The organism is Methylobacterium sp. Leaf104 (assembly GCF_001422885.1).
GTDB lineage: Bacteria > Pseudomonadota > Alphaproteobacteria > Rhizobiales > Beijerinckiaceae > Methylobacterium.
In genome coordinates this window covers 1-55,846 of the sequence record NZ_LMMZ01000038.1, presented here as the reverse complement: position 1 = coordinate 55,846, position 55,846 = coordinate 1, and the positions used below count along the sequence as shown (strand labels likewise).

At 70.8% G+C, this 55,846-nt stretch carries 53 protein-coding genes and 1 pseudogene (1 of these 54 cut by a window edge); 17 read left to right on the top strand and 37 right to left on the bottom strand.

What is annotated here, in order from left to right:
- The 3 genes from ftsE to ASF49_RS18780 form a co-directional block, all read left to right on the top strand.
- Positions 1-82, top strand: partial view of a cell division ATP-binding protein FtsE gene (gene ftsE / locus ASF49_RS18790; RefSeq protein WP_181259686.1) — the 3' portion only. Its footprint begins 617 nt before the window's first position; the window shows 82 of its 699 coding nt (coding positions 618-699); its start codon lies beyond the left edge, outside the window; the stop codon is at positions 80-82.
- A complete protein-coding gene (locus ASF49_RS18785) occupies positions 79-1,095 on the top strand; it encodes a cell division protein FtsX (RefSeq protein WP_243214801.1) in 1,017 nt (338 codons plus the stop codon). The genes ftsE and ASF49_RS18785 overlap by 4 nt, the downstream gene beginning before the upstream one ends.
- Before the next feature lie 236 nt (positions 1,096-1,331).
- Positions 1,332-2,045 (top strand): YdcF family protein, encoded by a 714-nt coding sequence (locus ASF49_RS18780; protein ID WP_056477076.1) that lies wholly within the window; start codon positions 1,332-1,334, stop codon positions 2,043-2,045.
- A 54-nt stretch (positions 2,046-2,099) separates the two neighbouring features.
- Here ASF49_RS18780 and ASF49_RS18775 read toward each other — a convergent pair whose 3' ends face one another.
- The 9 genes from ASF49_RS18775 to ASF49_RS18735 all read right to left on the bottom strand — a co-directional run bounded on the left by ASF49_RS18775 (position 2,100) and on the right by ASF49_RS18735 (position 9,729).
- Complete coding sequence (locus ASF49_RS18775; RefSeq protein ID WP_243214803.1) at positions 2,100-2,444, bottom strand: hypothetical protein; 345 nt, start codon at positions 2,442-2,444, stop codon at positions 2,100-2,102.
- Complete coding sequence (ptsN, locus tag ASF49_RS18770) at positions 2,441-2,908, bottom strand: PTS IIA-like nitrogen regulatory protein PtsN (RefSeq protein WP_056476546.1); 468 nt, start codon at positions 2,906-2,908, stop codon at positions 2,441-2,443. Before ptsN ends, ASF49_RS18775 begins: the two co-directional genes overlap by 4 nt.
- Before the next feature lie 118 nt (positions 2,909-3,026).
- Positions 3,027-3,638 (bottom strand): ribosome hibernation-promoting factor, HPF/YfiA family, encoded by a 612-nt coding sequence (hpf, locus tag ASF49_RS18765; protein WP_056476544.1) that lies wholly within the window; start codon positions 3,636-3,638, stop codon positions 3,027-3,029.
- Positions 3,639-3,977: 339 nt separating this feature from the next.
- Complete coding sequence (rpoN, locus tag ASF49_RS18760) at positions 3,978-5,540, bottom strand: RNA polymerase factor sigma-54 (RefSeq protein WP_082511408.1); 1,563 nt, start codon at positions 5,538-5,540, stop codon at positions 3,978-3,980.
- A gap of 367 nt (positions 5,541-5,907) precedes the next feature.
- Positions 5,908-6,696 carry an LPS export ABC transporter ATP-binding protein gene (gene lptB, locus ASF49_RS18755; protein WP_243214809.1) on the bottom strand — a complete coding sequence of 263 codons (789 nt, stop codon included), beginning with the start codon at positions 6,694-6,696 and terminating at the stop codon, positions 5,908-5,910.
- A gap of 83 nt (positions 6,697-6,779) precedes the next feature.
- Complete coding sequence (locus ASF49_RS18750) at positions 6,780-7,478, bottom strand: LptA/OstA family protein (protein ID WP_056477071.1); 699 nt, start codon at positions 7,476-7,478, stop codon at positions 6,780-6,782.
- Positions 7,479-7,549: 71 nt separating this feature from the next.
- A complete protein-coding gene (locus ASF49_RS18745) occupies positions 7,550-8,362 on the bottom strand; it encodes a hypothetical protein (RefSeq protein WP_056476538.1) in 813 nt (270 codons plus the stop codon).
- Between the two features lie 213 nt (positions 8,363-8,575).
- Complete coding sequence (locus tag ASF49_RS18740) at positions 8,576-9,202, bottom strand: ribonuclease D (RefSeq protein WP_056476535.1); 627 nt, start codon at positions 9,200-9,202, stop codon at positions 8,576-8,578.
- A gap of 164 nt (positions 9,203-9,366) precedes the next feature.
- A complete protein-coding gene (locus tag ASF49_RS18735) occupies positions 9,367-9,729 on the bottom strand; it encodes a helix-hairpin-helix domain-containing protein (protein WP_056476532.1) in 363 nt (120 codons plus the stop codon).
- Positions 9,730-10,116: 387 nt separating this feature from the next.
- Here ASF49_RS18735 and rpmF point away from each other — a divergent pair, with 387 nt between their 5' ends.
- Positions 10,117-10,305 carry a 50S ribosomal protein L32 gene (gene rpmF, locus ASF49_RS18730; RefSeq protein ID WP_055946842.1) on the top strand — a complete coding sequence of 63 codons (189 nt, stop codon included), beginning with the start codon at positions 10,117-10,119 and terminating at the stop codon, positions 10,303-10,305.
- Between the two features lie 137 nt (positions 10,306-10,442).
- On the opposite strand, the gene ASF49_RS18725 is transcribed toward rpmF, so the two are convergent.
- Both ASF49_RS18725 and phaR read right to left on the bottom strand, forming a co-directional pair.
- Positions 10,443-10,691, bottom strand: coding sequence for a hypothetical protein (locus ASF49_RS18725; protein ID WP_056476529.1), 249 nt, complete (start codon positions 10,689-10,691; stop codon positions 10,443-10,445).
- 141 nt (positions 10,692-10,832) lie between these two features.
- Positions 10,833-11,459, bottom strand: coding sequence for a polyhydroxyalkanoate synthesis repressor PhaR (phaR, locus tag ASF49_RS18720; protein WP_056476526.1), 627 nt, complete (start codon positions 11,457-11,459; stop codon positions 10,833-10,835).
- Between the two features lie 316 nt (positions 11,460-11,775).
- Between phaR and ASF49_RS18715 the strand changes: the two genes are divergently transcribed.
- Both ASF49_RS18715 and phbB read left to right on the top strand, forming a co-directional pair.
- Positions 11,776-12,957: an acetyl-CoA C-acetyltransferase gene (locus ASF49_RS18715; protein WP_056476523.1), complete on the top strand. Its 1,182-nt coding sequence runs from the start codon at positions 11,776-11,778 to the stop codon at positions 12,955-12,957.
- 133 nt (positions 12,958-13,090) lie between these two features.
- The gene (gene phbB, locus ASF49_RS18710) at positions 13,091-13,822 is read left to right on the top strand and encodes an acetoacetyl-CoA reductase (protein ID WP_056476520.1); all 732 of its coding nucleotides are present in this window, start codon (positions 13,091-13,093) and stop codon (positions 13,820-13,822) included.
- A gap of 36 nt (positions 13,823-13,858) precedes the next feature.
- Here phbB and ASF49_RS18705 read toward each other — a convergent pair whose 3' ends face one another.
- Positions 13,859-15,115 carry a glycerophosphodiester phosphodiesterase family protein gene (locus tag ASF49_RS18705; protein ID WP_056476517.1) on the bottom strand — a complete coding sequence of 419 codons (1,257 nt, stop codon included), beginning with the start codon at positions 15,113-15,115 and terminating at the stop codon, positions 13,859-13,861.
- 154 nt (positions 15,116-15,269) lie between these two features.
- Between ASF49_RS18705 and yddG the strand changes: the two genes are divergently transcribed.
- Positions 15,270-16,139 carry an aromatic amino acid exporter YddG gene (yddG, locus tag ASF49_RS18700; RefSeq protein ID WP_056477067.1) on the top strand — a complete coding sequence of 290 codons (870 nt, stop codon included), beginning with the start codon at positions 15,270-15,272 and terminating at the stop codon, positions 16,137-16,139.
- Between the two features lie 25 nt (positions 16,140-16,164).
- Here yddG and ASF49_RS18695 read toward each other — a convergent pair whose 3' ends face one another.
- From ASF49_RS18695 to ASF49_RS23870, 3 genes are read right to left on the bottom strand one after another with little or no spacing between them, the layout of a single operon-like run.
- On the bottom strand, positions 16,165-16,614 hold the full coding sequence (locus tag ASF49_RS18695; protein WP_056476514.1) for a cupin domain-containing protein: 450 nt from the start codon (positions 16,612-16,614) through the stop codon (positions 16,165-16,167).
- Between the two features lie 36 nt (positions 16,615-16,650).
- On the bottom strand, positions 16,651-17,466 hold the full coding sequence (locus ASF49_RS18690) for a hypothetical protein (RefSeq protein ID WP_243214805.1): 816 nt from the start codon (positions 17,464-17,466) through the stop codon (positions 16,651-16,653).
- The gene (locus ASF49_RS23870; RefSeq protein WP_056476511.1) at positions 17,466-17,777 is read right to left on the bottom strand and encodes a hypothetical protein; all 312 of its coding nucleotides are present in this window, start codon (positions 17,775-17,777) and stop codon (positions 17,466-17,468) included. The genes ASF49_RS18690 and ASF49_RS23870 overlap by 1 nt, the downstream gene beginning before the upstream one ends.
- Positions 17,778-18,087: 310 nt before the next feature.
- Here ASF49_RS23870 and ASF49_RS18680 point away from each other — a divergent pair, with 310 nt between their 5' ends.
- A complete protein-coding gene (locus ASF49_RS18680) occupies positions 18,088-21,003 on the top strand; it encodes a phosphoenolpyruvate carboxylase (protein WP_056477059.1) in 2,916 nt (971 codons plus the stop codon).
- Positions 21,004-21,083: 80 nt separating this feature from the next.
- On the opposite strand, the gene ASF49_RS18675 is transcribed toward ASF49_RS18680, so the two are convergent.
- From ASF49_RS18675 to ASF49_RS18655, 5 genes are all read right to left on the bottom strand, one after another.
- Entirely contained in the window at positions 21,084-22,523 is a 1,440-nt protein-coding gene (locus ASF49_RS18675) for a phosphomannomutase (RefSeq protein WP_056476507.1), read from the bottom strand.
- A 277-nt stretch (positions 22,524-22,800) separates the two neighbouring features.
- Positions 22,801-23,235 (bottom strand): NfeD family protein, encoded by a 435-nt coding sequence (locus ASF49_RS18670; RefSeq protein WP_056476504.1) that lies wholly within the window; start codon positions 23,233-23,235, stop codon positions 22,801-22,803.
- Positions 23,232-24,212: an SPFH domain-containing protein gene (locus tag ASF49_RS18665; RefSeq protein ID WP_056476502.1), complete on the bottom strand. Its 981-nt coding sequence runs from the start codon at positions 24,210-24,212 to the stop codon at positions 23,232-23,234. The genes ASF49_RS18670 and ASF49_RS18665 overlap by 4 nt, the downstream gene beginning before the upstream one ends.
- 99 nt (positions 24,213-24,311) lie before the next feature.
- The gene (locus tag ASF49_RS18660) at positions 24,312-25,538 is read right to left on the bottom strand and encodes a thermonuclease family protein (protein WP_156653084.1); all 1,227 of its coding nucleotides are present in this window, start codon (positions 25,536-25,538) and stop codon (positions 24,312-24,314) included.
- 47 nt (positions 25,539-25,585) lie between these two features.
- The gene (locus ASF49_RS18655) at positions 25,586-26,497 is read right to left on the bottom strand and encodes a hypothetical protein (RefSeq protein WP_056476496.1); all 912 of its coding nucleotides are present in this window, start codon (positions 26,495-26,497) and stop codon (positions 25,586-25,588) included.
- Between the two features lie 395 nt (positions 26,498-26,892).
- On the opposite strand from ASF49_RS18655, the gene ASF49_RS18650 reads away from it, so the two are divergent.
- Positions 26,893-27,816 (top strand): lipid kinase, encoded by a 924-nt coding sequence (locus ASF49_RS18650; protein ID WP_056476493.1) that lies wholly within the window; start codon positions 26,893-26,895, stop codon positions 27,814-27,816.
- Between the two features lie 103 nt (positions 27,817-27,919).
- Entirely contained in the window at positions 27,920-28,669 is a 750-nt protein-coding gene (locus ASF49_RS18645; RefSeq protein ID WP_056476490.1) for a TerC family protein, read from the top strand.
- Positions 28,670-29,107: 438 nt separating this feature from the next.
- Here ASF49_RS18645 and ASF49_RS18640 read toward each other — a convergent pair whose 3' ends face one another.
- From ASF49_RS18640 to ASF49_RS18625, 4 genes are all read right to left on the bottom strand, one after another.
- Entirely contained in the window at positions 29,108-29,968 is an 861-nt protein-coding gene (locus ASF49_RS18640) for an acid phosphatase (protein ID WP_082511405.1), read from the bottom strand.
- Between the two features lie 259 nt (positions 29,969-30,227).
- Entirely contained in the window at positions 30,228-31,007 is a 780-nt protein-coding gene (locus ASF49_RS18635) for an anti-sigma factor family protein (protein ID WP_056477053.1), read from the bottom strand.
- A gap of 123 nt (positions 31,008-31,130) precedes the next feature.
- Positions 31,131-31,745 (bottom strand): sigma-70 family RNA polymerase sigma factor, encoded by a 615-nt coding sequence (locus tag ASF49_RS18630; protein WP_056476487.1) that lies wholly within the window; start codon positions 31,743-31,745, stop codon positions 31,131-31,133.
- A 57-nt stretch (positions 31,746-31,802) separates the two neighbouring features.
- Positions 31,803-32,915 (bottom strand): patatin-like phospholipase family protein, encoded by a 1,113-nt coding sequence (locus ASF49_RS18625; RefSeq protein WP_056476484.1) that lies wholly within the window; start codon positions 32,913-32,915, stop codon positions 31,803-31,805.
- A 354-nt stretch (positions 32,916-33,269) separates the two neighbouring features.
- Here ASF49_RS18625 and ispG point away from each other — a divergent pair, with 354 nt between their 5' ends.
- Together ispG and ASF49_RS18615 are read left to right on the top strand one after the other, a co-directional pair.
- Entirely contained in the window at positions 33,270-34,577 is a 1,308-nt protein-coding gene (gene ispG / locus ASF49_RS18620) for a flavodoxin-dependent (E)-4-hydroxy-3-methylbut-2-enyl-diphosphate synthase (protein WP_056476481.1), read from the top strand.
- A gap of 204 nt (positions 34,578-34,781) precedes the next feature.
- Positions 34,782-36,734: a potassium transporter Kup gene (locus ASF49_RS18615; protein ID WP_056476478.1), complete on the top strand. Its 1,953-nt coding sequence runs from the start codon at positions 34,782-34,784 to the stop codon at positions 36,732-36,734.
- 79 nt (positions 36,735-36,813) lie between these two features.
- Here ASF49_RS18615 and ASF49_RS18610 read toward each other — a convergent pair whose 3' ends face one another.
- The 5 genes from ASF49_RS18610 to ASF49_RS18590 all read right to left on the bottom strand — a co-directional run bounded on the left by ASF49_RS18610 (position 36,814) and on the right by ASF49_RS18590 (position 42,100).
- Positions 36,814-37,122: a hypothetical protein gene (locus tag ASF49_RS18610; RefSeq protein ID WP_156653083.1), complete on the bottom strand. Its 309-nt coding sequence runs from the start codon at positions 37,120-37,122 to the stop codon at positions 36,814-36,816.
- Between the two features lie 146 nt (positions 37,123-37,268).
- A complete protein-coding gene (locus ASF49_RS18605; RefSeq protein ID WP_243214807.1) occupies positions 37,269-37,985 on the bottom strand; it encodes a cell wall hydrolase in 717 nt (238 codons plus the stop codon).
- A gap of 222 nt (positions 37,986-38,207) precedes the next feature.
- Positions 38,208-38,621 carry a GNAT family N-acetyltransferase gene (locus ASF49_RS18600; RefSeq protein ID WP_279292734.1) on the bottom strand — a complete coding sequence of 138 codons (414 nt, stop codon included), beginning with the start codon at positions 38,619-38,621 and terminating at the stop codon, positions 38,208-38,210.
- Positions 38,618-41,512 carry a preprotein translocase subunit SecA gene (secA, locus tag ASF49_RS18595; RefSeq protein ID WP_056476469.1) on the bottom strand — a complete coding sequence of 965 codons (2,895 nt, stop codon included), beginning with the start codon at positions 41,510-41,512 and terminating at the stop codon, positions 38,618-38,620. The genes ASF49_RS18600 and secA overlap by 4 nt, the downstream gene beginning before the upstream one ends.
- A 258-nt stretch (positions 41,513-41,770) precedes the next feature.
- Positions 41,771-42,100 carry a hypothetical protein gene (locus tag ASF49_RS18590; RefSeq protein WP_056476466.1) on the bottom strand — a complete coding sequence of 110 codons (330 nt, stop codon included), beginning with the start codon at positions 42,098-42,100 and terminating at the stop codon, positions 41,771-41,773.
- 271 nt (positions 42,101-42,371) lie between these two features.
- Between ASF49_RS18590 and ASF49_RS18585 the strand changes: the two genes are divergently transcribed.
- On the top strand, positions 42,372-43,313 hold the full coding sequence (locus ASF49_RS18585; RefSeq protein ID WP_056477047.1) for a peptidylprolyl isomerase: 942 nt from the start codon (positions 42,372-42,374) through the stop codon (positions 43,311-43,313).
- A gap of 6 nt (positions 43,314-43,319) precedes the next feature.
- Here ASF49_RS18585 and ASF49_RS18580 read toward each other — a convergent pair whose 3' ends face one another.
- The 5 genes from ASF49_RS18580 to ASF49_RS18560 all read right to left on the bottom strand — a co-directional run bounded on the left by ASF49_RS18580 (position 43,320) and on the right by ASF49_RS18560 (position 50,635).
- Positions 43,320-44,492, bottom strand: coding sequence for a GGDEF domain-containing protein (locus tag ASF49_RS18580; protein WP_056476463.1), 1,173 nt, complete (start codon positions 44,490-44,492; stop codon positions 43,320-43,322).
- A 152-nt stretch (positions 44,493-44,644) separates the two neighbouring features.
- The gene (locus ASF49_RS18575; protein WP_056476460.1) at positions 44,645-45,940 is read right to left on the bottom strand and encodes an HlyC/CorC family transporter; all 1,296 of its coding nucleotides are present in this window, start codon (positions 45,938-45,940) and stop codon (positions 44,645-44,647) included.
- A gap of 65 nt (positions 45,941-46,005) precedes the next feature.
- Positions 46,006-48,876 carry a PAS domain S-box protein gene (locus ASF49_RS18570; RefSeq protein ID WP_056476457.1) on the bottom strand — a complete coding sequence of 957 codons (2,871 nt, stop codon included), beginning with the start codon at positions 48,874-48,876 and terminating at the stop codon, positions 46,006-46,008.
- On the bottom strand, positions 48,873-49,991 hold the full coding sequence (aroB, locus tag ASF49_RS18565; protein ID WP_056476455.1) for a 3-dehydroquinate synthase: 1,119 nt from the start codon (positions 49,989-49,991) through the stop codon (positions 48,873-48,875). The genes ASF49_RS18570 and aroB overlap by 4 nt, the downstream gene beginning before the upstream one ends.
- Entirely contained in the window at positions 49,988-50,635 is a 648-nt protein-coding gene (locus ASF49_RS18560; protein ID WP_082511426.1) for a shikimate kinase, read from the bottom strand. Before ASF49_RS18560 ends, aroB begins: the two co-directional genes overlap by 4 nt.
- A 237-nt stretch (positions 50,636-50,872) precedes the next feature.
- On the opposite strand from ASF49_RS18560, the gene ASF49_RS23865 reads away from it, so the two are divergent.
- The gene (locus ASF49_RS23865) at positions 50,873-51,025 is read left to right on the top strand and encodes a hypothetical protein (RefSeq protein WP_055946764.1); all 153 of its coding nucleotides are present in this window, start codon (positions 50,873-50,875) and stop codon (positions 51,023-51,025) included.
- Between the two features lie 11 nt (positions 51,026-51,036).
- Positions 51,037-51,972 (top strand): site-specific tyrosine recombinase XerD, encoded by a 936-nt coding sequence (locus ASF49_RS18550; RefSeq protein ID WP_272481517.1) that lies wholly within the window; start codon positions 51,037-51,039, stop codon positions 51,970-51,972.
- Positions 51,973-52,063: 91 nt separating this feature from the next.
- Here the strand turns inward: ASF49_RS18550 and ASF49_RS18545 are convergent, their stop codons facing one another.
- The gene (locus ASF49_RS18545) at positions 52,064-53,311 is read right to left on the bottom strand and encodes an AI-2E family transporter (protein ID WP_056476452.1); all 1,248 of its coding nucleotides are present in this window, start codon (positions 53,309-53,311) and stop codon (positions 52,064-52,066) included.
- Positions 53,312-53,450: 139 nt separating this feature from the next.
- Positions 53,451-53,927: a molybdenum cofactor biosynthesis protein MoaE gene (locus ASF49_RS18540; protein ID WP_056476449.1), complete on the bottom strand. Its 477-nt coding sequence runs from the start codon at positions 53,925-53,927 to the stop codon at positions 53,451-53,453.
- A 150-nt stretch (positions 53,928-54,077) separates the two neighbouring features.
- On the opposite strand from ASF49_RS18540, the gene ASF49_RS18535 reads away from it, so the two are divergent.
- Positions 54,078-55,097 (top strand): gamma carbonic anhydrase family protein, encoded by a 1,020-nt coding sequence (locus ASF49_RS18535; protein ID WP_056476446.1) that lies wholly within the window; start codon positions 54,078-54,080, stop codon positions 55,095-55,097.
- Between the two features lie 196 nt (positions 55,098-55,293).
- A complete protein-coding gene (locus ASF49_RS18530; protein ID WP_082511424.1) occupies positions 55,294-55,572 on the top strand; it encodes a hypothetical protein in 279 nt (92 codons plus the stop codon).
- 97 nt (positions 55,573-55,669) lie between these two features.
- Here ASF49_RS18530 and ASF49_RS24590 read toward each other — a convergent pair.
- A pseudogene (locus tag ASF49_RS24590) lies at positions 55,670-55,846 on the bottom strand (methyl-accepting chemotaxis protein); the annotation flags it as partial.

The window sequence follows — 55,846 nt, the reverse complement described above, 5'->3', positions numbered from 1 at the left end:
GACCCACGACTTCGCCCTGATGGACCTCGTCGATGCCCGGCGCTTCGTCCTCGGCGACGGCCGCCTGACGGTCGAGGCATGATGGACGAGACCGGCACGCCCTCCGCCGCGCCGACGCACCGGGCGCCGACCCGCACCGACGACCGGCCGCCGGTGAAGCCTCCGGCCCCGCCGGACTCGCGCGGCGCCCCCCTGCCCCCGACCCTGCGCCGCAACGCGCCCCTGGTGCCGACCGATTCGGCGGCGAGCCGGGCGCTGGCCGCCGTCATCGCCATCCTGACCTTCCTGGCCGCCCTCTGCGCCGGGGCGGCCGAGATCGTGGCTTCCAGCGCCGCCCAGTGGCAGGACACGGTGGCCCAGGAGGTGACGATTCAGGTGCGTCCGAGCCCCGGCCGCGACATCGACGCCGACGTCGCCCGCGCCGAGGGGCTGGCCAAGGCCACGCCCGGCATCGCCGCCGTGCGGGTGTTCTCGAAGGCGGAGGCCGAGCGCCTGCTCGAGCCCTGGCTCGGCAGCGGCCTCGACCTCTCGGACCTGCCGGTGCCGCGCCTCGTGACCCTGAAGCTCGCCGAGACGGCGCCCGACCTGAAGCCCCTGCGGGGTTCCCTCGCCGAAGCCCTGCCCGGGGTGGCGAGCCTGGACGATCACGCCCTCTGGCTGCGCCGGCTCTCCACGGCGGCCAACACCTTCGTGGGCGTCGGCATCGGCATCGTCCTGCTGGTGCTGGTGGCGACGGGTCTCGCCGTGGTCTTCGCGACCCGCGGCGCCATGGCGGGCAACCGCGAGGTGGTGGAGGTGCTGCACTTCGTCGGCGCCAACGACGATTTCATCGCCCGCGCCTTCCAGCGCCGCTTCTTCGGCCTCGGCCTGCGCGGCGGCATCCTCGGCTCGGGCGCGGCGATCGCGGCCTTCGCTCTGGCCGGGCTGGTGGCGCGCAACTGGCGCTCGGGCCCGGCCGGCGAGGAGATCGAGGCCCTGTTCGGCACCTTCCACATCGGCTGGCGCGGCTACGCCGCCGTGCTCCTCATCGGCGTCATCGCCTCCGTGGTCACCGGCATCGTCTCGCGCCTCACCGTGCGGCGCTTCCTGGCCTGACGGAACGGCGCGCGACAGGGTCGCCTACCCTGTCACGCCATCCGCCGATCCCGTTAACCCTTCGTGAACCTTTCCGGGCGGAGATGCTTGCCTCGTGAACGCCCCAATCGGGGCTACTCTCTGGAGGAATGACGAGGCGGATGTCAGCCAGCGGCACCATGAGGCCCTCCGAGGCTTTCGGATGGGCCTGGACCGACGCCGCATCGTGCGTACCCGCGGCGGTGCGGCGTTCCCCGGTGCCTGCCGGATCCCACCCCGCGGCCCGGACCGGGCTCAGCCCGACCGCGCGAGCCACCCTCGGCCTCGCCGCCGCCGGCGCGCTGGCCCTGTTCTGCGGCTTCCTGACCTTCGTCGCCTGCCTGGAGCGGGACGAGCGCATACCCCAGGGCCGGGCCGACGGGATCGTGGCGCTCACCGGTGGCGCCCAGCGCATCGGTGACGCCATCGACCTTTTGGCCAACGGCTACGGCCGGCGCCTCCTGATCACCGGCGTCAACGAGCGGACCAGCCGCGACGAGATCGCCCGCCTCAACCCGAACCAGCGGCACTGGATCGATTGCTGCGTCGATCTCGACTACCGGGCCCGCAACACCATCGGCAACGCCATCGAGACCCGGCGCTGGATGCGCCAGCACCGCTTCAGCACGGTGACGGTGGTCACCTCGAACTACCACATGCCGCGTACGATGGTGGAACTCGACCACGCCCTCATGGGCGGCGACCGCGTCGTGCCCCATCCGGTGATCGCGGAAGGCTTCGACCCCGACGGCTGGTGGCACCATCCGTCATCGGCCAAGCTGCTCGCCTCGGAATACCTGAAGTTCCTCGTGGCCTGGGTCCGGACCCGCTTCGAGACCGATCCCGAGCGCTCGCGGGCCGCGATCCTCATCGGACGCGGCAAGCCGATCAAGATGGTCGCCGAACCGCTGCTGCTGCGCGGGCAGGAATAGACCGGAAGCCCTGGCCGAGCTTCGCCTCGGAGATCCTTGCTCGGAGGCTCTTGCTCAGAGACCCTTGCACTGGCTCCGGATCATCCCGGCGAATTCCTTCTCGGAGGTCTGGACCTGATTGAGCCGGTCCGTGCGCTCGGCGCCCGAGAGACAGCGGCCGTAGACGCTGGCCACCCGACGCATGGTCTCCACGTGCCTGCGCCAGACGCGGCACTGGTCGGCCGCCTCGCTGCCGGCCTGTTCGAGCTGGTCGATGGCCTGGCGCTGCATCGAATTCGCCACCAGGACATCGCGGGCACAGGCCGTATCGGTGGCGCCGCGCTGCTGCGCCAGGGCGGGCGCGGCGGCGAGCAGGAGGGCGGCCGCGAGGGGCACGCAGGGCAGGACGCGCATGGTCATGCGGCCTGCGAGGCCGAGGTGTGGGTGAGCAGAGCGTAGAGGGCGCTGGCATCGCGGGCGGCGCGGATGCGCTCGAGGATGCCGGGCTCGCGCAGGATGCGGGCGACCTGGGCCAAGGCCTTCAGGTGATCGGCGCCGGCGCCCTCGGGGGCCAAGAGCAGGAAGGCGATGTCGACGGGCTGGCCGTCGAGGGCATCGAAATCCACCGGCTTCTCCAGCCGGGCGACGAGCCCGAACAGACGGTCGAGGCCGGGCAGCTTGCCGTGCGGGATGGCGACGCCGTCGCCGATGCCGGTGGAGCCCAGGCGCTCGCGCTGCAGCAGGGTCTCGAACACCTCGCGCTCGTCCAGGGCCGGAAGCTGACGCACCGCGTGAGCGCTGAGCTCCTGCAGCATCGACTTCTTGGCGCGGACGCGCAGGGACGGCACCACGGAATCCGGAGAGAGGAATTCCAGCACTGGCATGAAGGACCGTCGCCCCGTCGGCGGCGGCCGAACCGGCCGCCACTCCATGAAAGGTCGGGCCGCCCGGGCGGCCCTTGAACTCAATCGAGCGGGTTCAGGCTCTGTTCCCGACCCGCGCCTACGAGGCCGCTTCGGCCGGATCGACCCAGCCGATAGCCCCGTCAGTGCGGCGGTATACGACGTTGATGCGCCCGGTGCCAGCGTGAACGAACACGATGACCGGTGCCCCCGTGAGGTCGAGGGCGGTCACCGCTTCGCTAACGGAGTGGCGCTTCAGGGTCTTGGTGCTCTCGGCCACCACGGGAGGATGCGCCGCCTCCTCGTCCGCTTCGTCCTCGTCGAGGTCGATGGCGTCGGCCTCGCTCGGGGCGGCGAACACCGCGTAGGCCGCCTGCACCGTCGCGCCGTCATGGCCGGCCGCACCGTGATCCTTCAGCTTGTGCTTGTAGCGACGCAGGCGCTTTTCCAGGCGGTCCGCCGTCTGCTCGAAGCTCGCATGGGCGTCGTGGGCGGCGCCGGAGGCTTCCAGGGTCAGGCCGGAGACGAGGTGGAGCACGCAATCGGTGCGGTAGGCCGTGCCGTCTCGGCGCAGGGTGACGTGGCCGGAGCAGGTCCCGCTCATGTGGCTGTCGAGATATTTCGAGAGGGTGGCAGCCATTCGCTCCTCGACCCGGCCCCGCAGGGCTTCGCCAAGGTCCAGGCCGTGGCCCGTCACGCGCAATGACCCCATGATCCCTCCGATTTTGGTTGTGGACACGCCCTGGGTGAGGCGCAACCTGAGTTAAGGAGCCTCTTTCGGAGAAGTCAACGCGAGGCCGGGCCCGGACCTTGTCCCGGTCTGCGATCCGTCATGCGGGACCGAGACCACCTCGTCGTCGTGGCGGAGCTTGGCGCGTCCACGCTCTGGTACGGGGCGGAGCGAGTCCCCGGGTCGGCGCCGGCAAGGCCGCGGCGGAGACAATGAAATCCCCGACGGCCATGACCGCGACACCGCCGAGCGGTCGCCGGCCGCAGCAAGCCCGACGAGCCTTCGCGTCAACCGTCGCAGAGTACGCCCTGCCGACGCGCGTCACCGCCCCGCATAGGCGAAATGCTCCCGGCGGCGCTCGATCGAGGAGGGGATGCGCAGGGATTCCCGGTACTTGGCGACGGTGCGACGGGCGATGTCGATGCCCTCGTCGCGCAGGCGCTGCACCAGGGCGTCGTCCGAGAGCACGTCGCTCGGCGCCTCGGCGTCGACAAGTTGCTTGATGCGGTGGCGCACGGCCTCGGAGGAGTGCGAGGCGGTGCCGGCAGCGCCCGGGATCGCGGCGGTGAAGAAGTACTTCATCTCGAGCGTGCCGCGACTGGTGCCGATCGACTTGTTGGAGGTGACCCGCGAGACGGTGGATTCGTGCATGCCGATCGCCTCGGCCACCGTCTTCAGGTTGAGCGGGCGCAGGTGCGCGACGCCGTGCAGGAAGAAGGCGTCCTGCTGGCGCACGATCTCGGAGGCGACCTTGAGGATGGTGCGGGCCCGCTGCTCCAGGCTGCGGGTGAGCCAGTTGGCGGTCTGCAGGCATTCCGACAGGAAGGCCTTGTCGCCCTCCGCCACCGCGCCGCGCGAAACGCGGGCGTAGTAGCTCTGGTTGACCAGCACCCGCGGCAGGGCCTCGGCGTTCAGCTCCACCAGCCAGGACCCGTCGGGCGCGGCCCGCACGAACACGTCGGGGATCAGCACCTCGACGGCCCGGGCCCCGAAGGCGCGGCCGGGCTTCGGGTCGAGCCGGCGCAGCTCGGCCAGCATGTCGACGAGATCCTCGTCGTCGACGCCACAGAGCCGGCGGAGGGCCGTGAAGTCGCGCTTGGCCACGAGGTCGAGGCGCGAGACCAGGGCCTGCATGGCCGGGTCGAAGCGGTCGCGGTCGCGCAGCTGCAGGGCGAGGCACTCGGCGAGATCGCGGGCGGCGATGCCGGCCGGCTCGAAGCTCTGGACCAGCTTCAGCACCCGGGCGACCCGGTCGAGGGAGGCGCCGAGGCGCTCGGCCACATCGTCGATGGATTCGCGCAGGTAGCCGGCATCGTCGACGGCATCGATGAGGAAGCCGCCGATCAGGCGGTCCATCGGATCGCGGGTGGCGAGATCGAGCTGGGCGCCCAGATGCTCGCGCAGGGAGATCTCGGCGGTCAGGCTCGCCTCGAAGTCGGGGGCCTCGCCGTCGAAGCTGCCGCCGGTGTTGCCGTAGGGTGCCGGCGTCAGCGAGAGCATGTCGCCGGAGGCGGCCTCCCGGGCATGCGTGGGGTTCTCGTCCGAGAAGACGTTGTCGAGGCGCGTGTCGAGGGCGCTCTCCATGTCGGCGCCGCTCGCCGTCAGCGTGGTGGCGATCCAAGGCTCCTCGCCCCCGTCGAAGTCGCCGCCCTCACCGTCGCCGTCTCGGTCCACCGAGGATTCCGAAGGCGTCTCGGCAGCGGGGCGCTCGACCTCGCTCTCGCCCTCGGCGCGCTCCAGAAGCGGGTTGCGCTCGAGCTCGGCGTCGACGTAGGCGGCGAGGTCCAGCTGGGAAAGTTGGAGGAGCTTGATGGCCTGGAGAAGCTGAGGCGTCATCACCAGGGCTTGCCCCTGGCGCATTTCCAGCCGTTGCAGCAGACTCATGGTTGTCGCCCCGGGTGAGTCGCACCTCAGGTCAGCGGCGCACGTCGCCGTGAGCCGAACCTCGGCACAAATCTTGCTTCCTGTTCTCTACTCCCAGGTCTAGCGCCAACCCGATCGCACGTCAAAGTGTGTCGGCCCTTGTTTGCACCCAAATTAGGCAGGCCAGGAAAGCAGCACGGGAGCGAGTGCCCCACCCCGGCCGAAGCTTCGCATCGCGTGCCCTAACAAAAGCTTCTGCAATCAGGGGAAATTTCCGCACCGCACCAAGGGGACGGGCGGAGCACGGCCGCGTAAGCCGGCAAAAAAATCTGCGGGATCGGAGACGGTCGCAGAGCTCGCATGCCGCGATGGAGGCGGAGACCCAGGGCTAGAGGCGAAAATCCTCGCCGAGATAGAGTCGGCGCGCCTCCGGATTGGCCACGATCTCCTCGGGCGTGCCCTCGGTGAGGATGCGGCCCGAATGGGCGATGTAGGCCCGGTCGATCAGGCCGAGGGTCTCGCGCACGTTGTGGTCGGTGATGAGCACGCCGATGCCGCGCTGCTTCAGGTGCTTCACCAAGTCCTGGATGTCACCGACCGCGATGGGGTCGATGCCCGCGAAGGGTTCGTCGAGGAGCATGAAGCTCGGCGAGGAGGCCAGGGCCCGGGCGATCTCGCAGCGCCGGCGCTCGCCGCCCGACAGGGCGATGGACGGCGACTTGCGCAGGCGGGCGATATCGAATTCCTCGAGCAGCGATTCGAGCTTGCGGGCGCGCTCCTTGCGGTCCGGCTCGGCCACCTCGAGCACCGCGCGGATGTTGTCCTCCACGGTGAGGCCGCGGAAGATCGAGGCCTCCTGCGGCAGGTAGCCGATGCCGAGGCGGGCACGCTGGTACATCGGCAGCTGGGTGATCGGCAGGCCGTCGAGGGTGATCGTCCCGCGATCGGCCGTGACGAGGCCGGTGATCATGTAGAAGATCGTGGTCTTGCCGGCGCCGTTGGGGCCGAGGAGGCCGACCGCCTCGCCGTTGCGCACGGTGAGGCCGGCCTCGTGCACCACGGTGCGGGCGCCGTAACTCTTGCGCAGGCCGCGCACGCAGAGGATGCCCGGGCCGCCCCCCTCCTCGACGATGGCAGCCGCCTCGGCCGCGCGGCGGCGGGCGCGGCCGCCGAACAACCGTCGGATCAGGGAGGGCGCCGGCAGCGCGCCGGCGCGGTCGGAGGAGCGCTCCGCCAGGGCGGGCGCCGGCGATGCGGCGCTCAATTCGTCTGGGCCCGGGTCTTGCCGGCCGGCTTCTCGGCGGAGGCCTCGGTGGGCTTGTCGGCGGAAGGCTTGTCGGCTGCGGGCTTGGCCGGACGCCCGGCGATCGGCGCCTGGGTGCAGCCCTTGCCCTTGGCTCCGTCTTCCTTCTGCGGCACCAGCAGCGCGGAGACACGCCCACCCGCCACCGGGTCCATGTTCGCGCGGCCGGTGTTCATATCGTAGACGAGGCGCGAGCCCCGGGTGACGTTCTGGCACTGGCTCAGGATGACGTTGCCGGTGACCACGATGCGCTTGGCCTCCTGGTCGAACACGGCATTGTCGCCGGTGGCGATCTGGTCCTTCTGGACCACGGTGACCGGGCCGGCGCATTCCACCCGCTGGATGCCGTTCTCGTTCAGGCCGGCGGCGCGCTCGGCCTGGCTCGCCGGCTCGGCACCCGCCGCCGGCTCCTTCTTGTCCTTGCCGCGCTTGTAGCGCACCGTCATGCTGGAGCAGCGGATGGTGCTGTCGCCCTGCACGGCGACGACGTTGCCGGCGAAGATCGCCTTGTTCTCGCGGTCGAACACATCGAGCCGGTCGGCGTCGATCTTGATCGGCTCCTTGCCGCCGCCGCCGAGATTGCCCAGGGGCGAGGCGGCCTTTTCCTTGCGCGGGGCCGCGGGCGCCGTCTGCGCCGTGGCGGGTCCGGCCGCCATCAGGACCGCCAGGACGAGCGCGAGGGGCGCCCAGTGCCGGTGGGAAACGATGTCCTTGCCCGCGGACCGCGTCACCGGCGGCGCTCCCCGTCATCGGGCTCGGCCGCCGTGGTCCGGATGCGGGCGGGCTTGTCGGCCAGCCCGGCGACCTGAGCCGGGTCGGCCGGGGCCTTGTCCACCTGCGCTTCGGACTTGTTCTGCGGATCCTGGCCGGTCCGCTCCCGCCCCTGCAGGACCGTGTGGACGTTGCCGACGAAGGAGATCACATGGCCGCTGTCGATCACCTCGAGGGTGTCGGCCACGATGGTGCCGCTGGGCATCGAGACCGTAACGGTCTCGCTCGAGCGGACGCTGCCGGCCTTGAAGTCGACGGCGGCCGTCTTCAAGCGGACCTCCTCGCCCTTGTCGGTCCAGAGGCGGATGTCGCGCTCGAGGGTCATGGCCTCCCGGGACGAATCGAACACGCCGGAGGCGGCTTCGAGATGGACGAGGCCGCCCTTGTCGTCGGTGTTGAGCTGGCCCTTCATCGCCTGCAGTTCGATCACGCTCGGCTTGCGCACGTCCTGGAAGGCGGCGGTGGCGGTGACCTCGTAGCCCCGGTCGCCCTTGCGGAAGCCGGAGAGGCGCGGGTTCTCCATCTTCACCTTGCTGCCCGACAGGCTGACCTGGCCCATCGACACCTCGGGAAGGCCGGCCCCGAACGGGTTGAACAGGGTGACGACTGCCAGCGCCAGCACGGCGGTTCCGGCGGCGAGGGGGATGAGGCGGCGCAGCGCACGCACGTGGCTGCTGTGGTTGCGCGCCCGCGCATGGGCACGGGTCCGGCGCACATCGACGCGGCCGCCGTTCGTCTGCCCCGTCTCGATCGCCGCGCCCACGTGCATGATCTTCCCAACACCGTGCCCCGGCGGCGTCGGCGCTCGCGAGGGGCGCGCCACGGCTGGGTCGACCGCCGGATGCCCGGGGGCAATGGCGAAGTTATGGCCGGAAGCTTGAGAAAGCATCAAGCCTCCGCTTCCGCGAAAGGCGGAATGGCGCAGGGGTGGGATCGGGGATGTGCGGCGGCGCACGGCGGTTCCTGCGGCCCCCGCGCGTCCTCAGGCATGCGCGAAGATGTCGGTCTCCGCCCAGCCCGCCAGATCGAGCCGGGCGCGGGTGGGCAGGAACGCGAAGCAGTTCCGGGCGAGGTCCGTGCGGCCCTCCCGCTCCAGCATCGCGTCGAGGCGCGCCCGCGCGGCGTGGAGGTAGAGCACGTCGGAGGCGGCGTAATCGACCTGGGCCTGGCTCAGGGTGTCGGCGCCCCAGTCGGAGGATTGCTGCTGCTTGGAGAGGTCGACGCCCACGAGTTCGCGGACCACGTCCTTCAGGCCGTGGCGGTCGGTGTAGGTGCGCGCCAGCTTCGAGGCGACCTTGGTGCAGTAGACCGGCGTCGGCATGACGCCGAGGCCGTGGAACAGCACCGCGAGATCGAAGCGCGCGAAGTGGAAGATCTTCAGGGTGGCGGGATCGGCCAGCACGCGCATCAGCACCTCGGGGGCCGGACCGCCGGGCACGATCTGGACCACGTCGGCGGTGCCGTCGCCGCGCGAGATCTGCACGACGCAGAGCCGGTCGCGATGGGGGTTGAGACCGAGGGTCTCGGTGTCGATGGCGATGGCCGGGCCGGCGACGTAGTCGGCGGGCAGGTCGCCGCGATGCAGGCGGATGGCGGGATGCGGCGGCATGGACGGGGAATTTCCGCGCTGGGATCGACGATGGGCCACGAACGGCGTTTCTCGTGTGATCCCGGGCGCCTAGCACCCGGCCCGGACCCCCGCAAGGGTGGCGATTGCGCGGCGCGCGGGGACACCCCATGCGCCGCGCCGGCCTCCGGCCTGCTCGGCCGACCTTACTTCTGCTTGGCGATGACCTTGTCCTTGATGCCGTCATAGGCGTTCTGCGGGATGATCTTCTTGGACAGAAGCTCGTCCTTGCCGCGGTAGGGACGCCCCTTGATGATCGCGGCGGCGCGGGCGGCGCCGATGCCCGGCAGGGCGTCGAGTTCGGCGGCACTGGCGCTGTTGATGTCGATAAGGGCCGTCTTCGCAGCCGGCTCGACCGTCGGCGCCTTCGGGGCCACGGGGGCGGTCGGCGCCGCCGTCTTCGGTGCGGTCGCGGGGCTGGGGGTGGCCGGGCTCGGCGCCTGGGCCAGGGCGGGACCGGCGGCGAAGCAGGTCAGAACGGCGAGGGTACGCAGCAGGGATGAGGACATGGATGTCTCCCGAAAGCATCGCCGTCCGCGCGATGCGGCAGCGAGCCTGTTCCCCGAGTAGAAGCTCCAACTTGAACCGCAGATTAAAGTCCTCGCGCGTTTCCGCGCCGGAATTGACGTCGTGCCGCGGGGGCGAATCCTCCGGAGATCCTGGACGAGGCCCAAGCCGGCGTGGCGATGGCCGAGGAACTTCGCCGCGCGCGACTCCGATCCGCGCAGGATCTCTCGGCACGGCCCGTTCCGGCTTGGTGCGCGGGACACTCTAGCCAGAACCCGCGCACGGCGTTATAGAGCCGCCAGCGAATCTCCGTTTGACCACGGTACCGAGGCGGCCTTCCCCTGGAAGTCGCGCCCACGGTGCCTTTTTTGCCGTACAGGACTCTTCCGATGGCCGTTCCGAAGCGAAAGACCTCTCCCTCGCGTCGCGGCATGCGCCGCTCCGCCGACGCCCTCAAGGCCCCGACCTACGTCACCGACAAGGATTCGGGCGAGCTGCGCCGTCCCCACCACATCGACCTGAAGACCGGCATGTACCGGGGCCGTCAGGTCCTGAAGGTGAAGTCGACCGAGGCCTGAGTCTCGCGGGGGCGCCGTACGGCTGCCCCGACCGAACCGCATAGGCGAGATTTCCGAGCCGTGGCCCCGCAAGGGCCCGGCTTTTTTCGTTGGGCGGATCCGCTGCGGCACTCCGCCGAGGGCGATGTCGGTAGCCGTCAGGCGCGACGCGCAGCCTCGGCGTAGCGCGCGGCAGCCGAGCGCGTGCGCTCGATGCGCGAGGGCCGCAGGGTCGGCTCGGCGCTGACGATGAGCTGGGCGAGGAAACCGGAGAGGGGACGGGCCGGGATCGGCCGGTATCCGGGCGCCTCGACGCCGGAGATGACCACGAGGTCGCGACGTGCGGCAGCGGCCGATCCGGGCCGCGCGGCTGCCGGGCCTTCCCGCTCCGCCTCGGCATGCCCCATGGCCGTCGCTCCCCGCGCCCGCATGGCCCGTGGGAACAGAATTGGCCCGCGTTAACGGTTCGTCAACCTTTGCTCGGGCGCCGGTCTCGCAGCAAGGTTACCGGCTGAGGGTGCCGGGGGACTTCCGCAAACGCCCCCTGCCTACTTCTTGGCCAGATCCTCGAGACGGGACTGCATCTCGGCCATCTGGCGCTTGAGATCGTCGAGGTCGCTTCCGCCGGAGGCGTGCTGGACCGGTGCGGGAACGCCCGCGCCGGACTTGCCTGCCGAGGAGGGATGCGTGCCCATGCCGGAGAGCGGGCCAGTGCCGAAGGTGGTGAACATCTTCATCGCGTCGCCGAAGAAGCTCATATTGGCCCGGACCTGCTCCTCCATCGCGCTCTGGAACGCGGTGGGCGCGAAGCTCTGGGTCATCTTCTCGCGCAGGCCCTCCTGGTCCCGGGCGAAGTTGGCCATCGAGAATTCCAGGAAGCTCGGGACCATGGTGCGCATGCTGTCGCCGTAGAAGCGGATCAGCTGGCGCAGGAAGGCCACCGGCAGCAGGTTGTCCTCGCCGGCCTTGTTCTCCTGCTCGAAGATGATCTGCGTCAGAACCGAGCGGGTGATGTCGTCGCCCGAGCGCGCGTCGTAGACAAGGAAATCCTCGCCGTTCTGCACCATCGTCGCCAAGTCCTCGAGGGTGACGTAGGTCGACGTCCCGGTGTGATAGAGGCGCCGATTGGCGTATTTCTTGATGACGGTGTGGGTGGACTTACCGTTATCCGCCATTTCTGGGGGCCTCTCCCGACGCGTTCATCGCCGCGCAATCTTCTTCGATGGCGCCGAGGACCACTGCCCGATCCCGCGGCGCACAAGTGCACCTTAAGACGTTCGCGTGCCGACGAAAACAGCAATTTAGCGCCCATCCCGCGGAATACCACGCAAGGGAGCGTTTCCTGTCACGGGAGGAGCCTCAAACAACCCTCGGGTGCCTTGACTTCGCAGGGTCGACGGCTTTCATCCGGGGGAACGGCACAAAGGCGCCCACGCTCGATCGACATCCGAGCGTCAAGGGAGCGCCGGCCGGGATGAGGAGAACGTCACCATGGCAGCAGAAGACATCGTCATCGTCGGCGCGGCACGCACCGCGGTCGGCTCGTTCGGCGGCGCGTTCAACACCGTCCCCGCGCACGACCTCGGCGCCGTGGCGATCAAGGCGGCCCTCGAGCGCGCCGGCGTCCCCGCCGACGACGTGGACGAGGTGATCTTCGGCCAGGTGCTCACCGCCGGCGCCGGCCAGAATCCCGCCCGCCAGGCCGCGATCAAGGCCGGCATCCCCGAGAAGGCCACGGCCTGGGGCGTCAACCAGGTCTGCGGCTCGGGCCTGCGCACCGTCGCCATCGGCATGCAGCAGATCGCCAACGGCGACGCCACCGTCATCGTGGCCGGCGGCCAGGAATCGATGTCCCTCTCCCCCCACGCGCAGTACCTGCGCGGCGGGCAGAAGATGGGCGACGTCAAGCTCGTCGACACCATGATCAAGGACGGGCTCTGGGACGCCTTCAACGGCTACCACATGGGCCAGACGGCCGAGAACGTGGCCCAGGCCTTCCAGCTCACCCGCGAGCAGCAGGATCAGTTCGCCACGGCCTCGCAGAACAAGGCCGAAGCCGCCCGCCGGGAGGGCCGCTTCAAGGAGGAGATCGTCCCCGTCACCGTGCCGGGCCGCAAGGGCGACGTGATCGTCGACACCGACGAGTACATCCGTGACGGCGCGACCGTGGAGGCGATGGCCAAGCTCAAGCCGGCCTTCACCAAGGACGGGACCGTGACCGCCGCCAACGCCTCGGGCCTGAACGACGGCGCCGCCGCCATCGTGCTGATGTCGGCCTCCGAGGCCGAGCGCCGGGGCATCAAGCCCCTGGCCCGGATCGTCTCCTGGGCCACGGCCGGCGTCGACCCCAAGGTGATGGGCACCGGCCCGATCCCGGCCTCGCGCAAGGCTCTCGACAAGGCAGGCTGGAAGCCGTCCGACCTCGACCTGATCGAGGCCAACGAGGCCTTCGCCGCCCAGGCGCTCGCCGTGAACAAGGACATGGGCTGGGACACCGACAAGGTGAACGTCAATGGCGGCGCCATCGCCATCGGCCACCCGATCGGCGCCTCCGGCGCCCGCGTCCTCGTCACCCTGCTGCACGAGCTGAAGCGCCGGGACGCCAAGCGCGGCCTCGCAACCCTCTGCATCGGCGGCGGCATGGGCGTCGCCCTCTGCGTCGAGCGCGTCTGAGCTGCGTCCCGAGCGGCGCTGGATGAATTCTGGACGGCGCCGCAGATCTCAATCGGTCGCGTGATGCGCGGGCGCTCCGCTCAAGCGCGACCGGCCGACCAAAATCACAAGAAACCGGATTTCGGAGGAAACCATGGCTCAGGAACGCGTCGCACTCGTCACCGGCGGCACCCGCGGCATCGGCGCCGCCATCTCGAAGGGCCTGAAGGCCAAGGGCTACAAGGTCGCGGCCAATTATGGCGGCAACGACGAGGCCGCCAACGCCTTCAAGGACGAGACCGGCATCCCGGTCTTCAAGTTCGACGTCGGCGACTACGCCGCCTGCGAGGCCGGCATCAAGGCCGTCGAGTCCGAGGTCGGCCCGGTTGACATCCTGGTCAACAATGCCGGCATCACCCGCGATGGCCTGTTCCACAAGATGACCTTCGAGAAGTGGCAGGCGGTCATCAAGACCAACCTCGACTCCGCCTTCACGGTCACCCGGCCGGTCATCGAGGGCATGCGCAACCGGGGCTTCGGCCGCATCATCCTGATCTCGTCGATCAACGGCCAGAAGGGCCAGGTCGGCCAGGCCAACTACTCCGCCGCCAAGGCCGGCGTGATCGGCTTCGCCAAGGCCCTGGCCCAGGAGAGCGCCTCGAAGGGCATCACCGTCAACGTGATCGCGCCGGGCTACATCGCCACCGACATGGTGATGGCGGTGCCGGAGGACGTGCGCAACAAGATCATCTCGACGATCCCGGTGGGCCGTCTCGGCGAGGCGGAGGAGATCGCCCGCGCGGTGGAGTATCTCGCCGCCGACGATTCGGGCTTCATCACCGGCTCGACCCTGACCATCAACGGCGCCCAGTACATCGCCGGATAATGGTTCGCGCGGCTCCCGTCGCGGGAGCCGCGCCCCTCACTCGATGCCGAGGCAGTTCGCGTAGAACGTCGTCGTCGCCGGCCAGTCCGAGAACACCCCCTTCACGCCGACGTCGCGGTAGAGCACGTCGAGGAGGGCGAAGGTGTCGCCGTCCCGGTCGATCACCGGACGGATCGACTTGTAGTAGTATCCTCCCCCGTCCTTCAGCGGCCCCGAGCGCTCCAGCGACCAGGTGATCAGGTCGAGGCCGGCGGCCCGCGCCGCGCGCGCATAGGCCGAGGGCTCGATCGCCCCGTTCGGCCCGACCCGGACCAGCATCCAGAGGGGCGGCGCCAGGGTGCGCAGGCCGAGGCCGGCCAATTCCGTCATGCCGGGCTTCCAGCTCTCCGGCTTCTCGGGGTCGAAACCCGGATCGGTCTCGTCGCGGTTGTCGAGCCAGAGAGCCTGCCGCCCGAATTCGGGCTCCGCCTTCAGCCAGTACACGATGTCCCGGAGCTGGAAGCTCTGCGGCCGCACGTCGGAGGCCGGAATGCCCGCCCGCTTGTAGGCGTCGATCATCGCCTGGGCGTACTCGTCCTGGCCGTACCCCGCGAAGGGCATCGGCACCTCGGGCGCCTTCAGTTCGGGCGTGAACCGGCGCCCCAGGGATTTGACCATGGCGATGTACGCGTCATGGGTCATCAGCGTGCCGGTGGTGGCGTAGAGATCGGTTCGCCAGCGCGGGGTCGCGTTCGCGTAGGCCTCCCGTGTCGTGGCCTGCGGATCGCTGGCGTCCATCTTGCCGTTGAGGCTCTTGAACTCGGCCAGGGTCAGGTCGCTGGTGCAGCAGCGGGCCGAGGCCTTGCGCCCGGTGGCCGGGTCGGCGGGCTGGAAGTCCTGGTTGCACTTGGCCGCCAGGTCCGGGCGGGCGAGGATGTCGGTGGTGGTGTGGAGGTCGCACTGGGCATGCCGGCAGACGAGCTGCCGATCGCGCGTGAAGGCGACGTCGCATTCGATCACGCCGGCGCCCATGCGGGCGGCCGCCAGGATGCCCTCCCGGGTATGCTCGGGAAACTGCAGCGGCGCGCCCCTGTGGGCGATCGAGAAGGTGCGGGCGGTGTAGGCCCTGTCCGCGCCGCAGGCCTGCAGGCGTTCCTTCAAGGGACCCGGCTTCATGCTGTCCACGAGGTAGAACGGCCGCGGGCCGAGCTGGGCCGGCCCGCCGGCCATCGCCGGGCCTGCGGCGAGGAGCAGGGCCAGCCTCAGGGCCGACGCCGTCCGGGTGCGTCCCCGTCCGAGAGAAGCCGCGCCCATGGTCCGCCTCCGTGTCGTTCGTCTGCCCGTAGCCGATAGCGTGCGCCCGTGACCGGTCGATGAAGGGAGCTGCACCTAACGTCGCCGCCTTGCCCGGGACGGCTCCGGCATGGGACAGCGGCCCGGCCTTCCCTCCTCGGACATCCGGTTTCCCATGCCCTCCGCGATCCTGCTCGGCTTCGGCGCGATCCTGCTCTGGTCGCTGCTCGCCCTGCTCACGGGCCTGTCGGGGGCGGTGCCGCCGTTTCAGCTCGCCGCGATGACCTTCGCGCTCGGCGGCCTCGTCGGCTGCGCCAGCTGGCTCGCGCGCCCCGCGGGTATCCGGGCCCTGCGCCAGCCCTGGCCGGTCTGGCTCCTCGGCATCGGCGGCCTGTTCGGATACCATGCCCTGTACTTCGCCGCCCTGCGCCTCGCTCCGCCGGCCGAGGCGGGCCTGCTCAACTACCTCTGGCCCCTGCTCATCGTGCTGCTGTCGGCCCGGCTTCCCGGGGCGGCGGGCCTGCGCGCCGGCCATCTCGGGGGAGCCGCCCTCGGGCTCGCCGGCGTCGTGGTGCTGTTCGCCGGGCGCAACGGGATCGACTTCGCTGCCGGGGCCATGCCCGGCTACCTCGCGGCGCTGGCAGCCGCCTTCGTCTGGTCGGGCTATTCCGTGCTCTCGTCCCGGGTCGGGGCCGTGCCGACCGATGCGGTGGCGGGCTTCTGCCTCGCCACCGCTGCCCTGAGCCTCGCCTGCCATCGCGCCTTCGAGACGACGCTGTGGCCCGAGGGCGCGGTGCAATGGGGTGCGGTCGTCGCCCTCGGGCTCGGGCCCGTGGGCGCCGCGTTCTACCTCTGGGACATCGGCGTCAAGCGGGGCGACCTGCGCCTCCTGGGGGTCGCGGCCTACGCGGCTCCGATCCTGTCGACGCTGACCCTGGTGCTCGCCGGCTACGCCGAGCCGAGCCCGGCCCTGGCGCTTGCCTGCCTCCTCATCGTCCTCGGCGCCGGGGTGGCGGTGCGGGCCTCCCGCGCCGCCGCGCGCTAGGCCTCACCGATCAGGACCTTCGGCATCAGGATCGGGGCGTGGGGCGCCAGTTCGGCGGCGCCATCTCGAAGCCGGCGAACGTGAAGGCCGGAGAGACCGTGCAGCCCACCAGCGTCCAGGCACCGAGGCTGGTGGCGGTCTGCCAATGCCCGGCCGGAACCACGAGCTGCGGCTGCTGGCCCCGGGCGAGGTCGGGGCCGAGATAGGCCGCGCTGGCATCGTGGCCGTTGGGGCTGACCGTCAGGACGAGGGGGGCGCCCGCGTGCCAGTGCCAGATCTCGGCCGCATCCACCCGGTGCCACTCGGACACCTCGCCGAGGTCGAGGAGGTAGTAGATCGCGCTGCCCACCGAGCGCCCGTCCACGGTGCGCGGGTCGCGGAAGGTCTCGCGATAATGCCCGCCCTCCGGGTGCGGCGCCAGGCCAAGGCGGGCGATCACCTCCGCGGCGGTCGGTCCCTGCGATCCCGCACTCATCGACGCACACTCATGGGCGAACTCCTCCGGACCGGGTCACTCGATGGCGCCCTGCGGCAGGCTGAGGCCGGGCGGCGCCTTGGCGCCGGACGCCCGGTCCGCCGAGTCCTTCGCCACCTTGGGCCGGCCCTTCGGCTTCGGCGGGCTCTTTCCCGCCTTGGCGGCGTCGTCCTTGGCAGCGACCGGCGCGCTCTTCACCGCAGGGGCCTCGCCGCATTCGCGGAACCCGAGCTGCGCCAGGCTCTGACCGGTCTCGGAGACGATGTTGAGGGTGTCGGGCAATGTCGCCGGCACGGGATCCCAGCGGACCGGGGCGCCGAGCAGCGCGCCCAACGCCGCCGGGCTTCCGCCGCGCCGCAGGGCGAACAGGTCGGGACCGTACGCGGTGGCGGCCTTGCCGGCGATGACGACCTCGAGCACCCGGGTGGTCTCCGGCGTGAGTGGACGCAGCGGGTTCTCGACGATGACGGCCCCCGTACGGGTGACCCAGACCGAGAAATCCTTCGGCCCCTCGTAGAGGGCCGCCCGAGCCTCGCACTGCACGGTCAGGCCGGGCAGGTTGGCGGCCGGCATCGGCGCCGGGGCGGCGGGCACGGGCTCCGGCGCGGCGGGCCGCGCCTCGGCCGCCGTCGGTTTCGCCACCGGCTTGGCGACGGGTTTGGCGACGGGTTTGGCCACCGGCTTCGGCCTGGGCTTCGGGGCGGCCTTGCGCGGGGGCGCCTGCGGCTCGGATGCGGCCGGTGCCTCGGCCTCCGGCGCCGGTTCGGGGGCCTGGGCCCAGGCCGGGCCGGCCGCGATCAGGGCGGCCAGGGGCAGGAGGGCCGCCCACCGGCGCGTGCGGGAGCACACCATCAGCGAAGCTCTCGATCTCGATGCGGGTCTTGGAGGTGCGGCGACGGGAGCTCCTTGGGCGGGGCCTCGCCCGAAATCACGGGCGGCCGCTCGGGCTCGATGTCCAGGATGGTCGCGGTGCGGTCGATGGGGCTCGCGCGCATCGGCTCCAGGCTCCGGATCAACAGGTCTTCGCCGTCGGCCTCGTCCACGAGGTCTTCCTCGCGCCCCATGCGCAGCTCCGGCCGGCGCCCGCGGGTGAGCTGCAGGGCCACGAGGAAGCCGGAGAACAGGAGGACGCCGAGGGCCCCCAGGATCAGGAGTGTTTCCATGCCGGGTCCAGCGTTAGCCCAGGACGCGCCGCGTTGCATCCTCCCCCGGCGCTTTCGCCGAGCCCCGCCGGAGCTCGGAACGGTCCTTGCGTCCCGGACCAGCGATGTCAGAAGGTACGTCTCCATCCCGGCCCGATGCCCCCGAGAGCCGGGGCCGTCGGCCATGAAGCGTGCCACCGCGAAAACCCGGGACAGAACCAGCGGCCCCTGGCGATGCCCGTGGATTCCGCGCAGTTCCGACGCACCGGCGTCGTCCGCATACCGTATGACGCCGTAGCCCGCTCCCGAACCCCAAGGTCGATCGATGCGCATGCATGACCTCAGCCCGGCCGATGCCGCCCCGGACCCCGGCCACGATCCGAAGGGGGCCGAAGGCCTGGAGCGTGATCTCCTGCGGCTGATCGAGGAATCCCGCGAGCAAGCGGCGGAGGACCCGTTCCGCAACCCCGTTCTCGCGGTGACGCTGGCCATCACCCGGCGGTTCGACCGGGGCGAGATCGGCGAGGACGACCTCGACGCCCTGTTTCCGCGCCTGCGGTCGCAGTCCCTGGCCGCCCGCGCCGAGCGCCTGCGCGCCTATGTCGGGCTCGACCGGGACGCCGCACTGACGCCCGACGCCCGGATGGCCGCCCGCCTCGTGGCGGCGGTGCCGGCGCGCCAGGGGGATTTCGAGACCTTCCGGGACCTCGTGGGCCGCACGGGCTTCGCCGTGGTCTTCACCGCCCATCCGACCTTCGGAATGCCGCGCGCCGTCGCCGCCCTGATCGCCCAGGCGGCGACCGAGGCCGAGGGGGCAACCCGGGAGCCGCTGCTCGCGCGCGCCGCCGGCCTCTCGACCCGGCCCGATCCGAACATCAGCCTCGACGACGAGTTCGACCAGGCCTGCGTCGCGGCCAATCACGGCCGCACCGCCCTCGACGGCTTCAACGCCGCGCTCCTCGACGCCGCCCGGAAGCGCTGGCCCGATCGCTGGACGGAGCTCGTACCGAAGCCCTTCGCCATCGCGAGCTGGGTCGGCTGCGATACCGACGGGCGCACCGATATCGGCTGGTGGGACACCTTGCGCTACCGCCTCGAATCGAAGCGGATGCAGCTCGACCGGGTGATGCGCCAGCTGCCACAGGTGCCGGCGACCCAGGTGGTGCGTGATCTCACGGGGAGCGCGCTCGCCGCCGTGAACCGCCAGCTCGCCGTGGCGCCCCGCCTCGGGACCAAGCCGTCCCTGGAGGCGGTACACCGCTTCGCCCTCGCCCTGATCATCGAGCGCGAGCGCGCCCAGACCGATTCCAGCGCGATCCTGGCCGGGCTCGCGGGGGCCATCGGAGCCGCCGAGTCGGATGCCGACAAGCACAGCATCGCACTCCTGCGCTCCGGCATCGCCACCCACGGCCTCTCGAACGCCCTGCCGCATTTTCGGCTCAACGCCAGCCAGATCCACAACGCGGTGCGCCGCGTCACCGACCTCGAGGGCGAGCCCACGGATGCCGCCCAGCGCCGCTCGCATCTGGCCACCATCCACGCGCTCCTCAACGACGTGCAGGCGGTGGACGTCGATTTCGGGGCGCTGGCCGCCGAGCGCGCCTCGGCCGCCCGGCTGATGATGACGATCACCCAGATCCTCAAGCACGTCGACGGCACCCATCCGGTCCGCTTCCTCATCGCCGAGACCGAGACCGGCTACACCCTGCTCGCCGCCCTCTGGCTGGCGCGCCACTACGGCATCGCCGACAAGGTCGAGATCACGCCGCTGTTCGAGACGGCCAGCGCCCTGGAACAGGGCATCCGCGTCCTCGACGACGCGCTCCGCAACCCGCATTGGCGGCAGTATCTCAAGCGCATCGGGCGCCTGACGGTGCAGTTTGGCTACTCGGATTCCGGGCGCTACGTCGGCCAGCTCGCCGCGAGCTTCTGGATCGAGCGCCTGCGCCTGCGCATCACCGAGCTGATGGTGCAGAACGACCTCACGGGGGTGGAGCTCGCCATCTTCGACACCCACGGCGAGTCCATCGGCCGGGGCGCCCACCCATCGTCGCTGCGTGACCGCCTCGCCTATCTCGCGCCCGAGGATGCGCGCCGGCGCAACCGGAACGCGGGTATCCGCGTGCGCCTCGAATCGAGCTTCCAGGGCTCGGACGGCTACCTGATGTTCGGCACCCTGCCCCTGGCCGAGGCGACGGTGGAGCGCATCGCCGAGCACGTCTTCGCCTTCGACGTCGCCGACGACGACAGCTTCGCCGACTACGTGCTGTCCGATCCGGCGAGCGGGGCCGACGAGACCGACGACCCGATCTACGCCGAGCCGGACTTCGCCGCCGAGTTCTTCACCGTGGTGCGCCAGGACATGGAGGCGCTGGTGGACGATCCCGGCTACGCCGCCCTGCTCGGCACCTTCGGCCCGAGCCTCCTCGACCGCACCGGCTCCCGGCCGGTCGCCCGCCAGACCGATGGCGGCGGCCCGACCATGATCACCCATCCGCGTCAGATGCGGGCGATTCCCAACAACGCGATCCTGCAGCAGCTCGGCTTCCTGGCCAATTCCCTGCACGGCGTCGGGCGGGCCGCCGGTCGGACCCCGGACCTGTTCCGCGACATGCGCCGCGATTCGGTGCGCTTCTCCCGCGCCTTTCGCCTGGTACAACACGCCGCCAGCGTCGCCGACCTCGACGTGCTGCGCGCCTACATCGACACCCTCGATCCGGCGGTGTGGCTGGAGCGGGCCCGGCGGACCCAGCGCGACGGCCGGCGCGAGGAACTCGTGGTGATCGCCAACGCCCTCGACCGGCTGCGCCTTGCCCCCGACCTGCGCCACCTGTTCGGCCGCCTCACCTGCGATTGGCTCGACCTGCAGGTCGCCGCCCCCGACCTCGGCCGGATGTCGGCCCGCTTGACCCTGCTGCACGCGATCCGGCTCGCGCTGATCCATCGGATCTGGTTCCTGGCCGTGCACATCCCGGGCTTCCGGCCGCAATCGGGCGTGAGTCGCGAGGCACTGATCGAGCGCTTCCTGCGCCTCGATATCGATGGCTGCCTCGCGCTGCTGGAAGATATCTTCCCGATCACCCCGGATCCGACCCTCGGCCTGAACTTCGGCGAGCCCGCCGGCCCCCGCGACGTCGGCACCTACGAGGCCGAGCACAGGACGCTGTTCGAACCGATTCGGCGCAGCTTTCAGCGCGTGCGCGAGATCTCGGGCATGATCCAGCACGAGGTGGGCGCATTCGGCTGAGGCCGGGCCTCGCGGCCCCGGCGCGTCGGGGCCGCCGGATCGCGCCGGCGGCCCTTTGAACTCAGGGTCCCGAGCGCCGATCAGTGCGGCGCGGAGGCCGAGCCCGATGCGCCCGTCGTCATCGCGGCGGCCGCGGCGGCCAATCCCCAGCGGACCAGTCCTTCCGCCTCGTCGGCCGTGCCCGCCTCGGCGTAGCAGCGCAGCTCGGGTGCGTTGCCGGAGGCGCGGAAGTGGATGGTCCGCCCGCCATCGAGCTCCATCCTCACGCCGTCCTGCTCGTCGACGGCGCGCGGCTCGCCGATCGGCCGAAGGAAATCCCGCCGGTACGCTGCCTGGCCGAGTTGCCGCAGGAAGGCGCCGCTCTTCTCCGCCGGCGTGTTGGGCAGGCGGTCGCTCGCGGTCTCACCCACGTTGAGGGACGCGACGAGATCCGCGAGGGACAATCCGGCTTTGCGCGCCGCGGCCAGCGTCGCCAGGATGGGCAGCATCGCATCGCGTGTCGGCAGTGCGGGCAGGGTTCGGCCGCCGAGCGTCACGTCCGAGCCGAGCAGGAAGCCGCCATTCGCCTCGAAGCCGACGACGGCTTCGGCGCCCTCCGCCTGGGCCATGCCGGCGATGACGTAGGGCGACCCCACCCGGGTGCGCAGCACGCGCCGGAATCCGCCCGCCTGCTCGATGGCCGAGCCGGCCGTGACGGGCACCACGACGGTATCGACGCCGAGATAGCGTGCCGTGATCAGCCCGAGCACATCCCCCCGCAGGATCCGACCGGCGGCATCCGCAACCAGTGGCCGGTCGGCGTCGCCGTCGGTCGTCACGAGGGCGTCGAATTCGCCGGACGCCATGGCATCGCGGATGAAGGCGATGTCCTCGGGGCGATGGGCCTCCGTGTCGATCGGAACGAAGCGCTCCGCGCGCCCAATCGAGACCACGTCGCCACCCAGCGCCGTGAGCAGTTCGACGAGCAGGTCCCGCGCCACGGAACTCTGCTGGTAGACCGCGATCCGGAGGCCGGCCAGGATGTCGGATGCGAAGGCCTCGCAGTAGCGCTGGCGGTAACGGTCCGTCGCGCCGGGTTCAGGCGTAGCGGGAGCGGCGGCCGCCATGGGGCCTTCCGTGGAGATGTCGCCGAGGGCGGCCAGGATCGCGGCCTCATCGGTCTTCGTGATCTCGCCGTCGGGCCGGTAGAACTTCAGACCGTTCCGGTCCTCCGGGATGTGGCTGCCGGTGACCATCACGGCGCAGGCGCCGCGTCGCAGCGCCTCCAGTGCCAAGGCCGGCGTCGGCAGGGCGCCGCAATCGATCGCCGTGAAGCCGGCGCCCGTCGCGGCCGCGGCCACCGTCGCCGCGATGCCGGAGCTGCTGTCACGCAGGTCCCGTCCGATCACGACGGTTTGGCCGACGCCGGTCGTCGCGGCGATGGAGCGGAAGAAGGCGCTTGCGTAGGCATAGCTTGGCCACCCCACGAGATCGGTGACCAGCCCGCGCAAACCGCTCGTTCCGAACTTCAAGCTGCTCATGAGATGTCCTGTCAGAGGGGCGCGACACAATGGTGAGGGGGCGCCACCTGCGCTTCTATAAATAGCCGTCAGCTTTCTCAAATGAATCTCGGTTCGTCGCGGAGGGTCTCGGACGGACGAGGAAGCTGCGCCGCGGGGGCGCTCCCAGACCATGGGCCGACGAATGCCCTGCGCCGGTCGAGGAGGCGGGACGGGAGAAATTCCGGCATCCTGCTTCGCCACGGTCGGGCCGGCACCTCTCCGATTCGACGACGACCGGCCTGGCGCCGGTTCGTTCCTAAGGGGCCGCCTCCACTGTCAGCAGCGTGCCCTCCACCCCCGTCACCCGCACCCGCGCACCCAGCGGCGCATCCGGGCCGGTGACGCGCCAGAGGGTGTCGTTGACGCGGATCTGGCCCTCGCCGGCCACGATCGGGGCCGAGAGGAGGTAATCGCGCCCAATCAGCCCCTGGGCGCCCTGGTTCAGGGTGTTGGTCGCCCTGGTCCGCCGGCTCGCCACCACCGCGAAGAGCACGGAGAGGATACCGAAGAGCAGGATCTGCCCCTGCCAGGGCATCGGCACGAGGAGGATCTGCAGCCCCGTCACCAGGGCTGCCAGCCCGAGCCAAAGCAGGAAGACGCCGGAGGCCACGAGTTCCGTCCCCATCAGCACGAGGCCGATCAGGATCCAGGTCCAGGCGGGTCCGATCGCCTCGACGAACGACGCGATCATCGGACGCTGCCCCCGACATTCGGCGGCAGGCCGGTGCTCTTGCGGGCCGGAGCGCCCTCGCCGAAGACGCTGCGCGTGATCTCGGCGATGCCGCCCAGGGTGCCGGCCAGGGCCGCCGCCTCGATCGGCACAACCACCACGCGCTGATTCGGCGCCGTGGCGATGGCCTTCACCGCCTCGACGTACTTCTCGGCCACGAGGAAGTTCGCCGCCGCGAGATCGCCCTGGGCGATGGCCTCGCTGACGAGTTGCGTCGCCCGCGCCTCCGCCTCGGCGCCGCGTTCACGGGCCTCCGCATCGCGAAAGGCGGCCTCTTTGCGCCCTTCCGCCTCCAGGATCGCCGATTGCTTGCGTCCCTCCGCGCGCAGGATCTCGGCCTGCCGGTGCCCTTCCGCCTCGAGCACCGAGGCGCGCTTCTCGCGCTCGGCCTTCATCTGGCGCGCCATCGCACCGGCAAGGTCGGCGGGCGGTACGATGTCCTTGATCTCGATGCGGGTCATCTTCACGCCCCAGGGCGAGGCAGCGGCATCCATCACCCGCAGCAGGCGCTCATTGATCTCGTCGCGATGGGACAGCAGCTGGTCGAGGTCCATCGAGCCGACCACCGTGCGGATATTGGTCATGGTCAGGGTCATCATCGCGACCTCGAGGTTCGAGACCTCGTAGGAGGCACGGGCCGCATCGAGCACCTGATAGAAGACCACGGCGTCGATCCGCACCCCGGCATTGTCGCGGGTGAAGGCTTCCTGACTCGGCACGTCGATGACCTGTTCCATGACGTTCACCCGCCGGCCGATGCGCTCGACATAGGGGGCGATGAGACCGAGGCCGGATTCCAGGCTGCGGTGGTACTTGCCGAACCGCTCCACCGTGTAGACGTGCCCCTGCGGCACGATGTTGATGCCGATCCCGAGGGTGATGACGACGAGCGCCACGAGGACCACCGCCGCGACGCTCACGCCCACAGAGAAATCCATGCCCCGCCCCCGCGACTGTCCCGCCGGCATTGAGACCAGGGGACCGCTGCGGCGCAAGGGTGTTTTGTGCGCCGCCGCGCTTCGGATGGGTTCAGGGCGTCAGCGGGACCAGACGCCGAGGCGCTCGGCGCGGGCATGGTCCTCGGCGGCCACGAGGTCGGGCGTCGCCTCGGGGGAGGCGCGGCCGCCGCCGTTGAACAGCACCACCTCCGAGAGGTCGCGCCCGTCCACCGCGCACAGCCGGGCCTCGCTGCCGGCCACCGGCTGGCAGGTCACCGTGCGGCCGGCGAGGTAGCGGGTGAGTTCGTCGGCCTGTCCGCCGCGGACCCACTCGACTCCGAACAGGCGCACGAGCTTGCCGCCGACGCGCAGGGTCGCGGTGTCGATGACTTCGACCGGGCCGCTGATCTCGTTGGCCGAGGCCCGCTTCGGCGGTGGCTCCTCCGGCGCGGCCGGGCTCATGTCGGGAGCGCTCGGCGGCGGCGTGGCCGATGGGGCCTGTGGCCGGGACTGTGCCGGCGCGCCGGTCTCGGCCGGCGCCGTCTCCTGCGGCGTCCGTCCTCCGAGAACGGCAAGCAACGCCACGAGGGCGGCGGCGCCGAGCCCGATCGGAAGGGCACGCCGGGACAAGGCGTCCCGCAGCACGTTGCGGTCGCGGGCGACCTCGCCCAGCCGCGACGCGCTGTCGGCGAACCGGCCGCGGGCATAGCCGCCGACCCGCTGCGCTCCCTCCCGGACGCGGCCCGCGACGAGGCCGGCCCGGGTCGGCTCCGCCGGTTCCACCGCGGCGCCGGGCGCGACCGGCTCGGCCGGCGAGGCCTCGGCGCGGCTGCGCCGCAGCGTTGCCAGGCGGTCGGAGACGGATGTGGCGAGGGCGCGGCCCCGGCTGGCCGAACGCGCCATCAGCGACCGCGCGAGGACCGACTGCGTCTCGACGAACCGCGCCGTCGCCGTTCGAAAGTCCTCGGTCGGAACGGGCTCCGGTTCGCGCTCGGGTTCCGGCGTAGGGACCGGCCGGAACAAGGTGGGATGCCGGTCGCGGAGTTCCGCGAGCAGGGCTGGCAGGTCCATCGGGACAGGGGCGCCATCCGTCGCGGTGACTTGGCGCGGCGCACCCGTTCGGTCGACCACGCGGTAACCGGGAGGTTCCGGGCTCGGTACGAGGGCCGCCTCCACCAGGAGCGCGAGTGTCCGCTCCGCAACCGGATAGGCACCGGCCTGCGCGACCGCTTCGGCGATGCGGGCGCGCAGGGCCTCGCGCTCCGAGGCCGTCCCGTCCCGTCGCGCGTCACCCGGCACCGGCGAGGGTGGATCTCGATCATCCAAGACGCGAACAACTCCGGGTATGACGCACCGATCGCGGCGGGCCGGCCTCAGGCCCCACGCTGAGCACCCGCTATAGCGCTCTGGGGCCCGGCACCATAGCGGCGCAGGACGCGGCTCGATTCCGCGACGATGAGCGGGCGTTCCCCGGCGAAGCTGATGGTGAGGGTGAGCTCCGAGACGCCCTGTGAGCGAACGCCGCGGACCGGATTGTCGGCGCGGAAATCGAAGGTGGTGTGTACGATACAGGTTGCACTGGCGGCATTGCAGGCCGTCCGGGTGACGCCGCCCTGGGCCTCGTAGCGCCGCTCGGGCCAGCGCCGGACGAAGCGTCGCTTCTCGGCGATGAGCGCGGCCAGCGACAGGGTCCGGCCGTGAAAACGAACGCGCTCGGCATAGAACCGGGGCGCGGCGGCCACCATCGCGTCGCCGGGCGCCGAGACGCTGTCGAGGTAACGGTCGGTCAGGCGAGTCGCGGCAACGGCCCATTCGGGGAAGCGGGCCTCGGAAGCCGCCACCGGCGGCGCCATCGGCGTGGGGGTGTCGGCCAGCCGCGGACGGATGTGGAGGCGCTCCGGCGCAGTGCTCCGCATCGGGGAGCGGCGTCCCTCGGCGGAGGAACCGGCGATGCGCCGCCGGTGCGAGGCCATCGGGGTCCGCTCGGAGACCGTCGGGTCCTGCGGAGCCTGACTCTCGGCCTGGATCCTCGCCGGCGCGGGCGTCTCCGCAGCGGGTTTTTCCGCAACAGGTTTCTCGCCCGACGGCGTCTCGCCGATGATCCTGCCTGAACCCGGGGTCTCGGCCTGGCGCGCCGGGGGATCGACCCAGCCCGGGCGCGACTGCGCCTCCGCCGTCCCCAGGGACAGCGCCGTGCCCAACAGGGCGACGGACGAGGCGAGGCCGAGGCGGACCTGCGCCAGTCGGACGAGGCCGGTGCGGTGGAAGACTGGACCGTGGCGCATGGGATCATCACCGAGGTCGCGGCCGGGGTTTCGGAGAAGCGCGTGCGGGACCGATCGACCGGTGTGAAACGTCGGGCGCGCCCGCTAAGTTTCCCTGAATGCGCGCAACGTTGCGGCCCGGGTTCTCGACCTGTGCAGGAGTGCGAGGATTGCGGGGACGCATCCGGGCGCCGACTCTTGTGCCGGCCGGCTCTTGTCATTGCCAAGCCTGAACCCAACTTGTGGTGCGGGTCCGGGCCCCTCTGGCGGTCGAGGCGTTGACCGTGATGTCGGACCCTTCCATGCTTTTGCGCTGACGCGGCGCGAACGCACCGGAGGGTGTCGAACCTCATGGTCCCTCGTAGTCTCCCGCCCGATCCGGTCCGGCCCGATCAGAACCGATCCGGAGGACCGCGATGAGCGCGCCCGCCCGGAAGGCGCTCCTCCTCGTCAATCCGAAGGCCCGCAACGGCAGTTTCTCCCTGGACGAGGTGCGCGAGGTCCTGCGTGCCGGTGGCATCGAGCCGTTCGAGCCACCGGGCGACGCCGATTGCACCGCCGTCATCAAGCGCCATGCGGCGGGCTGCGACCTCGTCATTCTCGGCGGCGGCGATGGCACGCTCAATGCGGCCGCGCCCGCCCTGGTGGAGACGGGGTTGCCCCTGGGTATCCTGCCCCTCGGCACGGCCAACGATCTCGCCCGCTCCCTCGGCCTGCCCGTCGACCCGGTGGAGGCCGCCCGCCTCATCACCAGCGCGGAGGCGCGCCCGGCCGATCTCGGCTGCGTCAACGGACACTACTACTTCAACGTCGCCAGCATCGGGTTCTCGGCTGACCTCGCCGGCGACCTCACGGCGGAATCGAAGAAGACCTGGGGCACCCTCGGCTACGGCATCGCGGCGGTTCGTGTCCTCCGGCGGATGCGGCCCTTCACCGTCTACATCGAGCATGATGGGCAGACCGAGACCGTGCGCACCATCCAGGTCTCGGTGGGCAATGGCCGCCACTACGGCGGCGGCATGACCGTGGAGGAGACGGCCACCGTCGACGACGGCAAGCTCGACTTCTACAGCCTGGAGGTCGCTCATTGGTGGCGGCTGCTGATGCTGCTGCCAGCCCTGCGCAGGGGCACGCAGGGCAAGGCGGCCGACGTGCGGGCCTTCAGCACCACCGAGATCGTGGTCAAGACCAAGAAGCCGCGGCCGGTGAACACCGATGGCGAATTGTCGACCTATACGCCGGCCCACTTCAAGGTCCTGCCGAAAGCGGTGCGGATCTTCAGCCCGGCGCCGGCCGAACGGTCCGGCGCAGCTTCGAGCGGCGCCGGCCTCACGGCCTGAACCCTGCCACATCCGGGGCCGGAACCGGTCCTTTCCCTCTTCACGCCTGCTCCCGACGCGACGCCGCTCGTGGAGCGACCCTGACCGACGAAACGAGGCCCACGTGGACAGCCTGCTTCAACTCGCCAGCGATCCCACCGCCTGGGTGGCCCTTGCCACCCTGGTGGTGATGGAGGTCGTGCTCGGCATCGACAACCTCATCTTCATCTCGATCCTGACGAACAGGCTTCCGCCCGAGGACCAGCAGAAGGCGCGGCGCATCGGCATCGGCCTCGCCCTGGTCCTGCGCCTGGGCCTCCTCGCCACCATCGCGTACATCGTCGCCCTGACGCAGCCGGTCTTCGAGGTGTTCGGCAAGGGCTTCTCCTGGCGCGACCTCATCCTCATCGCCGGCGGCCTGTTCCTGCTGTGGAAAGCCACGAAGGAGATCCACCACTCCGTCGACCCGGAGCCGGAGGCGCCCGGGAGCAGCGCCGTGCGGCTCGGCTTCGCCGCGGCCATCGGCCAGATCCTCGTCCTCGACCTCGTGTTCTCCATCGACAGCATCATCACGGCGGTGGGCATGACCGAGCACGTACCGATCATGGTGATCGCCGTCGTCACCGCCGTGACCGTGATGCTGCTGGCTGCCGATCCGCTGTCGCGCTTCATCGCCGCCAATCCGACGGTGGTGATGCTGGCGTTGGGCTTCCTGATCATGATCGGCATGACGCTGATCGCCGAGGGCTTCGGCGCCCACGTGCCGAAGGGCTACATCTACACCGCCATGGCCTTCTCGGCCGGCGTGGAGGGGCTAAACATGCTGGCCCGGCGCCGCAAGCGGAGCCAGGCCGGAACGGCGATCAAGCGCTGATGCGCCATGGTTAACGTTTCACGGGAAAACTGAAGACGAGGCCCGGCCGCGTGATCGGCCGGGCCTCGTCGCATCCAACGGCGTCCCGCCAGCGGTGACCGGTTCCAATGCATTGGCGCGACTGGCCGCGGTTAACCGAAACCGGGTCTGGCCGGTCCGATCGTCGCGGTCGAACACGTTGTAGACGTTAGCCCGAAACCTGGCCGGTCCTGCTATGGCGCTGCCCTGCCCTGTTCCGATGGCAGCGCCCTCGACGCTCGACTCATCAAGCTACCGTTCCTGGCCCGTTGCCGAGCCGGAGAGGAGGGCTGCGGTCAGCAGTCGAATGACCCTCAGGAATGCGGACCGATTGGCTGGAAAAAGCAGGATTCCCGGCATTTCGCCACCCGGGCGCAAGGGAAACCTTCTTGTTTCTAAAGGCTTGGGGAATCTGGAAGACTACAGCACAGGCTCTCGCGCGGCGGCTTCCTCGCGGGCGCAGATCGCCTGGTCCGGGACCGGGCCGCCCGCGCTCACGAGCTTGCCGAGTTCCGCGCGCGCCTTCTCCAGGTCGGCCCGAAAGCCGGCATTCCCCTGCAGCGCGGCGAAGACCGCGCTGGCAGCGGTGCGTCCAGCCTCGATGTCGCTGGCCCAGTGCAGGCCACAGACGATGCGGCTCTCGCCGTAGGAGCGGGCGCGGACGAAGAACTGCGTCGCCTTCTCGGGCATCAGGGCCGCCATGATCGCCGCATAGGTCCAGGCCTGCGTCGCGTGGCTCGACGGGAAGCTGAAGGCATTGCCGAGGTCGCTCGTGCGCATCACGCAGATTTCCGCATCGTTGCCGACGAAGGGGCGCAGGCGGCGGTAATGCAGTTTCGGTCCCCGCGTGGCCTGAGCGATGTCGAGGCGCGCGCGCTCCAGCAAGGTCATCAGGGCGGGCGCCCGCGACTGCTCGATGCGCTGACCGATGACGCAGGCGAAATCGTCGAGGATCGCCGAAGCGCCATCGGCGACGTCGGTGGTGGCCAGCGCCCAGCGCGGGGTGCCCTTCAGGGCGCGTGTGGCGACGAAGGCCGCCTTGTCCGCGGCCTCGGCCGCCGATTGACCCCGGGGCGGCGCGCCGAGGATCGCCACGGTGTCGGGCGCCTGCGCTTCGGAGAGGTAGGGCATGCGGGCCGGCTTGCCCGGCGTCAGCGGCGCGACGCCGACGGCGGGAGCCGAGGCCGGCTTCTGCGCCGCTTCCTGGGCCAGAACCCGCAGGGGGACGACTCCGATCGGCGCGACCGCGAGGAACATCAGGATCTGGGACAGGCGGGCCATCGGCGTCTCGGTGTCAGAGGGCAGCACAGAGCAGGTGTCGCAGGAGTATAGAACTCCTTTACAACAAGCCTATGGCAGGCCTCATCTGAACGCTGACGGAATTACCTCCAGTGTTTCCCTGAGTGCAGGCAGGATTTCGATAGAAATCTGGTTTCCCCGTTTCTGCCGGGGCGCGGGTCGGTCACGACGAGCGATCCGCCGCGCCCGGGAAGGCACGACGGATCGAGCGGTGCGTGATCCGATCCGGCAGGAGCCGGGTTCAGAGCTTCGTCGCGGTTCGGCCTGCGAGGCTGCGCGCCGCGGTTTCGAGCCCGGCATGATCGCGGCCGCCGCTGAGGGCGTAGGCCGAGTGGCCGGCAGTCCAATAGGCCGTCTCGCCGTCGCCGGGGCTCGTGACCTCGCTCGGGGCGACATGACCCTCGAGGCTGCGCGTGGCAAAGAGCGAGACTTCGCCGAGCGCGCCGGCGTCGATCATCACCTCGATGCCGGTGCCGTTCCGGGCCGGCACGACCTGCAGGTCCCGGACCGTCCAGTCGGCCGGCAGGTCGGGCAGCGCGATGCCGGTGGCGGCCGCGATGCCGGCGCGGTCGTAGGCCTGGGCCTGATCGCCCCGCTGCGCGGCGATGCGGGCGCGGACCTGCGCCGCCTCACGGGCGTGGCGGGCATCGGCCACCAGGGCCGGATCGACGGGCGAGGCGAACGTGTCCGGCACGCCGAGGAAGGGGCCGTCCGAATGGGCGAGCCAGCCGGTACCGACGAGCAGCGCGATCACCGCGGCCCGGCGCAGTCGGTCGCCGAACCGGCGCCAGGCCAGGGTCCGGTCCAGGCGGCGCGCAGCGGCCCGATTGCGCTCAGGTCCGAGGCCCGGCAGGGCGGCGAAGGCCTGCCGCAGGGCGTCTCGGTCGTGCAGCTCGGCCATGATCTGCGCCGCGGTCTCGGGGTTGCGCGCCAGATGCGCCTCCACGTCGAGGCGGCGCAGGCCGTCGAGCTGCCCGTCCACGAAAGCAATGAGGTCGTTTTCCGTGATCGGATCGATCATCGCGGTCTGTTCCATGGCGTCGGCTCCGGTCAAATACAGGGGGCGCGTCCCCGGACAAGGAGTTCCGGCCGCGCGAGGGACGGATCGGCCCGCGGGGGCGCTCCGTCCCGGTCTTCGAAAGCGTCAGGTGTCGCCGACGGCCCGGCGCGGCGCGGTGTCCGCATCGTCCTGGGCGACAAGGCGCAGGCGGGGCCGCTCGGCGGCGAGCCTCTGGCGCCGCTCCGCGACGCTACCTCCCTGGCGCTCGCCCTCCTCGAAGGCCCGCAAGGCGGCCCGGCCCCGACCGAGGCGCGACATCAGCGTGCCGATGGGAATCCCCAGCACGGCCGCCGCATCCGCGTAGGCCATTCCTTCCAGGGTGACGAGGTGAAGGGCCGCGCGCTGCTCCTCCGGCAGGGTGAGGAAGGCGCGCCGGATCTGTGCGAGCCGCACCTGCGCTTCCTGGGCCGGAGGCGCCATCTCCTCGCTCATCTGGACCAGCGTGTCGGCGTGGCGGGCTTCGACCCGTTTCCGGCGCTGCTCGTCGATGAAGACGTTGTGCAGCACCGTCATCATCCAGGTGCGCAGATTGGTGTTCGGCCGGGCCGCCTGACCCGATTCGAGTGCCCGCACCAGGGCGTCGTGCACGAGGTCGTCGGCCCTGAGGGTGTCGCGCGTCAGGGCCCGCGCGTAGCGCCGGAGCGGCACGAGCAGGTCGACGATGGCGGTGGGGCCGGGCCGGTTCGGTTCGGTCGTCATAAGAGCATGAACGCACGAACCAGTGGTCTTAATCCAGCCGGTCCATGCGCGAGTGCATCAGCGGTAGGTCGCCTGGAGGTCGAGGGTACAGGTCCGGCCGATCTGATCGTAGTTCTCCGCGATCCAGGCCTGCGCCGCGCACCGGCCCTTGTCGCGCAGACGCTCGAACACCCGCCAGCGGGCATCGAGGCGCGAGGAGGCCTGGTACTCGTCGAGGGCCCCCGTGCCGTCGATGCGGTGGACGTATTGCGACTGGTACTCGCCCCGACCGAGCACGCCCTCGGCGATGAGGTGATCGACGAAGTCGATGGCCCGCAGTTCGCGCATCAGATTGGCGTTGAAGGTGATCTCGTTGAGCCGGTCCTGGATCTCCTGGGGCGTGCGCGGGGTCTCGCGGCGCTCCACTGGGTTGATCTGCACCAGGACGATGTCGCGGGTCTCGGCACCGCGATAGAGCGGGTAGAGCGGCGGATTGCCGAGGTAACCGCCATCCCAGTACGGGACACCGTTGATCTCCACCGCCTGGAATACGGTCGGCAGGCAGGCCGAGGCCATGAGGTGGTCGACGTTGAGGGCCTCGCGCTCGAACACCGCGAGCTTGCCGGTCCAGACGTTGGTGGCGGAGACGAAGACCGCCGCCGTCTCGGCCGCGCGCAGACGATCGAAATCCACCTGTGCGGCCAGCACCTTGCGCAGGGGATTGTAGTTCAACGGGTTCGACGTGTAGGGGCTGGTCTTCAAGGCCCGGCCCCAGAACTCGGCGATGGGGTTGTTCGACCAGAACTCGAACAGGCCGCTGAAGGCGCGGCGCTGGGCCGGCCACAGATCACCGTCGAGGCTGACCTCGCGCCAGAACCGCGCCAGGGCGCTGCGGGCGCCCTCGGGACCATTCTCGAGCCAGCCGTCGACCATCACGACGGCGTTCATCGCCCCGGCGCTGGCGCCGGTGATCGCCTCGAAGCCGAGGCGCCCGTCCTCGATCAGGGCGTCGAGCACGCCCCAGGTGAAGGCCCCGTGGGCGCCGCCGCCCTGTAGGGCGAGGGCCACCGTCTTCTCCGCCCGCGGTCCCGCCATCACGCGGGTCCCGGCGGCCGGCTGCATTCGCAGATCCCGTTCGACGGGGACGTCGATGAGCGAATCGACCGGTGGTTCCTGATGCGGATCGAGCATGCGGATCTCCCGAGACTGATGCTGCACCGCAATATATGGTGCCGCAAGGCCACAAACAGGCCTGAACGCGCAGCGGTTCCCTGTCCGTCACGCAGCCCTGCCTCCCGGACCGGTCCGGAAACTCGACATCGTCGCCCGGATGGGACATGGGAGAAGCCGAATACGATCCGCGCGTTCGCCGTGCCGTCCGGGATGCCGGGTGACGCAGCGGACTTGACGCCCGCCCGCCGTCATCTCAGCTAAACGATCGAGGGCGTAGAGTTCGCGGCATCGGAACGCCACCACCCGGCCCGGACCGGCCGGTCGGCGGCTTCCCGGCCGCCGGCGGACGTTCCTCGGAGCGCACAGTCAACGATGGACATCATGGACGCGACCCCCGTCAACCCGATCAGCGGTACCGGCCCCGAGATCGCAGGCCCGAGCCCCCGGCACCGTACGGTCGGCGTCACCATCGGGTCCGGCGAGGGCGCGGTCACGGTGGGCGGCGGCGCGCCGATCGTCGTCCAGTCGATGACCAACACCGACACCGCCGACATCGACGGCACCGTGGCCCAGGTGGCCCAGCTGGCACGGGCCGGCTCGGAGCTCGTCCGCATCACCGTCGACCGCGACGAGGCCGCGGCCGCCGTGCCGAAGATCCGCGAGCGCCTCGACCGCATCGGCGTGCACGTGCCGCTGGTGGGCGACTTCCACTACATCGGCCACAAACTCCTCTCCGACCATCCGGCCTGCGCCGAGGCGCTGGCCAAGTACCGGATCAACCCGGGCAATGTCGGCTTCAAGGAGAAGAAGGACACGCAGTTCTCGACCATCATCGAGCAGGCGATCCGCTACGACAAGACCGTGCGCATCGGCGCGAACTGGGGCTCCCTCGACGAGGCGCTGCTCACCCACCTGATGGACGAGAACGCCCGCTCGCCCCGGCCCATCGACGCCCGCGCGGTGATGCGTGAGGCCATGGTGCAGTCGGCTCTCACCTCGGCCGAGCGCGCCGTGGAACTGGGCCTGTCCAAGGACAAGATCATCCTCTCGGCCAAGGTCTCGGCGGTGCAGGATCTCATCGCGGTCTACCGCGAGGTGGCGCGCCGCTCGGACTTCGCCATCCATCTCGGCCTCACCGAGGCGGGCATGGGCTCGAAGGGCCTGGTGGCCGCATCCGCCGCCATCGGCGTGCTGCTGCAGGAAGGGATCGGCGACACGATCCGCTACTCGCTGACCCCCGAGCCGGGCGGCGACCGCACGGTGGAGGTGAAGGCCGCCCAGGAACTCCTGCAGACCATGGGCTTCCGCACCTTCGTGCCCCTCGTGGCGGCCTGCCCGGGCTGCGGCCGCACCACCTCGACCACCTTCCAGGAGCTCGCCCGCGACATCCAGAGCTGGATCGTCAACTCGATGCCGGAATGGAAGAAGGCCTATCCGGGCGTCGAAGGCCTCAACGTCGCGGTGATGGGCTGCATCGTGAACGGTCCCGGCGAATCGAAGCATGCCGATATCGGCATTTCCCTGCCGGGTACCGGCGAGACCCCGACGGCCCCGGTCTTCATCGACGGCAAGAAGGCCATGACCCTGCGCGGGCCGACCCTCGCCAAGGACTTCGAGACCGTGGTCACCGACTACATCGAGCGGCGCTTCGGCTCCGGCGCCCGTACCGCCGCCGAGTAACGAACGCCCCAGGACGGCGCGAGCTCCTGTGACGGAACGGCGGCCTTCGGTGAGGTTGCCGTTCTCCCATGCTGCGCCGCATGATAGCGTGAACGCAATCGTCCCTCGCCGCCCGACGCCGTCGGGACGGCCCCGGCGTTCCCGCGCGCGGCCTGAAGCCGCGCCGCGAGACGTTGGGCTCGCAACGAGCCTCGATCGAGCCGAATGACGCAGACCGCCCCTTCGAGCGCGCCCGCCGCCAAATCCGAGGGAGCCGGCAGCCCGCCCTCCCTCGCCGACGGGGCCGCCGAGACCGCGCGCGCCCACGCGCCCGCGAGCCTCGGGACCCTCATCCTCGGCTCCATCGGCGTCGTCTACGGCGATATCGGGACGAGCCCGCTCTACGCCTTCCGCGAGGCGCTCGTCTCCGCGCGCGCCGACGGCATCCTCCTGCGCGAGGAGGTCCTCGGCGTCGCCTCGCTGATCCTGTGGGCGCTCGTCCTCATCGTCACCATCAAGTACGTCGTCATCCTGATGCGGATGGACAACAACGGCGAGGGCGGCATCCTCTCGCTGATGGCGCTCGCCCGCACCGCGCTGGGCGGCTCTCGCGTGGTGTTCATGTTCGGCCTGCTGGGCGCCTCCCTGTTCTACGGCGACGCCATCATCACGCCGGCGATCTCGGTGCTCTCGGCGGTGGAGGGACTGAAACTCGTCACCCCGGCCTTCGACGCCTACGTGCTGCCGATCACCATCGCGATCATCGTACCGCTGTTCCTCATCCAGGTGCGGGGCACCAGCAAGGTGGCGTCCTTCTTCGGGCCGGTCATGGCGGTGTGGTTCGGCGCGATGGCGCTGGCCGCCCTGCCCCACATCGTCGCCAACACCGACGTGTTCTGGGCCCTGAACCCGTACTACGCGGTCCATTATCTCCTCGGACACGGGACCGGCGCCCTGGTGGCCCTCGGCGCGGTGTTCCTGGCCGTGACCGGGGCCGAGGCGCTGTTCGCCGATCTCGGCCATTTCGGGCGCCGCCCGATCCAGATCGCCTGGCTCGGCCTCGTCGGCCCCTGCCTCGTGCTGAACTATTTCGGCCAGGCGGCCCTGGTCCTGTCGAAGCCCGACACCACCGATCCGTTCTTCCAGCTCGTCCCCGAATGGGGCCTGCTGCCGATGGTGCTGCTGGCCACCGCCGCCACCGTCACGGCGAGCCAGGCGGTGATCACTGGCGCCTTCTCCCTGTCGCGCCAGGCGATTCAGCTCGGCCTGCTGCCGCGCCTCGAGATCCGCCACACCTCCGAATCGCATTCGGGCCAGATCTACCTGCCGCAGATCAATGCCCTGCTCATGGTCGGCGTGGTGATCCTGGCCGTGCTGTTCCGCTCATCGGCGGCCTTGGCCTCGGCCTACGGCATCGCCGTGACGGGCACGATGCTGATCACCGCGAGCCTCGCCTTCCTGGTGCTGTGGAAGACTTGGAAGTGGTCGCCCTGGGCCGCCGGCCTCGCGATCCTGCCCTTCGCGGCGGTGGAGTTCCTGTTCCTGCTGTCGAACATGCTGAAGGTGTTCGAGGGCGGCTACGTGCCCCTGCTCTTCGCGGGCGCCCTGATCGTCATGATGTGGACCTGGGTGCGCGGGGTGGGCATCCTCATCAACAAGACGCGCAAGACCGACGTGCCGCTGACCGAGCTCGTCAGCATGCTGGAGAAGAGCCCGCCGCACCACGTGCGCGGCACGGCGGTGTTCCTCACCAGCGACCCTTACATCGCCCCCGCCGCCCTGCTGCACAATCTCAAGCACAACAAGGTGCTGCACGAGAAGAACGTGGTGCTCACCGTCGAGACCGTGGACACGCCCCGGGCCGCGGAAGCCGACCGCATCCACATCGAGCCGATCGGCCCGCACTTCCACAAGGTCGTGATGAAGTTCGGCTACATGGAGACGCCGAACATCCCCCGGACCCTGACGCTGCTGCGCAAGCAGGGCTTCAAGTTCGACATCATGGCGACCTCGTTCTTCCTGTCGCGCCGCTCGATCCGGCCGGCCGCCCATTCGGGCATGCCCCTGTGGCAGGACCGGATCTTCATCACCCTGGCCAAGAACGCCAACGACGCCACGGACTTCTTCCAGATCCCCACCGGCCGCGTGGTCGAGGTGGGGACCCAGGTCACCGTGTAGGGAAGGCTCCGAAGGCGGGTGACCGGTCCGATGTGACCGCGGTGACCGGATCAGCGGGCTTCGAAGCGTCGCACCGGGCTCATGCCACGACCGATGGCCGCGACGCCCCGGCTTCGGCCGGTCGGCCCGGCGCGGGCGCGCGGATCCCGCCGCGCAGCGCCAGATCGATGGGCTCGCCGAGGAAGGGCAGCGGCGCGGCGGCCTTCCGAGGCGTGGAACGCCCGTAATAGGCCCTGAGCAGCGGCGTCCGATCGAGGAGCTGGGCCTCGACGCGGTCGTTCAGGCGTCCGACCGGACCCGTCAGCGCATCGAAGCTCCCGGTGAGGCTGCGGACAAGTGCACGCATGCACGCCGTGGCGAGGCGGGCGACTGGACGAAGAATGCTCATCGTGACCTGCGGTGAAGGGGAGGCACGATGGGAAGTAGGGCGACGGTCCTGCCGATCCCCGCGACCGAAAGCGGCACGCGGGGTGCTGGAACCGGAGGCGGATCAGGATCCCATCGGCGGCGCGATTCGCTCTTTAGAGGGTCGGCTCACGGCCTCGGCAGGTTGAGGACGGGCGGCGGGATCAGCGGCTCCGGAGCCAGGGCGGCCGGCGTCAGGGCGACACGGCTGCGGGAAGGCTTCGTCGCCTTGGCGGCGGGAGCGGTCTTCTCCTCGGCGGCCCGCGCCGTGCGGATCGGAGCCGCGCGCGCGCTCGGCGCTGACGCGGCCGGAGTCATGGGAGCGGGGGCCGTCACGGCCGAGGCGGGGGCCGACGGAACGGAAACCGGGGTCCCAACCAGGGGCATTGCCGGCGCCGCGGGGGCCTGGGCGGATGCGAAGGCGAGGGCGGTCGCCGGGACCGGTGGCTCGGCCTGCGCGACGGCGCCGGGCTTGCGCTTCTCGTAGAAGGCATTGCCGCCGGCCACCGCCACGTAGTGCATGTTGTTGTAGGGGAAGCGCAGGCCGGCGGTGTGGAAGTACATCGCCCGGCCGACCTTGGGATGGCGCTGGCCGTCGAGGACGGCATCCGTGACCTCGGCGACCTTCTGGAGGCTCTTCTCGTCCATCTTCTTCGTCAGGACGCCGGGGGCGAATTGCCGGGGCTGGCCGACTACGGCGCAGATCCCGCCATTGGGGAAGGCGGCGGCCTCGAGCCGGTTCATCACCACCGTGCCGACGGCGAGCAGGCCTTCGGAGTCGCTGCGATTGGACTCGAAGTACATCGCCCGGCCAAGGCAGTCGCGCTCCTCATCGGTGACAGACACCGGCTTGGCTGCGATCGTCGAACCAGTCGACGTCGGTGCACCCGCATAGGTATTGCAACCACCGAGAGCCGGAACCACCAGGAGTAGACCAAGTAGAGGCAGCGTCGTCGCCGATCGGATGTCCTGCATGCCGCCTTGTCCCACTCCCTCAAGCGTATCCATTAGGCTTGACCACCAAATGGGTTCGTTTTCGGGCAGAGGCGGCAATTCCGAGGCGGCGGGTCAGGCCTCGCGGTCGTAGCGGAAGGCGTCCGCGACCCGCGGCATCCCGATCCGATCGTAGAAGTTGACGGCCCCGGGAGCGGCCGTCAGCAGGAGCGAGACCTGGGGGCCGACCGCCGCGCGGGTGGCCGCGATCAGGCCCTGGCCGATCCGGAGGCCCTGGACCGAGCGGCTCACGGCCAGGTCGGAGAGGTAGGCGCAGAACACGAAGTCGGTGAGCGTGCGCGCGACCCCGACGAGGTCGCCGTCCCGCCGGGCGGTGACCACGAGGTCGGCCTGCGCCAGCATCCGCGCGAGGCGCGGCAGGTCGTCGACCGGGCGGCGCGCCGCGAGACCCGATTCGATCAGGACGCGGCGGAATTCCGCCGCGTCGAGGTCGGGCTCGATGCCGTAGGCGACGTCCGGCACGCTCAGGCCGTCAGCGTCCCATGGCAGTGCTTGTACTTCTTGCCCGAGCCGCAGGGGCACGGCTCGTTGCGCCCGACGCGGCCCCAGGTGGAGGAATCGTCCGGGTTGCGCTCGAGAACGGCCGTGTCCGTGGCCATCTCGCGGGCGGCGTAGCCGTAGGCGGGTCCCCCGCCCCCGTCGCTGCCGGAGCCGTGGCCCGCCATCTCGTTCTCGCCGGTGACGGGATCGAGGTGCTGAGCAAACATCGGCGGCAGGCCGGGCTGGGCGAAGGGATTGTCGGCGCCCTCCGCGGGCGGCTCCTCGTACATGATCTCGATGCGCGAGAGCTGCTGCGTCACCTGCTCGCGCAGGGCGGCGACCAGGCTGTTGAACAGCTCGAACGCCTCGGATTTGTACTCGTTCAGGGGATCGCGCTGGGCGACGCCGCGCCAGCCCACCACTTGGCGCAGGTGGTCGAGGGTGACGAGGTGCTCGCGCCAGAGGTGATCGAGGGTCTGCAGGAGCACCTGCTTCTCCACATAGGTCATCACCTCGGGCGTGTTCTTCTCGGTACGCAGGGCATAGGCCTCGTCGGCGGCCTGCCGTAGGCGGTCGCGCATCTCCTCGTCGGCGATGCCCTCCTCCTTGGCCCAGTCTTCCACCGGCACGTCCAGGTTGAGCACGGTCTGGACCCGCTCGCGCAGGCCCTCGATGTCCCACTGCTCGGCATAGGCGTTCTCGGGCACGTGCACGGCCACGAGGTCGTCGACGACGCCGTGGCGCATCTCGTCCACGGTCTCGCGCACGCTCTCCTGGCCCATGAAGTCGCGGCGCTGCTCGAACACCACCTTGCGCTGGTCGTTCATGACGTTGTCGTACTTGAGCACGTTCTTGCGCATGTCGAAGTTGCGCGCCTCGACCTTCTGCTGCGCCTTCTCGATGGCCTTGTTGATCCAGGGGTGGATGATCGCCTCGCCCTGCTCCAGGCCGAGACGGGTCAGCATGCCGTCCATGCGGTCGGATCCGAAGATCCGCATCAGGTCGTCCTGGAGCGACAGGTAGAACTTCGAGCGGCCGGGATCGCCCTGGCGTCCGGAGCGGCCTCGCAGCTGGTTGTCGATGCGGCGGGATTCGTGGCGCTCGGTGCCGATGATGTAGAGGCCGCCCGGCAGGGCGACCTTGCGGCCCGCGGCCGGGTCGGCCGGCTCGCCGGAGGCCAGGACCTTGTCGCGGTTCTCGGCGATCTCGGCCTTGATCGCCTCGATCTTCCCGTCGCGCTCCGGCCCCTCGGGCACGCCCGCGACTTCCTTCTCCACCCGCATCTCGACGTTGCCGCCGAGTTTGATGTCGGTGCCGCGACCGGCCATGTTGGTCGCGATGGTGATGGCGCCAGGCACGCCGGCCTCGGCGACGATGTAGGCCTCCTGCTCGTGGAAGCGGGCATTCAGCACGGCGAAGCGCTTCGTCACCCGGCCCTCGCGGGCGGCGGCGTAGACGTCGGTCAGGGCATTGGGGTCCGAGTAGTCGAGCTGGCGGAAGCCTGCCTTGACCAGCATCTCGGCGAGATGCTGCGACTTCTCGATCGAGCCGGTGCCGACCAGGATCGGCTGGTGGCGGGCATGGGCCTTCTCGATCTCGGCGATGATGCCGTCGTACTTCTCGCCCACAGTCCGGTAGACCTCGTCGTCCTCGTCGACGCGCTCGACCTCCTTGTTGGTCGGAATGTCGACGACCTCGAGCTTGTAGATCTCGGCGAACTCGTCCGCCTCGGTGGAGGCGGTGCCGGTCATGCCGGCGAGCTTGGAGTAGAGGCGGAAGTAGTTCTGGAAGGTGATCGAGGCCAGCGTCTGGTTCTCGGGCTGGATCGTCACCCGCTCCTTGGCCTCCAGGGCCTGGTGCAGGCCCTCTGAGTAGCGCCGGCCCTGCATCATGCGACCGGTGAACTCGTCGATGATCACCACCTCGTCGTTCTTGACGATGTAGTCCTTGTCCAGGGTGAACAGGGTGTGGGCGCGTAAGCCCAGGTTCACGTGATGGACCAGCGAGACGTTGTGCGCGTCGTAGAGATCGCCTTCCTTCAGAAGGTCCGCGCCGCGCAGGAGATCCTCGACGAACTCGTTGCCGCTCTCGGTCAGCGAGACTGTGCGCTGCTTCTCGTCGAGGTCGTAATGCTCGCGCTCCAGGTGGGGCATCAGGGCGTCGACGGCGACGTAGAGCTCGGAACGGTCGTCCACCGGGCCTGAGATGATGAGCGGGGTCCGCGCCTCGTCGATCAGGATCGAGTCGACCTCGTCCACGATCGCGTAGTTATGCCCGCGCTGCGAGAGCTGCGAGAGCTCGTACTTCATGTTGTCGCGCAGGTAGTCGAACCCGAACTCGTTGTTGGTGCCGTAGGTGATGTCGCAGGCGTAGGCCTCCTTCCGCTGCTCGTCGTCGAGACCGTGTACGATGGTGCCGACGGTGAGTCCGAGGAAGCGGTAGACCCGGCCCATCCATTCCGCATCGCGGGCGGCGAGGTAGTCGTTGACGGTGACGACGTGGACGCCGAGGCCCGAGAGGGCGTTGAGGTAGACCGGCAGGGTTGCCACCAGGGTCTTGCCCTCGCCGGTGCGCATCTCGGCGATGCCGCTCTCGTGCAGAACCATGCCGCCGATGAGCTGGACGTCGAAGTGGCGCTGGCCGAGAACGCGCTTGGCGGCCTCGCGCACGGTGGCGAAGGCGGGCACCAGGATGTCGTCGAGGGTCTTGCCGGCGGCGAGCTCGGCCTTCAGCGTCGTGGTGCGGGCGCGCAGGTCGTCGTCGGAGAGCGCGGCGACCTGCGGCTCCAAGGCGTTGATCTCGGCCACACGGGGACGATAGCCCTTCACGCGCCGGTCGTTGGACGAGCCGAAAATCTTCTTGGCGAGGGCACCGAGCATCGTGAACCTACGGTCGATCGAAAAGTCTGAAGGCGAATGTTGGCCGGGCTTATAGAGGTAAACACGGGCCGGCGCATCCGAAAGAGCCGCCCCGGCCTCAACGCCCGGAAGCGGGGTGCGGCGGGGCCTGCGCATAGCGGACGGACGACGCCGAGCGGCCGCGCGCCCGGGCGGTCGGGCGGGCGCCGACGTTGCACACAAACGCGGTACGGCTCCGTTTCGATCCGGCGCGCGATGACCGGGCTCGGAGGTCCGCTGTCAGTTGATGACGCAGAAACCGGCGCCGGCGCCGACCACTCGCCGCGGCTCACATCCCATCTCGGCGGTCCGGACCTCGCGGGGCGCCCGAGGACTCGCGGCGAGGACGGGCATCACCCGGCGCAAGCCGGGATCGCGCGCTCCGGGAGCAGGGTCGAGGCGGGGCCGGGACACCGACGCCGCCGCGCCGCCGGAGGATACGAGGACGACGCCTCCGGCCTGTCCGCCGCGCGCGCCACCCCGGAACCCGCGCCCCCGCGCCTCGGCCTCGCCTGCCAGGCCGACGATCAGGGCAAGCACGGCCGCAGCGATGACGAGACCTCCCCGCATCGTGATCTCCTCAACGATTGGACCCGGTGAGGCTAGGCGAACCGGCTTAACGACGCCTCTCGGGAACCCGTCGGATTCGCCGAGACCCTGCGCTTGGATTCGACCGTTCCGCGCCACGACCATGCTTGCCATCGGCGCGCGCACGCGCCACCTGATGTCGCGGCAAAACCGCGGCTTCCGGCCGCCCGTCTCTCTCGACCGCCCCATGCGACGACCTCCGGCCGGCCTGCGCCGGGACGCGGGCGGCGCTCCCAAGGACGCCTCCATGACGATGATCAAGTCCCTCTCGCGCCCCGGTCTCCTGCCCAAGGGTCTCCTGCGCACGGGTCTCCTGCGCACGGGCGCCGTCGCCCTGGCCCTGAGCCTGCCGCTGGCCTCCGCCCGGGCGCAGTCGCCCGCCGCGGCGCCGGCCGCACCCGCGGCTCCGGCCGCCCCGGTGGCCCCCGAGACCGTGGTGGCGAAGGTGAACGGGGCGCCGATCACGGCGGGCGATCTCGCCATCGCGGCGGAGGATCCGGCCCTGTCGCTGCCAGGGGTCGACGACGCCCAGAAGAAGTCCCTGCTCGTCGACTACATGATCGACCTCAAGGTCGGGGCCCAGGCGGCGGAGGCCGCCAAGGTCGGTGATTCGCCGGACTTCCAGCGCAAGCTCGCCTACTTCAAGGACAAGCTCCTCCTCGACGAGTACCTGGAGCGGGAGGCCAAGAAGGCGGCCACACCGGAGGCGGCCAAGGCTCTCTACGATCAGACCGTCAAGGCGATGAAGCCCGAGGAGGAGGTGCATGCCCGCCACATCCTCGTGGAGAGCGAGGACGAGGCCAAGAAGATCGCCGCGCGCATCAAGGGCGGCGAGGACTTCGCCCGGGTCGCGGCCGAGGTGTCGAAGGATCCCGGCTCGAAGACCGAGGGCGGCGATCTCGGCTGGTTCACGAAGGAGCGCATGGTCGCCCCCTTCGCGGAGGCCGCCTTCAAGATGAGCCCGGGCCAGGTCTCCGATCCGGTCAAGACCCAGTTCGGCTGGCACGTGATCAAGCTCGAGGAGAAGCGCACGAAGCCGGTCCCGACCTTCGACGAGATGAGGGAGCAGGTGGACCAGTACCTCACCCGCAAGGCGCAGCAGGACCTGATCCTCAAGCTGCGCGAGGGCGCCAAGATCGACCGCACGGCCGCGGCCCCCGCCGTGGCGCCCGCTCCGGCCCAGAAGGCGCCGTAACGGACCTCAGGCGACCCGGCGCAGCGGGCGCGGCGCGGGCTCGGTCCGCCCGCGTCCATTGCGCTTGGCTCGGTAGAGGGCGGCGTCGGCCCGGCTGAGCAGGGCATCGAGGCGGCGGCCGGGCGCTGCCGAAGCCGCGGCCTCCGCTGTCGCGAGTCCGATGCTGACGCTGATGGCGAGTTGCGGCAGTTCCGACACGGCGATCCGGGCCACGGCGCGGCGCAGGAACTCGGCCTTGGCCAGGGCGTCCTCCGGGGTCAGGCCGCGCAGGAGACAGGCGAATTCCTCACCGCCCATCCGCCCGAAGATCGCGGAGCCCGGCAGCAGCGCCGCCACCGCGTGGCAGAACCCGACGAGGACGCCGTCGCCCACCGCGTGGCCGTGCACGTCGTTGATGCGCTTGAAATGGTCGAGGTCGAACAGGAGCAGGGTGACGTCGCCCCCGTCGGTCAGGGCCGTCTCCGCCCGGGCCACGAAGGCGCGCCGGCTCAGGATGCCGGTGAGCGCGTCGGTGTCGGCGGCCAGCCGCTGCAGGCGCTCCGCGCGCTCCTTCGTCAGCGACATGAACACGAAGGCGATCGCCAGGGTGAAGAGCATGCCGGCGAGGCACAGGATCGTCAGCCAGGGCGTCTGCAACGGATTCGGCTGGGTCTGCGGCGGCGCGGCGATCGCGAGGGGCACGCGGATCCAGTAGGCGACGGTGTAGAGCAACAGCAGGGCGACCCCGGGATAGCGCGACACCAGGGGCTCGGCCCGTGCCCGCCAGATCTCGCGCGCGGCGAGAAGACAGAAGCCGCCGGCGAGGCTCGAAGCCAGCATGACCCGGGCGGGAACCGAGGTGAAGAAGGCCGGGATCAGGCAGCTGCCGCTCCAGAGCACCACCGCCACCGCGATCGGCATGAGGCGCGCGGGCCGGCCCTCGAAGGCGCGGGTCCCGATCCAGATCAATCCGTAGGCGCCGATCATCACGCCGTTGGCGACGCCGATCGAGGCCCAGTCCGGTATGATCCCGCGTAGGGACAGCAGGGCGGAGGCCATCGCGCCGGTGATGTGGGCGGCACCCCAGATCGCCAGGGCGTGGACGTGCCGGGCCTGACTCCACGACAGCAGGAACAGGCTTCCGACCATGAAGGTCAGAATCACGGTCACGAGCAGAAGGGTCGAGGCATCGAGCAGCATCGATCGGTTCCGCCCCCTCGCTCGCTCGATGTCCGGAAGGCCCCTGCCTCCTCGAGACAGTCGGATGACTGCCCGATGTTATCCTAAACGATCACGGTTACCTAGGTATGGACGCTGGATGACCGTTCATGACGTCCGCGGAACGGGGGTGTTCAGGGCTCCGCCTTGCGGGGACCGGGGCCGAGGGGCGTGATCCGCAGGGCGGTGATCCGGTTGCGGGCCTTGCGCAGGACCTGAAAGCGGAAGCCGTGGAAGTTGAAGGCGGTCCCGGTGTCGGGGATCGCCCGGGCCTCGTGGATGACGAGGCCCGCGATGGTGGTGGCCTCGTCGTCGGGCAGGTCCCAGTCCATCGCCCGGTTGAGGTCGCGGATCGGCACGCCGCCGTCGGCCTGCACCGAGCCGTCGCCCTGGGGCCGCACGCCGGAGACGGTGACGTCGTGCTCGTCGGCGATGTCGCCGACGATCTCCTCGAGGATGTCCTCCAGGGTCACGAGGCCCATCACCTCGCCGTACTCGTCGACCACCAGGGCGAAGTGGGTCTTCTTGGTGAGAAAGGCCTTGAGCTGGTCGCGCAGGGAGGTGGTGTCCGGCACGAACCAGGTCTCCAGCGCCAGGGCCTCGACCTTGAGGCCGGAGGCGTCGCCGCCCGCGGCATCGAGCGCGCGCAGAAGGTCCTTGGCATGCAGCACGCCGACGATGTTCTCCGTGGTGCCGCGCCAGAGGGGCATGCGCGTGTAGGGCGAGGCCAGCACCGCGCGCACGATCTCCTCCGAGGGCAGGTCGGCATCGATGGTGCGCATCTTGGTGCGGTGGACCATCACCTCGGAGACGGTGAGGTCGGACAGGTCGAGGAGACCGCCGAGCATGTCGCGCTCGGCCTTGGCGACTCCGCCCTCGCGATGCAGCAGGGCGACCTGGCCGCGAATCTCGTCGGTGGCCGAGAGGATGGTCTGGCGCTCGCCGATCCGGACCCCGAAGGGCCGGAGCATGGCGCGCACCAGGGCCTCGATGGCGAGCGCCGCCGGTCCGAGCAGGGCCACCGCGAAGGCCACCGGCCGGGCCATGACCAGGGCAGCCTTGTCCGGCTTGTTGATCGCGAGGGTCTTGGGCAGGACTTCGGCGAAGATGATGACGAGGACCGACATCACTCCGGTGGCATAGAGGACGCCGCTCTTGCCGAAGAGGGTCGTGAGCACGCTGGTGGTGAAGGCCGAGGCACCGATCGCCACGATGTTGTAGCCGATCAGCATGGCGCCGATGAAGCGCTCGCGGCTCGCCATGATGGCGTTGACGAGGCGCGCGCGCACGTCGCCGGCATTCTCCAGGGCCAGCATCCGGGCCCGGGACGCCGCCGTGAAGGCGGTCTCCGCCCCGGCGAAGAAGGCCGAGAGCAGGAGCGAGATCGCCACGATGCTCGCGGCCAGCCAGAGATCGGTATGGGGTTCCATGCGCGCCGATGCCGGAGGATGTCGTCAGGACGAGCCGTTGATTACCACGGCGCGGGCCGGACGGTTCACGGCCCTCCGGTCCCGGCGATGAGTTCCTTGATCCGCCCGGCCAGGGCCTCCATCACGAAGGGCTTCGTCAGGACCTGCATGCCGGGTTCGAGGTAGCCGTTGCCGAGCACGGCGTTCTCGGCGTAGCCGGTGATGAACAGCACCTTCAGGCCGGGGCGCACGACCCGGCCGGCATCGGCCATCTGGCGGCCGTTCATGCCGCCGGGCAGCCCGACATCGGTGACGAGGAGGTCGAGCCGCACGTCCGATTCGAGCACCTTGAGGCCGGCCGCCCCGTCCGCCGCCTCGATGGCGGTGTAGCCGAGATCCTCTAGCACCTCGGTGACCAGCATCCGCACCGTGGGCTCGTCGTCGACGATGAGCACGGTCTGGCCCTGCTCCGCCCGGGGCGCGTGGGCGAGATCGGCCTCGGCGTCGCGGGCCTCGGCCTCCCCGTAGTGGCGGGGCAGGTAGAGGCAGACCGTGGTGCCCTGGCCGACCTCCGAATAGATCCGCACCTGCCCGCCCGACTGGCGGGCGAAGCCGTAGATCATCGACAGGCCGAGGCCCGTGCCCTCGCCGAGCGGCTTCGTGGTGAAGAACGGGTCGAAGGCGCGGGCGATCACCTCCGGCGTCATGCCGATCCCGGTATCGGTCACGCAGAGGGAGAGGAACTGGCCGGGCTCCAGGTCGCGCTCGCGGGCGGCACGGGCATCGAGCCACTTGTTCGCCGTCTCGATGGTGATGCGCCCGCCCTCCGGCATGGCGTCGCGGGCGTTGATGCAGAGGTTGAGGAGAGCGTTCTCGAGCTGGTTCGGATCGACCAGGGCGGTCCAGAGCCCGGCCGCGCCCACCACCTCGATGGTCACCGCGGGGCCGACGGTCCGGCGCACCAGTTCCTCCATGCCGGCGATGAGGCCGTTCACGCTGGTGGGCCTGGGGTCGAGGGTCTGGCGGCGCGAGAAGGCGAGGAGGCGGTGCGTCAGGGCCGCGGCCCGCTTGGCCGCGCCCTGCGCCGCGTTGATGTAGCGGTCCAGGTCGGTGACCCGGCCCTGCGCCATCCGGGCCTGGAGCAGTTCGAGGCTGCCGGAGATGCCCGTGAGCAGGTTGTTGAAGTCGTGGGCGAGGCCCCCGGTGAGCTGACCCACCGCCTCCATCTTCTGCGCCTGGCGCAGGGCCTCCTCGGTCCGGCGCTGGTCGGTGATGTCCCGCCCGATGATGGTGAAGATCTCGCCGTCGGGAGCTGCCGTCCACATCACCGTGCGCCGGTCGCCTGCCTTGGTGAACACCCGATCGACGAAGCCGGTCACGGTCTCGCCCCGCGCGAGGCGATGGACCACCTCGGCCGTCTCGGCGTGGTCGGCGGGATCGATCAGCGCGGCGAAGGGCCGGCCGAGCAGCGCGTCGTCGTCCCAGCCGAGGGTGCGGCCCCAGGCCGGATTGATGGTCTTCAGGTAGCCGTCGAGCCCGGCGGTGCCCATCAGGTCGGTGGTGGTCTCCCAGATGCGGTCGCGCTCGCGGGTGCGGCTCTCGACCTGGCGCTCCAGGCTGGTGTTGAGGCGCGCCAGCTCGGCGCTGGCGGTCTTCTGGTCGTCGATGTCGGTGTTGGTGCCGACCCAGCGCAGAATGGTGCCGTCCGCCGCCCGGATCGGCTCGGCCCGGACCAGGAACCAGCGATGGGCGCCGTCCGCGCGGCGGATGCGGAACTCGCCCGCGTAGGGCCGGCCGTCGGCGCGGCAGGCCTCCCAGGTTTCCATCGCCGCGCGGTCGGCGGGGTGGACCACCGGAGCCCAGGCCGCGCCGCGAACGGCTTCGAGGGCGGGGCCGCAATAGGTGGCGCAGGCGGCGTTGAACCAGTCGAGGGCACCGGTGGCGGAGGCGGCCCAGACGTGGATCGGCACGGCCTGCGCGAAGGCGTGGAACTGCGCGTCGCTGGCCCGTCGCGCGGAGGTCGCGCGGCTGCGCTCGGTCGCGGCCCGCACGCGCTCGGCGACGTTGCGCATGAAGGCGAGTTCTTCGGGCGACCAGGACCGGGCGGTGGCGTGGTTGAGGTACAGGAGTGCGACGAAGCCGCCGTGCTCGGTGAGCGGCATGTTGACGAAGGACTGCGCGCTGATCGCCTTCAGGGCCTCGGCGCCGGAGGCGGTGCGCGGATCGGTGTCGGCATCGCTGCAGATCACGGTCTCGCCGCGCTTCAGATCCTCGATATACGAGCCGTAGTCACGGAAATGCAGGGTCCCGGCCAGGCTCCGGATGCCGGGAGCGTTCCAGTCGCGCTCGATCAGGATCGTTTCGGCCACGGGGTCGATGGTGCCGTAGCCGGCCCGGCTGACGCCGAGGGTGGTGCCGAGGATCTCGGCGGCCGCGTAGGCGATCGCGGCGGTGTCGTCGAGGTCGCGCAGGCGATCGCCGAGCTCGGCCACAGCGATGCGCCGGGCCTCGGCGGCGCGGCGCTCCTCGATGTCGATGGCGAGGACGAAGAACCCCTCCACCCCGCCGGTCCCGGTCCGACGCGGGATGTACTGGATGGCGCAGGCCCGCAGCCGGCCCTGGCGGTCGGGCAGGACTCCGTCGCGCGCGACGCTCTCGCCGGCCAGCGCCCGGTCCATGTCGGGGCGACGCTGGGCGAAGACCTCGTCGCCGAGCACCTCGCGCGCGTGGCGGCCGACCAGGGTCTCCACACCGCGCCCGAACCAGGTCTCGTAGTAGCGATTGTTGAATCGGTAGGTGTAGTCGCGGTCGAGGCAAGCCACGAGCACCGGCAGCGCGTCGGTGATGAGGTGCAGCTCCGCCTCGCGCTGCTCGGCCGGCGCGCTGCGCAGGCGGGCGACCTCGGCCTCCAGCGCGGCGATGCGGCGATGCAGACCCTCGGTTTCGGGAGCGCTCAAGCGGCGCTCAATTCGGCGGCCAGGAAGGCGCGGACCTCGGCACCGTCGATGCCGGGCGCGATGAAGCTCTGGCCGATGCCGCGCGCCAGGATGAAGGTCAGCGCGCCGTCACGAACCTTCTTGTCCTGGGCCATCGCCGCCACCAGCGCATCGGCGTCGCCGCAGCCGCCGGGCACCGTCTGGAGCCGGGTCGGCAGGCCGGCCAGGGCGAGGTGATTGGCGACGCGGCCGGCATCCTGACCCGGGCAGAGGCCGAGGCGGGCGGAGAAGCGGAAGGCGAGGGCCAATCCGATCGCCACCGCCTCGCCGTGGACGAGGCGGGCGGAATCGTAGCCGGTCAGGCGCTCCAGGGCATGCGCGAAGGTGTGCCCGAGGTTGAGCAGGGCGCGCTCCCCGTCCTCGCGCTCGTCGCGCACCACCACGCCGGCCTTGGACCGGCAGCAGATCGCCACCGCCTCGTCGCGCTCCGGCCCGCCCGCGAAGATGCCGGCCCAGTGCGCCTCGCACCAGTCGAAGAAGCGGGCGTCGTTGATGAGGCCGTACTTGGCCACTTCGGCGTAGCCCGCCCGCATCTCCCGCTCCGACAGGGTGTCGAGGGTGGCCGTGTCGGCGAGCACCAGGCGGGGCTGATGGAAGGCACCGATGAGGTTCTTGCCGTGGGGCGAGTTGATCCCGGTCTTGCCGCCGACCGAGGAATCGACCTGGGCGAGGAGACTGGTCGGCGCCTGCACGAAGCGCACGCCGCGGCGCAGTGTGGCGGCCGCGAAGCCCGCGAGGTCGCCGACGACGCCGCCGCCGAGGGCCACCACGAGGTCGTTGCGCTCGACCTTGTGGGCGAGGAGCCCGTCGCAGACCGCCGCGTAGGTGGCGTAGGACTTCGAGGTCTCGCCCGGGGCGACGGTGACGAGGCCCGAGCGCAGGCCCGCCGCCGCGAGGCCGTCCCGCAGGCGCGCGCCGTAGAGGGCGGCCACGTTGGTGTCGGAAACGATCACCGCCGCCTTCGCCCCGAGGGCGGCCACGTGCCGGCCGGCCTCGTCGAGGAGGCCGCGCCCGATCAGGATGTCGTAGGCGCGGCCCTGGTCGAGGGGCACGGCCACGGTGAGGCGGTCGGTCACTGGGCTGCGATCCCGGTCTGTGAGGGTCGGTTCAGATGAGCGTCCAGGGCTTCCATGACGTCCTGCACGACCCGGTCGTGGGCGACGTCGCGGGAGATCACCTCCACGTCGGCGGTGGCGTAGACCGGATGGCGCTGGGCCATGAGCTGGCGCAGGGTCTCCTCCGGGTCCTCGGTCTGGAGGAGCGGGCGCCCGCCGCGCTTGCGCACCCGGCGCATCAGCACGTCGAGCTCGGCCTTCAGCCAGATCGAGACGCCGCCCTCGGCGATGCGCGCGCGGGTGGTCTCGCGCATGAAGGCGCCGCCACCGGTGGCCAGCACCAGGGGGCCCTCGCGCATCAGGCGGGCGATCACCCGCTCCTCGCCATCGCGAAAGCTCGGCTCGCCGTAGATCGCGAAGATGTCGGGGATCGTGAGCTTGGCCGCCGTCTCGATCTCGTTGTCGGCATCCTTGAACATCAGGCCGAGACGCGTGGCCAGGCGCCGGCCGACGGTGCTCTTGCCGGCGCCCATGAGGCCGACGAGCACGATCGACCGGTGCCCCAGAGCCCGGCGCAGGCGCAGCTCGATCGGCTCGCCGCCGGGGGCGGCGTCCGGCGGTTCGCCCGGGGGCGGGACGCCGCCCTGAGGAGGGACTTCGGTCATCACGGACATCTACACATCGTTGGGCGGGTCTTAGCGCGTTTTCCGGTGGGGGCGAAGCACCCGCCACGGCGCGCGCACCGGAATGCCGCGCCGCCTGTGGCCACGAAGTCATTGCCATCGGCGCCCGCGCGTGATGCAACCCCTCAAGCTTGTCGCCAGCCACATCCGGCCCCCGAAGCCAACTGGCCCCCGAGGCGCGCTCACGTCGCCAGCGCCGCACGATCGAGGTTCGTCCGAGTGCCGACCCTGTTCCGTTTCCTCGCCACCCTCGCCATCCTGGCCGGGCTCGCCTTCGCGGGGATGTTCGCGCTGGCGACCTTCGTGGTGCCGACCCCGCGGGAGATGAGCGTGACCATCCCCGCCTCGAAGCTCCAGCCGCCGAACCGGTGACGCGGGCGCCGATCCCTGCTCCGACCGCGCCCGGCGAGCCTTCCGCCGGCGAGATCCTGATCCGCGACTACCTCGACATGCTCGCCGCCGAGCGGGGCGCGGCCGCCAACACCCTGGCGGCCTATCGGCGCGACCTCGCCGACTACCTCGCCGCCCTCGCACGGGGCGGGCACGATCCCATCGCGATGGAGGCAGCCCCCTTGCGGGCCTACCTCGCCGACCTCGAGACGCGCGGCCTCTCGGCCGCCTCGGCAGCGCGGCGCCTCTCCTGCATCCGGGGCTTCCACCGCTTCCTCTACGCCGAGGGCCTGGCCGAGGACGATCCGAGCGCACCGATCGGCGGGCCGCGACGGGTCCGGGCCCTGCCCAAGGTGCTCTCGGTGGCGGAGGTCGACCGGCTGCTGGCGGTGGCGCGCCGGACCGCGATGGGAAGTGCGGCGGACGACGTGCGGGGCACACGCATGCTCTGCCTGATCGAGCTCCTCTACGCCACGGGCCTGCGCGTCTCGGAGCTCATCGCCCTGCCCCGGGCGGCGGCCTCCACGAAGGAGCGCTACCTCGTGGTCAAGGGCAAGGGCGGGCGCGAGCGTCTGGTGCCCCTCACGGAGATCGCCCGGAGCGCCATGCGCGACCACCTCGCCAGCCTGCGCGCCGACGGCCCCTGGCTGTTTCCCGCCGACAGCGCGAGCGGGCACCTGACCCGGCAGTCCTTCGCCCGCGATCTGAAGAGCGTGGCGGCGGCCGCCGGCCTCCGGGCCGACCGGGTCAGCCCGCACGTGCTGCGTCACGCCTTCGCGAGCCACCTCCTGCAGAACGGCGCGGACCTGCGCATCGTGCAGGAACTGCTCGGCCACGCCGACATCTCGACCACGCAGATCTACACCCACGTCCTCGACGAACGGCTGAAGAGCATGGTCCGCGACCTGCACCCGCTGATGGACGAATGAGCCCCGACGACGGCGCGCCGGGAACCCGCCGGACGCTCCGATCCCGGGCGGCGGCATGCAGAGGAGCCGGCAGAGGAGCCGGGAAGTCGCCTCAGCCCTCCGGCTCCTCGTGCAGGGTGTCCTCGATGTAGAGCTGTGCCAGCAACACCTTGGCCACCGCCATCAGCGGCAGGGCCAGGGCGATGCCCCAGAGGCCGAAGACGACGCCGAGCACGAGCTGCCCGGCGAAGATCGTCGCCGGCGGGATGTCGAGGGCCTGCTTCTGGATGAAGGGGGTGAGCCCGTAGCTCTCCAGGGTCTGCACCGCGAGATAGACGCCGAGGGCGCCGAGGAGCGCCGTGGTGCCCGAGGCCAGGGAGGCCAGGAGGATCACGACGCCGGCGATCAGCGGCCCAATGGTGGGGATGAAGGCGAGGAGCCCGGCCTGGAGACCGAGGATGAGGGCGCCGCCGATGCCGAGGAAGGCGAGGCCCGCCCAGGTGCAGACGAAGATCACCGCCATGGTGATGAGCTGGCCGAACAGCCAGTGGCGCAGGGTCTCGCCCATGCCGTCGAGGAGGGCGGTGGCGCGGTCCCGGTGCGCGGGCGGCACGAAGCGCACGAGGCCGTCGCGGTAGGCGCCCGGATCGGCCGCCACCGAGAGGCCGAGGAAGACGATCACGAGGGCGTTGCCCAGCGCGCTGAACAGGCCGATCACCACGGTGGCCGCCGGCCCGAGCACGCTGCCGGCATCCGACAGCAGCGAGCCGGGGCTCTTCATCGCCCCCGAGGCGAGGCCGGCGAGGCCGCCGGGCTTCTGGCCCGAGGACGCGGAATCGTCGTCCCTGGACGCCGATTCCCGTCCGTCCCCGGAGGCGCTGTCCCTGCCGTCGGCGCCCCTGCGGTCGGCACCCTTGCCATCGCCGCCCTTGCTTTCGGCCCCCTTGCTTTCGGCCCCCTTGCCGGGCGCGATCTCGGGCAGGTCGATGCCGTAATCCTTCAGCCGGTCGCGCAGGGTGCCGGCCTGGGCCGCCACGGTCTGGCCGAGGTCCCGCCCCTGCTGCACGATGGTGGCGCCGCCGAAGGCGACGAGCGCGAGGGTCAGACCGGCGAGCACGAGGCTGACGAGGCTGAGCCGCAGGCCCCGGCTTCCCGGCAGCACTCGGCCGAGGAGACGCGTCAAGCCGTCGAGGAAGACACCGAGCAGGATGCCGGCGAAGACGAGGAGCAGCGTCGAGGCCGCCATCCAGGCGAGCGCCAGGACGGCGATGAAGGCCACGACGGCGATGCCGGAGGCGGCGAGCGACCAGCTGCGCGGGCGCGGGCCGGCGGGCTCCTCGCTGAGGAAGGGAATGGCCATGAACGGGTGGGGCTCCTGGCATGCCGGGTCGGGCACGCGGATTTCGGACGGATCTCCGGACGGGTCCGGCCGCGCTGCGCCCGGCCCCTCCTGCGGGAGGATGTCGCCAGCCCAGCCCGGGTTCCGTCGCCGGGCGCGGCTAGCGCGGCATGCCGGACGCCGCGTCCCAGCGGGCGGCGGCCCGGTCATCGGCCTCCGCCGCCTCGACCCAGCCGCCCGTGGTGCCGTCGGCGAGGTGCTCGCGCTTCCAGAACGGCGCCCGCGTCTTGAGGTAGTCCATCAGGAAGCTCGCCGCCTCGAAGGCCGCGATCCGGTGGCTCGACGCGGTGACCACGAGGACGATGCCTTCCCCCGGCGCCACGAGGCCGTGGCGGTGGATCACGCGCACCCCCTGGAGCGGCCAGCGCCCGCGGGCGGTCTCGACCACCCGGCCGATCTCCGCCTCGGCCATGCCGGGATAATGCTCGAGCTCGAGCCCCGTGAGGCGGCCGCCCTCGTCGCGGCACAGGCCCGTGAAGGTGACGATCGCCCCCGCCCGGCCCCCGAGTTCGTCGGTGAGGCGCGCGATCTCGGCGCTCGCGTCGAAGGGCGCGCTCTGGATGCTGATCTCGGGCATGGTCTCCCCTCGGAACGGTGCCCGGCCCGGAGCCGCCTTCCGGGCGGTACACCCTTGACGAGGCCCGGCGAACCTGCCCTCACGGGCACGGGCGCTCTATGCCCCCGAACGCCCGGCGACGCCACCGGGATGCGAAGGACATCTTCCGCCGTGACCCCAGAGCTGATCCTGCCCCATGACGGCACCCTGCCGGTCTTCTCGGCCCGTCCGGTCTGGTGCGGGCGCGCGAGCACGGTGATCGGCGACGCGGCCATCGGCGCGCAGGCCTGGCTCGGCGACCACAGCGTGATTCGCGCCGACGGCGACCGGATCGTCATCGGCGAGCGCCTCTGGCTCGGCCACCGCTCCACCGTCCACATCGCGACCAACACCTATCCGACCCTGGTGGGCGACCGGGTGACGGTGGGCCGCAACGCCGTGGTGCACGCCTGCGCCATCGGCTCGGACGTGGTGATCGAGGACGATGTGATCGTGCTCGACGGCGCGCGCGTCGAGAGCGGCGTGCTGATCGAGGCCGGCGCCACCGTCTTCCCCCGGGCGCATCTGGCCGCCGGCTTCGCCTATGCGGGCAGCCCGGCCAAGGCGGTGCGGACGATCAGCCTGCCGGAGATCGCCGAGCAGGCGGAGCGCCTGCGCGAGGCCTCCGGCGACCTGCCGACGCCGCCGGCCGCCGACGAGCCGGAGCCGGAGCCCAGCGTCTACGTCGCCCGCACCGCGCGCCTGCGCGGCCGCATCGCCCTCGGGGCCGGCTCCACCGTGCTGTTCTCCTGCGACCTGCACGCCGAGGTCGGCCCCATCGTGGTCGGGGCCAACACCAACATCCAGGACAACAGCGTCATCCGCACCCGCGGCGAGGGCGTCGTGCTCGGGCGCGACACCACGGTCGGGCACAATGTCCGCCTCGCCGACTGCCGCATCGGCGCCCGCAGCCTCATCGGCATCGGCTGCGTCGTCGCCCCCGGCACCGTGATCGCCGACGACGTGCTGCTGGCTGCCGGCGCCACCACCGATCCGGGCCAGCTCCTGGAGGGCGGACACCTCTGGGGCGGGCGCCCGGCCCGCATTCTCGGGCCGCTCGATGCCGAGAAGCGCGCGATGATGGCCCGGGTGGTCGAGGGCTACGTGGCCCATGGGATGGCCTACCGGCAGGCGGAGGCGGCGCTGCCATAGCCCTGCGACCTGCGAGAAAGGGCTCGACCGTCAGGCGTCTTGCCGCGCTGATCGCGCCGTGACTCCAAGGTCACCGACCGGCGTCATCCCTGCAGCGCAGCAGAAATCGTGGTGCCGGCGGGCTGATTGGTTCCGGAACGCTTCTCGGCAGGCGGACGTTGTCCGCCCCCAAATGCCGTGGAGCATGGAGTTCTTCATGAAAGCCGTCACGCTCGCCCTCGCCAGCACGCTCGCCCTCAGCACGGCCGCCCTCGCCGCCGGCAGCGGTCCGGGCTCCGCCAACAACGCGCCCGGCCAGGAGATGCAGCAGAACGGGTCGCAGTACGGCTCTCCCGGTGCCTCGGGCTACGCGCCGGGCCAGGACAAGGGCGCGACCACGGGCTCGACCCATCGCTCCGGCATGGAAACGAACGGAAGTGGGTCCCCCGCAGCGTCGGGCGCCTCAGGCATGAAGCCCGGCGCCGGCAGCCGCTGAGCCCGAAACGCCGAAGGGCCCGGCTTACTCCGGGCCCTTCCCGTGCCGAGGGTCGTGCGGCCTCGCGCGAGGCTCGCCCGCTGGCCGGGCGAGGCCCTCAGGCGGCGCGCACGGTGGCGAGGAAGCGCTGGACCTCGGCGCTGAGATGCTCGGACTGGCGCGACAATTCGGAGGCGGCGCCCAGCACCTGGGCGGCGGCCGCGCCCGTCTCCTCGGCCGCCCCGGCCACACCCGCGATGTTGGTCGTCACCGCCCCCGTGCCCTGCGCCGCCTG

Bases quoted from the DNA above. Each gene is read 5' to 3' on its own strand.
- ASF49_RS18785 (WP_243214801.1), top strand. From the start codon at position 79: ATGATGGACGAGACCGGCACGCCCTCCGCCGCGCCGACGCACCGGGCG.
- ASF49_RS18775 (WP_243214803.1), bottom strand. From the start codon at position 2,444: ATGACCATGCGCGTCCTGCCCTGCGTGCCCCTCGCGGCCGCCCTCCTG.
- ptsN (WP_056476546.1), bottom strand. From the start codon at position 2,908: ATGCCAGTGCTGGAATTCCTCTCTCCGGATTCCGTGGTGCCGTCCCTG.
- hpf (WP_056476544.1), bottom strand. From the start codon at position 3,638: ATGGGGTCATTGCGCGTGACGGGCCACGGCCTGGACCTTGGCGAAGCC.
- rpoN (WP_082511408.1), bottom strand. From the start codon at position 5,540: ATGAGTCTGCTGCAACGGCTGGAAATGCGCCAGGGGCAAGCCCTGGTG.
- ASF49_RS18750 (WP_056477071.1), bottom strand. From the start codon at position 7,478: ATGGCGGCCGGACCCGCCACGGCGCAGACGGCGCCCGCGGCCCCGCGC.
- ASF49_RS18745 (WP_056476538.1), bottom strand. From the start codon at position 8,362: ATGCACGTGGGCGCGGCGATCGAGACGGGGCAGACGAACGGCGGCCGC.
- ASF49_RS18740 (WP_056476535.1), bottom strand. From the start codon at position 9,202: ATGCCGCCGCATCCCGCCATCCGCCTGCATCGCGGCGACCTGCCCGCC.
- ASF49_RS18735 (WP_056476532.1), bottom strand. From the start codon at position 9,729: ATGTCCTCATCCCTGCTGCGTACCCTCGCCGTTCTGACCTGCTTCGCC.
- rpmF (WP_055946842.1), top strand. From the start codon at position 10,117: ATGGCCGTTCCGAAGCGAAAGACCTCTCCCTCGCGTCGCGGCATGCGC.
- ASF49_RS18725 (WP_056476529.1), bottom strand. From the start codon at position 10,691: ATGGGGCATGCCGAGGCGGAGCGGGAAGGCCCGGCAGCCGCGCGGCCC.
- phaR (WP_056476526.1), bottom strand. From the start codon at position 11,459: ATGGCGGATAACGGTAAGTCCACCCACACCGTCATCAAGAAATACGCC.
- ASF49_RS18715 (WP_056476523.1), top strand. From the start codon at position 11,776: ATGGCAGCAGAAGACATCGTCATCGTCGGCGCGGCACGCACCGCGGTC.
- phbB (WP_056476520.1), top strand. From the start codon at position 13,091: ATGGCTCAGGAACGCGTCGCACTCGTCACCGGCGGCACCCGCGGCATC.
- ASF49_RS18705 (WP_056476517.1), bottom strand. From the start codon at position 15,115: ATGGGCGCGGCTTCTCTCGGACGGGGACGCACCCGGACGGCGTCGGCC.
- yddG (WP_056477067.1), top strand. From the start codon at position 15,270: ATGCCCTCCGCGATCCTGCTCGGCTTCGGCGCGATCCTGCTCTGGTCG.
- ASF49_RS18695 (WP_056476514.1), bottom strand. From the start codon at position 16,614: ATGAGTGCGGGATCGCAGGGACCGACCGCCGCGGAGGTGATCGCCCGC.
- ASF49_RS18690 (WP_243214805.1), bottom strand. From the start codon at position 17,466: ATGGTGTGCTCCCGCACGCGCCGGTGGGCGGCCCTCCTGCCCCTGGCC.
- ASF49_RS23870 (WP_056476511.1), bottom strand. From the start codon at position 17,777: ATGGAAACACTCCTGATCCTGGGGGCCCTCGGCGTCCTCCTGTTCTCC.
- ASF49_RS18680 (WP_056477059.1), top strand. From the start codon at position 18,088: ATGCATGACCTCAGCCCGGCCGATGCCGCCCCGGACCCCGGCCACGAT.
- ASF49_RS18675 (WP_056476507.1), bottom strand. From the start codon at position 22,523: ATGAGCAGCTTGAAGTTCGGAACGAGCGGTTTGCGCGGGCTGGTCACC.
- ASF49_RS18670 (WP_056476504.1), bottom strand. From the start codon at position 23,235: ATGATCGCGTCGTTCGTCGAGGCGATCGGACCCGCCTGGACCTGGATC.
- ASF49_RS18665 (WP_056476502.1), bottom strand. From the start codon at position 24,212: ATGGATTTCTCTGTGGGCGTGAGCGTCGCGGCGGTGGTCCTCGTGGCG.
- ASF49_RS18655 (WP_056476496.1), bottom strand. From the start codon at position 26,497: ATGCGCCACGGTCCAGTCTTCCACCGCACCGGCCTCGTCCGACTGGCG.
- ASF49_RS18650 (WP_056476493.1), top strand. From the start codon at position 26,893: ATGAGCGCGCCCGCCCGGAAGGCGCTCCTCCTCGTCAATCCGAAGGCC.
- ASF49_RS18640 (WP_082511405.1), bottom strand. From the start codon at position 29,968: ATGGCCCGCCTGTCCCAGATCCTGATGTTCCTCGCGGTCGCGCCGATC.
- ASF49_RS18635 (WP_056477053.1), bottom strand. From the start codon at position 31,007: ATGATCGATCCGATCACGGAAAACGACCTCATTGCTTTCGTGGACGGG.
- ASF49_RS18630 (WP_056476487.1), bottom strand. From the start codon at position 31,745: ATGACGACCGAACCGAACCGGCCCGGCCCCACCGCCATCGTCGACCTG.
- ASF49_RS18625 (WP_056476484.1), bottom strand. From the start codon at position 32,915: ATGCTCGATCCGCATCAGGAACCACCGGTCGATTCGCTCATCGACGTC.
- ispG (WP_056476481.1), top strand. From the start codon at position 33,270: ATGGACATCATGGACGCGACCCCCGTCAACCCGATCAGCGGTACCGGC.
- ASF49_RS18615 (WP_056476478.1), top strand. From the start codon at position 34,782: ATGACGCAGACCGCCCCTTCGAGCGCGCCCGCCGCCAAATCCGAGGGA.
- ASF49_RS18610 (WP_156653083.1), bottom strand. From the start codon at position 37,122: ATGAGCATTCTTCGTCCAGTCGCCCGCCTCGCCACGGCGTGCATGCGT.
- secA (WP_056476469.1), bottom strand. From the start codon at position 41,512: ATGCTCGGTGCCCTCGCCAAGAAGATTTTCGGCTCGTCCAACGACCGG.
- ASF49_RS18590 (WP_056476466.1), bottom strand. From the start codon at position 42,100: ATGCGGGGAGGTCTCGTCATCGCTGCGGCCGTGCTTGCCCTGATCGTC.
- ASF49_RS18585 (WP_056477047.1), top strand. From the start codon at position 42,372: ATGATCAAGTCCCTCTCGCGCCCCGGTCTCCTGCCCAAGGGTCTCCTG.
- ASF49_RS18580 (WP_056476463.1), bottom strand. From the start codon at position 44,492: ATGCTGCTCGATGCCTCGACCCTTCTGCTCGTGACCGTGATTCTGACC.
- ASF49_RS18575 (WP_056476460.1), bottom strand. From the start codon at position 45,940: ATGGAACCCCATACCGATCTCTGGCTGGCCGCGAGCATCGTGGCGATC.
- ASF49_RS18560 (WP_082511426.1), bottom strand. From the start codon at position 50,635: ATGACCGAAGTCCCTCCTCAGGGCGGCGTCCCGCCCCCGGGCGAACCG.
- ASF49_RS18545 (WP_056476452.1), bottom strand. From the start codon at position 53,311: ATGGCCATTCCCTTCCTCAGCGAGGAGCCCGCCGGCCCGCGCCCGCGC.
- ASF49_RS18540 (WP_056476449.1), bottom strand. From the start codon at position 53,927: ATGCCCGAGATCAGCATCCAGAGCGCGCCCTTCGACGCGAGCGCCGAG.
- ASF49_RS18530 (WP_082511424.1), top strand. From the start codon at position 55,294: ATGAAAGCCGTCACGCTCGCCCTCGCCAGCACGCTCGCCCTCAGCACG.